Source organism: Streptomyces endophyticus, assembly GCF_035798155.1.
In the GTDB taxonomy this organism is placed as follows: domain Bacteria; phylum Actinomycetota; class Actinomycetes; order Streptomycetales; family Streptomycetaceae; genus Streptomyces; species Streptomyces endophyticus.
Genome location: NZ_JAOZYC010000140.1, coordinates 1 through 55751, shown reverse-complemented (window position 1 = coordinate 55751; position 55751 = coordinate 1). Strand labels below are relative to the sequence as shown.

Genomic DNA, 55751 nt, shown 5'->3' with positions numbered 1-55751 from the left:
CGGCTCGGTGCTGTCCCGCGACAAGCTCCTGGAGCGCGTGTGGGACTACGGCTGGGGCGGCGACACCCGCGTCGTCGACGTCCATGTGCAGCGGCTGCGTACGAAGATCGGCCAGGACCGGATCGAGACGGTCCGCGGCTTCGGCTACAAGCTCAAGGCCTGACCGGGCTGATGGGACAGCGCATATATGGGACAGCGCGTATGAGGAGGGGCACCACAGGGGCCGCGTCGGCGGCTGCCGTGCCGACGCCGCGCGCCACGGGTGCCGAAGGTGCCACGGGTGGCGAAGGTGTCGCGGGTGCCGAAGGTGCCGCGGAGAATCCGGCCGCCGCCGGGCCGTCGGCCGCCGTGCGGAAGACCGCCCGCTCCTGGATCCCGCACGGCCTGCGGACCGGTGTGCGCTGGAAGATCAGCGTCGCCATCGCCTTCGTGGGCGCGCTCGTCGCCGTGGCACTCAGCCTCGTCGTGCACAACGCGGCCCGCGTCTCGATGCTGGACAACGCGCGGGACGTGCAGGACGAGCGGATCCAGTTCGTGCAACGGCAGTACGAGGCGCGCGGCGGCAATCTGCCCGTCGGCTTCAAGGTGGACGACCCGGTGCTCCCGCACGACCTGCGCGCGAAGGCCCAGGAGGGCCGCCGCGTCACCTACGTGTCGGAGTCGGCCAGCGGCGTGCCCGACATCTGGGCCGCGGTCCCGCTCAGCAACGGCGGGATCCTCTCGGTGCACACCCGGTTCGCCGACCGCAGCGCCACCGTGATGAAGGACCTCGACAAGGCGCTGCTCATCGGCTCGATCTCCGTCGTGCTCGGCGGCAGCGCGCTCGGCGTCCTCATCGGCGGCCAGCTCTCCCGCCGCCTGCGCAAGGCGGCGAGCGCGGCCCGCGATGTCGCGGCGGGCCAGAGCGACGTCCGCGTCCGGCGCGCCATCGGCGGTGTCGTACGCGACGAGACGGACGATCTCGCGCAGGCCGTCGACGCGATGGCCGACGCCCTGAAGCAGCGCCTTGAGGCCGAGCGCCGGGTCACCGCCGACATCGCGCACGAGCTGCGCACGCCGGTCACCGGGCTGCTCACCGCCGCCGAACTGCTGCCCCCCGGGCGGCCGAGCGAACTCGTCAAGGACCGCGCGCAGGCGATGCGTACGCTCGTCGAGGACGTCCTGGAGGTGGCGCGGCTCGACAGTGCCGCCGAGCGTGCCGAGTTGCAGGACATCATGCTCGGCGAGTTCGTGGAGCGCCGGATCGCGGCCCGCGCGGGCGACGGCGTCAGCGTCCGGGTGATCCACGAGTCCGAGGTGACGACGGACCCGCGCCGCCTGGAGCGCATCCTCCTCAACCTACTGGCCAACGCCTCCAAGCACGCACGCCCGCCCATCGAGGTCAGCGTCGAGGGCCGGGTGCTCCGGGTGCGCGACCACGGCCCCGGCTTCCCGGAGGAGCTCCTGGAGGACGGGCCGAGCCGCTTCCGCACCGGCGCCGCCGACCGCGCGGGCCACGGCCACGGCCTGGGCCTGACGATCGCGGCGGGCCAGGCCCGGGTGCTCGGCGCCCGCCTCACGTTCCGCAACATCCGCCCGCAGGGCGCCGACCACGACGCCCCCGCCGAGGGCGCCGTGGCCGTGCTGTGGCTTCCGGAGCACGCCCCGACGAACACCGGGAGCTTCCCGATGGTGCGGCTGCCCTAGGGCCCTTCTGACGGATCTTGCTGGAGTCGCGGGCCCTGGCACGCACATCTGCGGCGTTGTCGTCGGTTGCCAACGCTCCGCGTTGACGCCCTCCTCCGCCTTGCAGCTGCACGCACCAGACCCCACTCGCCCGCACCGCCCGTGGACGCCGTCCGCGTCCAGCCTGATCCGTCAGAAGGGCCCTAGGCGACCGGGCAACTAGGCGACGGGTTCCGTCGTTGCCGGCTCCTTGTCGGCAGGCCCCGCCCCCCGCAGCACGACCTCCTTGACGAAGACCGCCGCGAGCAGCGCGGCGAGCGCCACCACGGAACCCAGCAGGAACGCCGAGTGCGTGCCGGAGGAGACCGCGAACTGGTAGGCGTCCCGCGCCTGCTCCGGCAGCTTCGCCAGGCTCGCCGCATCCAGCTGCGCCGACTGCTCGGTGATCTTCCCGCCGAGCGCCCCGGCCCGCTCCGCCATGACGTCCTGCACCCGGTTGTTGAACAGCGCGCCCATGATGGCGACGCCGAACGACGAACCGAGGGTGCGGAACAAGGTGGTGGACGAGGACGCGACGCCCATGTCCTTCATCTCGACGCTGTTCTGCGCGACCAGCATCGTGATCTGCATCAGACAGCCCATCCCGGCGCCCAGCACGGCCATGTAGAGCCCGGACGTGAACCGCGACGTCCCGGTGTCCATCTGCGCGAGCAGGAACAGACCGGCGATCATCAGGACGCTGCCCACCACCGGGAACACCTTGTACTTGCCGGTGTTGGTGGTGACCCGGCCCGCGATCAGCGAGACGACCATCATCGCGAGCAGCATCGGAAGCAGCAGCAGACCGGAGTTGGTCGCGGACGCGCCCTGCACGGACTGCTGGTACAGCGGCAGGAAGAGCACCGCGCCGAACATCACGAAGCCGGTGATGAAGCCGATCACGGACATCAGCGTGAAGTTGCGGTTGCGGAAGATGTGCAGCGGCACGATCGGCTCGGCGGCCTTGGTCTGCCAGAACACGAACCCGACGAGCGCGGCGACGCCGATCCCGATCAACTCCATGATCATGGCGGAGTCCCAGGCGTACTCGCTCCCGCCCCACGTGGTCACGAGCACGATCGAGGTGATGCCGACGGTGAGCAGCGCGGCACCGAAGTAGTCGATGGAGTGCGCGGCCCGCTTCTTCGGCAGGTGCAGCACCGCGGTGATCGCCACGAGGGCGAGGATGCCGAGCGGCACGTTGATGTAGAACGCCCAGCGCCAGCCGAGGTGGTCGGTGAGGGTGCCGCCGACCAGCGGCCCGCCGATCATGGCGAGGGCCATCACGCCGGCCATCATGCCCTGGTACTTGCCCCGCTCACGGGGCGGAATCAGATCGCCGATGATGGCCATGACCCCGACCATCAGCCCGCCGGCGCCGAGCCCCTGCACGGCCCTGAACCCGATCAGCTGCCCCATGTCCTGGGCCATTCCGCTGAGCACGGAGCCGAGCAGGAAGATCACGATGGAGGTCAGGAAGGCGCCCTTCCTGCCGTACATGTCGCCGATCTTCCCCCAGATCGGCGTGGAGGCGGCGGTCGCGAGCGTGTACGCGGTGACGACCCACGACAGATGCTCGAGTCCACCCAGCTCTCCGACGATGGTGGGCATCGCGGTGCCCACGATCATGTTGTCGAGCATGGCCAGCAACATGGCGAGCATCAGCGCGAGCAGCACTACTCGCACGCTGCGCGGCTGTTTCACCGGCTCCTGATCCGCTGTCGCGGGCTGCACCGCCGCCTGTGTCATGGTCCCCACTCCCCCTGCGTCACCCGGGACTTACTTGTCGCCCGGCTAGTTACCTACAATGGGGAAAGTAGAGCGCCAACTAGCCGGGCGTCAAGTAAGTTTTTTCCCAAGGGCACGAGAGGCAGCAGCCGATGGTCACGGGCAGCAGTAAGCCGCAGCAGCGCCGCGGGGACACCCGCCAGCGCATTCAGGACGTGACCTTGGAGCTCATCGCCGAGCAGGGGTACGAGAAGACGTCGCTGCGGGAGATCTCCGAACGCCTCGGTGTGACGAAGGCCGCGCTCTACTACCACTTCAAGACCAAGGAAGACATCGTCGTCAGTCTCTTCACGGACCTGATGAGGCCGATCGACGACGTGATCGCGTGGGCCGCCGAGCAGCCGCCGACGCTCGAGGCCAAGCTCGAGATCCTCGGCCACTACTCGAGCGCACTGTCCGACGCCGCCCCGCTCTTCCGTTTCATGCAGGAGAACCAGGCGACGATGCGCGAGCTGAGCATCGGCGAGAACTTCAAGGAGCGGATGACGTCCCTGCTCGACCATCTGCTCCCCGAGGACGTCACGCTGACCGACCGGGTCCGCTGCTTCAGCGCGCTGTTCTCGATGCACGCCGGGATGTTCGTCCTCAGAGACGTCGAAGGCGACCCCGAGGAGAAGCGCAAGGCCATCCTCGAGGTCGCCTCCGACCTGGTCACCCGGGCCCATCACAGTTGACGGGCCGATGCGGCGGGCGTCGTCAGACGCTCACGCCCTCCTTCTTCAGGAAGTTGACCGGGTTGACCGCCGAGCCGTAGTCCGCCGTCGTGCGGATCTCGAAGTGCAGATGCGGGCCGCTGGAGTTGCCGGTGTCGCCGGACAGCGCGATGTGGTCGCCCGTGCTGACCGTGTCGCCGACCTTCACGTCGATCCGCGACAGGTGCGCGTACTGCGAGTACGTGCCGTCGCTGTGCTTGATGACGATGGCGTTGCCGTACGCGGCGCCGTCACCGGCGCCATTGCCGCCGGCCTTGACGACGGTGCCGCCGTGCACGGCGGAGACATCGGTGCCGACCGACACCGCGAAGTCCTGGCCGGAGTGGTGGCCGCTGGCCCACATGGCGCCGCCCTGCGAGTAGCCGGCGGAGAGCTCGTAGTCCTTGACCGGGTCGATCCAGGACGCGGCCTTCTTCTCCTCGGCCTTCTTCTTCTCCGCCTCGGCCTGCTTCTTCGCCTTCGCGGCGCTGTCGGCGGCCTTGGCCTGAGCGGTGGCCTGGGCCTCGAGGGAGGAGGCGGCGATACCGGGGAGGGCGGTGGCGTCTGCGGAGTCGGCGACCGCGGCCCCGGTCCCGAGCAGCGCCGACACTCCGAATCCGGCGGCCACGACGGCAGCCCGCTTACGGAGCATCGACGTACCGGGGCGGTGGGACTGGGTGCGCTTCGACATATGGGCAGACCTCTCGAACTGGGACATGAAGTGGCCCGGCGCACTGCCTCGTGCTGCCGGACCGGCCATCCCTTGGTAACCCGACCCCCCATCGCCACCCAAAACGCCCATCTACGACACCGCCTCGTAGGCCCACCCCGAAAACGGCCCGCACCATCCGGCGACCCGAGCGGGCTCGCGGATGCCCGATTTATGCACTCATCCTTGGTTTAACCGCACTTCATCGCCGTACGCCCCGGCTGTTACCGGAACCCATCGGCCGTGTAACAGCGCGGCCGACCCACCACCGGCCCACTATTTCCGTTAGTACGTGATGCACGTCCTATGCGGCATGTCACCGACGGGCAAGATCCAACAGCTCCCGGATGTGACCGGGGCTACGCCCCTCCACACAAAAAACGGGTGGGCCCGAACCGTTCCGTCAGGAACAGTTCGGGCCCACCCGTATCAGGCTCGCCCCGGAGGGGTTACGCGTCCTTGCTCAGGTTCGGCCCGGCGGAGCCGCCCGCGGCCGCGTCCTCGATCGGCGGGGCGTCGGGCAGTGCCGCCTTCTCCTCGCCGCGGAAGGTGAAGGTCTTGTTCTCGCCCTCGCCCTCCGTGTCCACGACCACGATGTGGCCCGGGCGCAGCTCACCGAAGAGGATCTTCTCCGAGAGGGTGTCCTCGACCTCGCGCTGGATCGTGCGACGCAGCGGTCGCGCGCCGAGCACGGGGTCGTAGCCCTTCTTCGAGAGCAGCTCCTTGGCGGACTGCGAGAGCTCGATGCCCATGTCGCGGTCCTTGAGGCGCTCGTCCACCTTCGTGATCATCAGGTCGACGATCTCGAGGATGTCGCTCTGGAGCAGCTGCGGGAAGACGACGACGTCGTCGACACGGTTGAGGAACTCGGGGCGGAAGTGCTGCTTGAGCTCGTCCGAGACCTTGTTCTTCATGCGCTCGTAGTTGGACTTCGAGTCACCCATGGCGGCGAAGCCCAGGTTGAAGCCCTTCGAGATGTCACGGGTTCCAAGGTTGGTCGTCATGATGATGACCGTGTTCTTGAAGTCCACGACGCGGCCCTGGGAGTCGGTCAGGCGACCGTCCTCCAGGATCTGCAGAAGGCTGTTGAAGATGTCCGGGTGAGCCTTCTCGACCTCGTCGAAAAGAACCACCGAGAACGGCTTGCGCCGCACCTTCTCGGTCAGCTGACCGCCCTCTTCGTAACCCACGTATCCGGGCGGGGAACCGAAGAGACGCGACACCGTGTGCTTCTCGCTGAACTCCGACATGTCGAGGGAGATCAGCGCCTCCTCGTCACCGAAGAGGAACTCGGCGAGAGCCTTGGACAGCTCCGTCTTACCGACACCGGACGGGCCCGCGAAGATGAACGAACCACCCGGACGCTTCGGGTCCTTCAGACCGGCCCGCGTACGGCGGATCGCCCGCGAGAGCGCCTTGACGGCGTCCTTCTGGCCGATGACCCGCTTGTGGAGCTCGTCCTCCATGCGCAGCAGACGCGAGGACTCCTCCTCGGTCAGCTTGAAGACCGGAATGCCGGTGGCGGTCGCGAGGACCTCGGCGATCAGCTCGCCGTCGACCTCGGCGACGACGTCCATGTCGCCGGCCTTCCATTCCTTCTCGCGCTTGGCCTTCGCGGCGAGCAGCTGCTTCTCCTTGTCGCGGAGAGAGGCCGCCTTCTCGAAGTCCTGGGAGTCGATGGCCGACTCCTTGTCGCGACGCACGCCCGCGATCTTCTCGTCGAACTCGCGGAGGTCCGGCGGCGCGGTCATCCGGCGGATGCGCATCCGGGAACCGGCCTCGTCGATCAGGTCGATCGCCTTGTCCGGCAGGAAGCGGTCCGAGATGTACCGGTCGGCCAGGGTCGCGGCCTGGACGAGGGCCTCGTCCGTGATGGAGACCCGGTGGTGGGCCTCGTACCGGTCACGGAGACCCTTCAGGATCTCGATCGTGTGCGGCAGCGACGGCTCCGCGACCTGGATCGGCTGGAAGCGGCGCTCGAGGGCCGCGTCCTTCTCCAGGTGCTTGCGGTACTCGTCGAGCGTCGTCGCACCGATGGTCTGCAGCTCACCGCGGGCCAGCATGGGCTTCAGGATGGAAGCCGCGTCGATGGCGCCCTCAGCGGCACCCGCACCGACCAGCGTGTGCAGCTCGTCGATGAACAGGATGATGTCGCCGCGGGTACGGATCTCCTTGAGCACCTTCTTGAGGCGCTCCTCGAAGTCACCGCGGTAGCGGGAACCGGCGACCAGCGCGCCGAGGTCAAGCGTGTAGAGGTGCTTGTCCTTCAGCGTCTCGGGCACCTCGCCCTTGACGATCGCCTGGGCGAGGCCCTCGACGACCGCCGTCTTGCCGACGCCGGGCTCACCGATCAGGACCGGGTTGTTCTTGGTCCGGCGCGACAGGACCTGCATGACGCGCTCGATCTCCTTCTCGCGCCCGATGACCGGGTCGAGCTTGGACTCACGAGCGGCCTGCGTCAGGTTGCGGCCGAACTGGTCGAGCACCAGGGACGTCGAGGGGGTGCCCTCGGCAGGCCCGCCACTGGCGCCGGCGGTCTCCTTGCCCTGGTAACCGGAGAGCAGCTGGATGACCTGCTGCCGCACCCGGTTGAGGTCTGCGCCCAGCTTGACCAGGACCTGGGCAGCGACGCCCTCGCCCTCGCGGATCAGGCCGAGCAGGATGTGCTCCGTGCCGATGTAGTTGTGGCCCAGCTGAAGGGCCTCGCGGAGCGACAGCTCCAGGACCTTCTTGGCACGGGGGGTGAAGGGGATGTGACCGGACGGGGCCTGCTGGCCCTGGCCGATGATCTCCTCCACCTGCTGGCGGACCGCCTCGAGCGAAATCCCGAGGCTCTCCAGGGCCTTAGCGGCGACACCCTCGCCCTCGTGGATCAAGCCCAGGAGGATGTGCTCGGTGCCGATGTAATTGTGGTTGAGCATCCGGGCTTCTTCCTGAGCCAGGACGACAACCCGCCGCGCGCGGTCGGTGAACCTCTCGAACATCGTTAATCGCTCCTCAGAGCGGTCAGGCAGTTAGGGGTCGGTCCCCTCCCTGTCCTTCCGCAGCTTAGTCCCGCAAGCGGGGACCGCTCATTCCATCTGCCGACACCCGTTCATGGTCTCCTGCCCCGAACGCCGACAACTGCTCCAACCCGATGGTGCGAGACGATGTTCCCGCAGGCCAGGCAGATACCCCCACCATCAGTACGCCGATGGCGAACGCAGGCTGCCCTTCCCGCACGTGTCGCCCCTCCCACTAGGGATGTCTTACCCGTAAGGACTGACACTCCATGCGGCGCGCCCTGGTTCCCTCCGCTACGGGCGAACACCTTCGCGCCGCCAAGCGCCTCCGCACGCCCCTTTTGCAGACACGGTACGCATGCACTCGGCGACAGCACGTAACCCCGGAGCGTCGGTGGCTGTTGCTCCTGGCATGGTCACCACCTCCGGCACGACCGTTCCCGCTCCCCGGCACCCGCTGACCGACACCGGACGCGATCCGGTGCGGCGGTGGTACGAGGACGAGCTCGGCTGGGCGACCGCGCCCGGCTCCGACGGCGCACTGCTGCACACCGGGCTGCGCTTCGACGTCCTGGAGGTGCCGGCCGACGCCGGCTTCGCGATGCTGCGCAGACTCGATCCCCGGTCACCGGTGGCCGTGCGCGGGGAAACGATGCGGCTGCTGGTCGCCGCGGGCAGCGCGGACGAACTACCGGGGCTGCTCGACTGGCTGGAGTGGGGGGCACTGCCCCTGGACCTCGTCGCCGTCGGGGCGGGCGGTCTCATCGACGCGCCGACGCCTCCGGGCTGGTCCGGCTCGCAGGAGGCCGCTGTCTGGGTGCGGCCCCCCGAGCCCGGCTGCGAGGTGGAACCGGTGCTACCGGCCCTGACGAGCCTGACGGCCGTCTCGACCTGGTCGGTCGTGGGGGGCGGTGGGGGCGCCCCCGATCTCGTACGCCTCGTGGACACGGCGGCGACGCACTGCCACCGGGCCCGGCTGCGTCGCGGCGCTGCTGCGCCGGCGACCACGTCAACAAAGCGACCAATGCGGCCGTCCCGTCAGCCGTTGGCCTTCTCGTAGGCCTCACGGATCGACTGGGGAACGCGGCCGCGGTCGTTGACCTCGTAGCCGTTCTCCTTCGCCCACGCGCGGATCTGCGCGGTGTCCTGGTTGCCACCGCCGGACGTGGCGCGCGCCTTGCCCCGGCCGCTCGAGCGGCCACCGGTGCGACGACCGCCCTTGAGGTACGGCTCAAGGAGGCCACGGAGCTTGTCCGCATTGGCGGTGGTGAGGTCGATCTCGTACGACTTACCGTCGAGTGCGAACGTCACCGTCTCGTCCGCCTCGCCACCGTCGAGGTCATCGACAAGAAGGACCTGAACCTTCTGTGCCACCGGATTTCCTTTCATCGAAATCTGAAGGGCGGCCCCGCGACCACGGCCGCTGATTCGCCGTCCCCTTGTTATATGCAGTACTGCAGTACGTCGGAAAGCAAACCGCTTTTGCCCGAAAAACACAAACCCCTGGCTGAGATCGGGGAGAGATCCCGGAGTTGAACACTGCCCGCCCGGCCCAAAAACATGCGCGATTCGGACATAGGGAACCGTTGCAAGCACGCATGCCGGAATAGCGTCCGGCGGCGATCACAGATGCAGAAGCATCCGGCTGTTGCCCAAGGTGTTCGGTTTCACTCGTTCGAGACCGAGGAACTCTGCTACACCCTCGTCATAGGAACGCAGCAGCTCACTGTAGACATCGGTGTCGACCGTATCGACGGGCGTCTCGCCGATCTCCACGAAGGCGTGCTTGGCGAAGAACTCGACTTCGAAGGTGAGGCAGAAAACTCGCCGAACACCGATCCAGCGCGCGGTCTGCAACAGCTTCTCAAGCAGCAGATGTCCGACTCCGGACCCCTTGACCTGGGGATCCACCGCGAGTGTGCGGACTTCCGCGAGGTCTTCCCACATGACGTGCAGTGCGCCGCAGCCGACGACCGCGGCGTTGTCGTCGCGTTCCGCGACCCAGAACTCCTGGATGTCCTCGTAAAGCGTCACGGTGGCTTTGTCGAGCAGGATCCCCTGTCGGCTGTACGCGTCGAGCAGGCGGCGCACCTCCGGCACATCGGCCGTCCTCGCCCTGCGTACGGTGACTGCTTTACGGGTCGATTCGACGGTTGACCCGACTTCGGGGAGCTCTGCTGGCATGCCCGGACGCTATCGCCCGGCCCCGTCGCCCGCTTCCTCGGGGGCCGAGGGGACTTCAGCCGGCAGTTCGGGTGAGACGATCCGCATGGCATCCCTGAGTGCCTCGCGCTGGCCCGGCGACATCATCCCGAAGAACGCGACGAGCGCGGCGGCCGGGTTGTCGCTCTGCGCCCAGGCCTCGTTCATCAGCGCGGCCGAGTACGCGGCCCGTGTGGAGACCGCCTCATATCGATAGGCCCGGCCTTCCGCTTCGCGGCGTACCCAGCCCTTCTGATGAAGATTGTCCAATACGGTCATGACGGTCGTGTAGGCGATGGACCGTTCCTGTTGGAGGTCCTCCAGGACTTCCCTCACGGTGACCGGGCGGTTCCACTTCCACACCCGCGTCATCACTGCGTCTTCGAGTTCTCCCAAGGGGCGCGGCACGAGAAGCACAATAGTGGGAGAAGTCGGTAATTCAACGTGGGACGTGGCGTTGATCGCCAAGCAATGACAAAAGGGGCGCCCGATGGGCGCCCCTCACTGCGGTTTCCGTACTGGTCGCGTCCGCGCTCAGGCGGTCGCGTCCTGTTGCCGAGTGGACTCGGCACGCGCGATGGCAGCGTCGACGGCCGCGTCCTCCTTGGCCTTCTTGTCGCCGCCCTGCGACTTCACGATGGTCACGATCAGACCGATGAAGAACGCGGCCATCACGACCGGGGGCACGAGCGCGGAGACATAGTCCATGCCCCCAGAGTAACTACCCAACAGCCAGCCGCTGCGTCGGGGCCGGAGGTTGAGTGGGGCGGCGCTTCGGTGGGAAGACCTCGGCGGGGGTGGGGACCGGGCGTGGCGGGGTCCCGGGGGGCGGTGCCGCGGGTTTGCCGTCGTCCGCCGCCGACAGTCCGCCGGGCAGGGCGAGCAGGTGGGTGCGGGAGGCCGGGACGCGGGGCCGGTACCGCGCGTCGAACTTGTCGCGTACGCCCTGTTCCGCCAGGTCGTGGCAGCGGGCCAGGAGGGCCGCCGCACCAGGGTTCCCGGGCAGCGCGCGCAGTGCCGCGAGGTCGTCGGCGCCGGGCCTGTGGCCCGCCGCCAGGGACTCCTTGAGGAGGCTCAGATAGCCGGGAGCGGAGCCGGGCAGGGCGGCCCGGTAGCGGTCGAGGTCGGAGCGGAGGAAGGCCCGCATGCGGATGCCTTCCCGGCTCGCTTCGTCGACCGACTCCGCGAGTCGCAGACAGGCCCGGACGTCCTCGTCCGAGGCGGGGCTTGGATGGAGGGCGAGGGCGAGGGCGCGTCGGAGCACACGCAGCTCTTCTGCGCCGAACGCCATACCGCCGCGGTTTCCGTAGGGCGTGGGCATGAAATGACGGTACGGCCTATTACGGACAAATCGGCTTAACCGGCAATTCCCGGGCGCGCCTTACCGGGGCACCCGAGGGCGCGCCCTCAGAGCCGCGAGACGTTCCGCTCGTACACGAGGCGCAGGCCGATCAGCGTCAGCCACGGCTCGTGCTCGTCGATCACGGTGGCCTCGCCGAGGACCATCGGCGCGAGCCCGCCCGTCGCGATGACGGTCACGTCGTCCGGGTCGTCCGCGAGCTCCTTCGCCATCCGGTTCACGACCCCGTCGACCTGGCCCGCGAACCCGTACACGATGCCCGCCTGCATCGCCTCGACCGTGTTCTTGCCGATGACGCTGCGCGGCCTGGCCAGCTCGATCTTGCGCAGCTGGGCGCCGCGCATGCCGAGCGCCTCGACGGAGATCTCGATGCCGGGCGCAATCACGCCGCCCGCGTACTCCCCGCGCGCGGACACCGCGTCGAAGGTCGTCGCCGTGCCGAAGTCCACGACGATCGCGGGGCCGCCGTACATATCGACGGCCGCGACCGCGTTGATGATGCGGTCGGCGCCGACCTCCTTGGGGTTGTCCATGAGGATCGGCACGCCGGTCTTGATGCCGGGTTCGACCAGGACGGCGGGTACGTCGCCGTAGTAGCGGCGGGTGACCTCGCGCAGCTCGTGCAGCACGGAGGGGACGGTCGAGCAGATCGCGATGCCGTCGATGCCGTCGCCCAGTTCGTCGCCGAGCAGCGGGTGCATGCCCATCAGGCCCTTGAGCAGGACGGCGAGTTCGTCGGCGGTCCTGCGCGCGTCCGTGGAGATGCGCCAGTGCTCGATGATCTCCTCGCCGTCGAACAGGCCGAGAACCGTGTGGGTGTTGCCCACGTCGATGGTGAGCAGCATCAGGCGTCCGCCTCGCGCAGGTCGAGACCGATGTCGAGGATCGGCGAGGAGTGGGTCAGGGCGCCCACGGCCAGGTAGTCGACACCCGTCTTCGCATACGTAGCGGCGTTCTCCAGCGTGAGGCGGCCGGAGGACTCCAGGAGCGCGCGGCCGTCGGTGATCGCCACCGCCTCCTCCGTCTCGCCCGGCGTGAAGTTGTCCAGGAGGATCAGGTCGGCGCCCGCGTCGAGCACCTCGCGCAGCTGGTGCAGGGTGTCGACCTCGACCTCGATCGGCAGCCCGGGGAAGCGCTCGCGCACGGCCTGGAAGGCCTGGGCCACGCCGCCGGCCGCGACCACGTGGTTGTCCTTGACCAGGGCCGCGTCCGACAGGGACATGCGGTGGTTGACGCCGCCGCCCATGCGGACCGCGTACTTCTCCAGGGAGCGCAGTCCGGGGGTCGTCTTGCGGGTGTCGCGGACCTTCGCCTTCGTACCGTCCAGAACGTCCGCCCACGCGCGCGTGGCGGTCGCGATGCCGGAGAGGCGACACATGATGTTGAGCGCGGTGCGCTCGGCGGTGAGCAGGTCGCGGGTGCGGGTGGTGACCGAGAGCAGCTTCTGCCCCGCCTCGACCCGGTCGCCGTCCTCCGCGTGCCGCTCGACCTCGAACTCGTCCGTGGCCACTACGGAGATGACCGCTTCGGCGACGCGCAGACCCGCCACGACGCCCGCCTCGCGGGCCGTGAAGTCGGCGGTGGCGACGGCCTCTTCGGGGATCGTGGCGACGGTCGTGACGTCCACGCCGCCGTCCAGGTCCTCGGTGATCGCCATGTGGGCGATGTCCTCGATCTCGACCGGGTGCAGGCCCGCGTCGAGCAGCAGCTGGGCGAGCGACGGGTCGAGGCCGCACTCCATGACGTCGGTGGCGTTCTCGGTGTCTGCTGCGAGGCCCTGCGCACAGCCGCAGTCGTCGCCGCAGCCGCCGCTGGCGGCGAGGGGGAGGTCGGGGGTGGCGCTCACGTCGGTCACTGCTCCTGAGGGTTCTCTGCCGTTGCCGGGAAGTCTGCTGTGGGTGTGGTGTACGTGGCCAGAGTCCTGTCCGGATTCAGGCGTACGACGATGTGGCGGCGCCACGTGGCATCGTCTCGGTCCGGGTGGTCCTCGCGCCAGTGGCAGCCGCGGGTCTCCTCGCGGCGGCGGGCGGCGGCGACCAGGACGCGGGCCACGCACAGGAGGTTGGTGGCCTCCCAGGTGTCGACACCGGGCTCGGCCGTCTTGCCGTTCTCCGTGAGGGAGTTGACCGCTTCGGCGTGGATGCGGCCGAGCCGGGCGGCGGCCTCGGCGAGGGAGTCCGCGGAGCGCAGGACGCCCGCGCCCGCCGTCATCGCGCGCTGGATGGCGAACCGTGCCTCCGAGGGCAGGAGGGGGTTCTCCGGGGTCCGCGGGTGGTCGACCGGCGCCGGTACGCGCGCGGGGAGGCCGTTCTCCGCGTGCTGCCGCTCGATGTCGTCCGCGATGCGCTCCGCGTAGACGAGGCCTTCCAGGAGGGAGTTGGAGGCCAGCCGGTTCGCCCCGTGGACGCCCGTGCAGGCGGCCTCCCCGCACGCGTACAGGCCCGGCACCGTGGTGCGGCCGAAGAGGTCGGTGCGGACGCCTCCGGAGGCGTAGTGCGCGGCGGGGGCGACCGGGATGGGCTCGGTGACCGGGTCGATCCCGTGGGCGCGGCAAGCCGCGAGGATCGTGGGGAACCGGTGCTCCCACATGTCGGCGCCGAAGTGCCGCCCGTCCAGGTACATGTGCTCGGCGTCCCGCTCCTGCATGCGGCGCATGATGCCCTTGGCGACGATGTCGCGGGGCGCCAGTTCGGCGAGTTCATGCTGCCCCACCATGAAGCGCACGCCGTCCGCGTCCACCAGGTGCGCGCCTTCGCCGCGTACGGCTTCGGAGACGAGCGGCTGTTGGCCCTCGGCGTCCGCGCCCAGGAACAGCACGGTCGGGTGGAACTGGACGAATTCCAGGTCGCTGACCTCGGCGCCCGCGCGCAGGGCGAGGGCCACGCCGTCGCCCGTGGACACGTGCGGGTTCGTGGTCGCCGAGAAGACCTGGCCCATGCCGCCGGTCGCGAGGACGACGGCGGGCGCCAGGACCGCGCCGACGCCGTCGTGCTGGCCCTCTCCCATGACGTGCAGGGAGACCCCGGCCGTGCGGCCTTCGGTGTCCGTCAACAGGTCGAGGACCAGGGCGTTCTCGACGGTTTCCACACCACGCGCGCGTACGGCTTCCACCAGCGCGCGGGAGATCTCCGCTCCGGTCGCGTCGCCGCCGGCGTGCGCGATGCGGCGCCGGTGGTGGCCGCCCTCGCGGGCCAGCTGGAGGTCTCCCTCGGCGGACTCGTCGAAGTGCGCACCGGTCTCGATCAGTCGGCGGACGGCGTCGGGGCCCTCGGTGACGAGGGTGCGCACGGCCTCCTCGTCGCACAGTCCCGCGCCCGCGACCAGGGTGTCGTCCAGGTGCTGCTCGGGGGTGTCGCCCTCGCCGAGGGCCGCCGCGACGCCGCCCTGCGCCCAGCGCGTGGAGCCGTCGTCGAGGCGGGCCTTGGTGACGACGACCGTGCGCAGGCCCGCGGCCTGGCAGCGCAGCGCCGCGGTCAGGCCCGCGACTCCGGAGCCGACGACCACGACGTCCGCCGCGACGTTCCAACCGGGGGTGGGGGCGTGGAGCCTTATGCCGGTGCTGCTCATTCGTGGCCTCCGAAGGTCAGCGGCAGGTTGTCGATGAGGCGGGTGGCGCCCACGCGCGCGGCGACCGCGAGCACGGCCTCGCCCTCGAAGCCGTCGGTCACGTCGGTGAAGTCGCGCGGGTCGACGAGCGCCACGTAGTCGAGCTCGATCGGCGGCTGGAGGCGCTTGGCCTCATCGAGGATCAGGCGGGCCGCCGCGAGGACGGCCGAGGGACAGCCAGGGGACGCCGTGGCGACGGCGTGTGCGTCGGCGGCGGCACGGGCCTCGCCGATCCTGCCGAGCGCCTTGGCCCGCGCGCGCGGGGTCGGGCTCTCGGCGGCACGCGCGCGCAGGGCCTCCTGCGCCGCGTGCCGGTCGCGGCCGGTGAACAGGGCGTCCGAGAGGGCCAGCGCGGTGCGGCGCTCGGCCGGGGACAGGTAGCGGTTGCGGGAGGAGAGCGCGAGCCCGTCGGTCTCGCGGACCGTGGGCACGGCGACGATCTCCACGTCGAAGTTCAGATCGCGCACCATGCGGCGCACCAGGGCGAGTTGCTGCGCGTCCTTCTGGCCGAAGAGGGCCACGTCCGCGCGCGTGAGGTGCAGCAGCTTGGCGACCACGGTAAGCATGCCGTCGAAGTGGCCGGGGCGTGCGGCGCCTTCGAGCCGCTCCCCCATGGGGCCCGCCGTGATGCGGACCTCGGGCTGCCCGCCCGGGTAGACCTCGTCGACGGACGGCGCGAACACGGCGTCCGCGCCCGCCTGTTCGGCGATCTTCACGTCCGCTTCCAGGGTGCGCGGATAGCGGTCGAGGTCCTCGCCCGCGCCGAACTGCAGCGGGTTCACGAAGACGGTGACGACCACTTCGCCGTCCGCCCCGGCGCGAGTGCGGGCCGCACGGATCAACGTCGCGTGGCCCTCGTGCAGGGCGCCCATCGTCATGACGACGACGCGCCGCCCGGTACGCGTGCGTGCCCGCATGTCCTCGCCCTTGTGGACGAGCCGCGTGTGCGACGTCTTCGTAGGGCTCGCTTTTATGGAGTCCGTCTTTGTGGAGTCCGTCTTTATGGAGTCTGTCTTTATGGAGTCTGTCGGGCTCATCGGGTCTCCTCCGCACCGGTCGCGAGAACGCCCAGCAGGTCCTCCGCGAGCTCCGGCTTCAGCAGGCCGTGCGCGAGCGCCCGGTCGGCGGTCGCACGGGCCATCGCGAGATAGCCGGCGACGGTCTGCGGGGCGTGCTTGCGCAGCTCCGTGATGTGGGCGGCGACGGTGCCCGCGTCGCCGCGCGCCACCGGGCCCGTGAGGGCCGCGTCGCCGGACCTGAGCGCGTTGTCGAGCGCCGCGCCGAGCAGCGGGCCCAGCATCCGGTCGGGAGCGCCCACACCCGCCTCGCGGAGCAGTTCCATGGACTCCGCGACCAGGGTGACCAGGTGGTTGGCGCCGAGCGCGAGGGCCGCGTGGTAGAGCGCGCGGTTCTCCTCGGCGATCCACTCGGGTTCGCCGCCCATCTCGATGACCAGGGCCTCCGCGGCCAGCCGCAGCTCCTCGGGCGCGGTGACACCGAACGAGCAGCCCGCGAGGCGCTGGACGTCGACGGGGGTGCCCGTGAACGTCATCGCGGGGTGCAGCGCGAGCGGCAGGCCACCCGCGCGCAGCGCCGGTTCGAGGACCTTTGCGCCGTACCGTCCCGAGGTGTGCACGAGCAGCTGCCCGGGCCGTACGGCGCCGGTCTCGGCGAACCCCTCGACGAGGTCCGGCAGGACGTCGTCCGGGACGGTGAGGAGCACCAGGTCGGCCTGCGCGAGGACCTCGGCGGGCGGCACCAGGGGCACGTCGGGCAGCAGCGTCGCGGCCCGTCGCACGGAGGCGTCGGAGACTCCGGAGACGGCGACGGGGCGGTGCCCGGCCAGTTGCAGGGACGCGGCGAGCGCGGGACCGACGCGGCCCGCGCCGACGACGCCTACGGTGAGGCGGGCGGGGCGGTCCTTGGGGTCCATGGGTTCGAATCGTGGGTTCGGAGGGGGTGTTGTCACGAGGCGATGGCCTTCCGTTCCAGTCCGCTCGGGGTACCGGACGATTTCTCGTCATGTTAACGCTATCTGTGGGGGCGGGTCCCGGCTGTCCACAGGCTGTGGGCAAGCGCACGTGGTTGCGCCATGATCGACAGATGGACGGAACCGCCGAGAACACTGCCACCTCCGAGAAGACGCGGGCCGAACGGCTGATCGCGGCATTGCGGGGTGCGCGACGCACGCTGGCCCGCAGGCCGAACGAGGCCACGCTGGGCGAGCGGTGGGAGAGCCTGTCCGCCGCGGCGGCGGTGGCCGACCTGTCGGGCGACGTCGACATCTACGGGGACGGCGTCGTGGCGGACCTGGAGACGAAGGTCGCCGCGCTGCTCGGCAAGGAGGCGGCGGCGTTCTTCCCCACCGGCACCATGGCCCAGCAGGTCGCGCTGCGCTGCTGGGCGGGCCGCACCGGCAACCCCACGGTGGCCCTGCATCCGCTGGCGCACCCCGAGGTCCACGAGCGCGAGGCGCTGACCACGGTGACGGGGCTGCGCACCGTGCACCCCACGAGCGCGGCGCGGCAGATAGGCGCCGAGGACGTGCACGACCTGGACGAGCCGTTCGGGACGCTGATGCTCGAACTGCCGCTCAGGGACGCCGGATTCGTGCTGCCCACCTGGGAGGAGCTGGAGGAGGTCTGCGAAGCGGCACGCGCGCGTGACGCCGTGATCCACTTCGACGGGGCCCGGCTGTGGGAGACCACGGCGCACTTCGGGCGCCCGCTGGCCGAGATCGCGGAGCTCGCGGACAGCGTCTACGTGTCGTTCTACAAGTCGCTCGGCGGCCTCAGCGGCGCGGTGCTCGCGGGCCCGTCGTCGTTCGTCGGCGAGGCCAGGGCCTGGCGGCACCGCTACGGGGGCCAGGTCTTCCAGCAGTTCCCGCAGGCGATCGCGGCGCTGGCGGGTCTTGAGCAGGAGCTGCCGCGGCTGCCCGAGTACGTGGCGCACGCGCGCGTGGTCGCGAAGGCGCTGCAGGAGGGCTTCGCCGAGGCCGGTGTCTCCGGGGCCCGGGTGTTCCCCGAGGTGCCGCACACGCACCAGTTCCGGGTCTGGCTGCCCTACGACGCCGAGGTGCTCACGGAGGCCGGGATCACGCAGGCGGAGGAGACGCGGACGGCACTGTTCGCGCGCTGGTCGGACGAGGGCACGGTGCCGGGGCTCGCGACGACGGAGGTCACGGTCGCCGCGGCAGGGCTGGAGTGGGGCCCGGACGACGTCCGCGCGGCCGTCGCGGACTTCGTGGGGCGGATCCCCTCGTAGGGGCGGGTCCCTCTGTAGGGGCGGATCCCCCTGTAGGGCCGGATCTCCCTGTAGGAGCGGGTCCCCCTGTAGGGGGCGGGCTCAGCAACCGGCGGGATGGCCGCGGCGCCCCGAGAGGCGGCGTCCCGACAGCCGGCGGGCCAGGGCCGCCCGGATCCGGCCGCGGGCCGGGCGGCCGGCCACGACCGCCTTGAACCGGCGGTAGTCGCGCAGCTCCCGGAAGGCGGCCACCTCGTGCAGGCCGGGCGCCGGCGGGGCCGCTTCGCCGCGCTGAGCGGCGCGGTAGAGGTCGATCGCGTACTGCTGGGTGACGCTCATGTCGAACACCTCGCCCTTCATCTCGATTGTCACACTGAGCCCCGGAATCAACCTGTTTGCTGCCGTTCGGGGCCGATGGATACGAGATTGCGCCCGGCGCCGCCGTGCCGTCACGTCGATTGACGGGAGCCGTCAATCGACGACCCGACTGTCAGTGGCGGCGTGCACCATGGGGTCATGAGCGTGAGCATCGACATCACGGGCCTGACGCCCGAGGGCATCGACGTCGTGCCCTCGCCCCTGGCCGAGCTCGGCACGGCGCTGCACGCGCTGTCGGAGCCCGCGCACCATCCGGGGCTGCAGGGCTGGACGACGAGTGTGTCCACGCGCCTGGATCCGTGCCTCGCCGACCGGCTCTGCGAGGCGGACTTCCTGTGGCGTACGACGTTCTCCGACGTCTTCATGCCGTTCGCCGGCATACCGGGGCAGCGCACACTGCCGGGTGCCACACTCGCCGCGGACCTCGACCTGCTCGACAAGCTGTCCGACGAGCAATTCGTAGACGCGGCCCTGGAGTTCACCTGCCTGATGTCCTACGGGACTCCGGGGCACAACCGGCTGTCGGACCCGCACACCCGTGAGCGTGCCCTCGAGCTCGCGGCCGCGCGCGGGGCGCCCCAGGTGCGCTTCACCAAGCGGCTCTTGGACGATCCGCCGGCCATGCGCGCCTGGTTCCGCGAGCTGATGGAGGACTGCGACGAGGCGTTCTTCGCGGACACCTGGCCGCGCCTGCAGCACCAGTTGGCCGCGGACGCGCGGCACAAGAAGGAGCTGCTCCGCCGCAAGGGCATACGGGAAGCGCTCACGTCCGTGTCCGCGGCGGTCTCGATGGACGAGTCGGGGCGCACCATCTCCGTCGACAAGGTCGTGGAGGGTCGTACGGTGACGGCGCACGGCGGCCTCGTCCTGTTGCCGACGAGCCTCGGCTGGCCGCACCTGATGGTGCTGCACCGGCACAGCTGGCAGCCGGTGATCCACTACCCCGTGGCCTCTCCCGGCCTTACCGCGCCGCCCTCCGTGGAACAGCTGACCCGGAGGATGTCGGCCCTCGCCCACCCGATGCGGATACGCCTGTGCCGGCATCTGGCCCGCGGCCCGTACACGACGGGTGAACTGGCCGACGCGCACGGCATGTCCGCACCGGAGATATCACGGCACCTGTCGGTGCTGAAGAAGGCCGACCTGATCACGACGCGGCGGCGCGGTCGCTATGTGCAGCACCAGTTGGACCTGAGCGTGGTCTCGCGCCTCGGCGGGGACTTCATCGAGGGAGTGCTCCGCTGACCGCCCGGGCCCGGGCCACCGGGCTTCAGGCCCCGGCGCCGCCCGCCCGGACGAGCCCCGTCTCGTAGGCGAGGACGACGACCTGGACCCGGTCGCGCAGGTCGAGCTTGGTCAGGATGCGGCCCACATGGGTCTTCACCGTGGCCTCGGACAGGACCAGGCGCGCGGCGATCTCGCCGTTGGAGTGCCCCTGGGCGACCAGGACCATGACCTCGCGCTCGCGCTCGGTGAGCCGCTCGAGCCGCTTGTGCTGCGGCTGGTCGGGGCTGCTGGGCAGCATCGGGGCGAACCGGTCGAGCAGGCGCCGGGTCGTGGACGGGGCGACCACCGCGTCGCCGCTGTGCACGGAGCGGATCGCGGTGAGCAGCTCACCCGGCGGCACGTCCTTGAGCATGAAGCCGGAGGCGCCCGCCCGCAGCCCCGAGAACGCGTACTCGTCGAGGTCGAAGGTGGTCAGGATGAGGACCTTGGGCGGATCGGTCTCGGCGCAGATCCGCCGCGTCGTCTCGACCCCGTCGAGCTTCGGCATCCGGACGTCCATGAGGACCACGTCCACGGAGGTCGAGCGCAGCACCTCCAGCGCCTCGACGCCGTCGCCCGCCTCGGCGACGACCTCCATGTCCGGCTGTGCGGCGAGCACCATCCGGAAGCCGGTGCGCAGCAGCACCTGGTCGTCGACGAGCATGACCTTGATGGACATCGGGCGGTCCTCACTTGTACGTGTCGATGGACTTGTACGTGTCAATGGGCGGGCTTGAGAGGCAGCAGCACGCTGATGCGGAAGCCACCGCCGGGCCGCGGCCCCGCGTCCAGCGTGCCGCCGACCATACCGACGCGCTCGCGCATCCCGATGAGGCCGTGGCCGCGGCCGTCCGCGCCCCCGTCCTCGTACAACTCGTGCGGGGCGCCCTTGCCGTCGTCCTCGACGAGCAGCCCGAGGCCGTCGTCGAAGTAGACGAGGCGGACGCTGGCGCCCGCGTTCGGACCGGCGTGCTTACGGGTGTTGGTGAGGGCTTCCTGAACGATGCGGTACGCGGTCAGCTCGACGCCGCTGGGCAGCGGACGCGGGGTGCCCTCCACCCTGAAGTCGACCGGGAGGCCCGCCGTGCGCACCTCGTCGACGAGCTCCTCTATCTGCTCGACGTCGGGCTGCGGAACGTACTCGCCGGCCTCCTCGTGCTCGCCGGTGCGCAGCACGCCGAGCAGCCTGCGCATCTCCGCGAGCGCCTGCCTGCCGGTGCCCGAGATGGTCTCCAGGGCCTTCTTGGCCTGGTCGGGCGCCTGGTCGAGGACGTACGCGGCGCCGTCGGCCTGCACCACCATCACCGACACGTTGTGCGCGACGACGTCGTGCAACTCGCGTGCGATGCGCGCCCGTTCGGCCGCCACCGCGACCTTCGACTGCGCCTCGCGCTCCTTCTCCAGGCGGTTGGCGCGCTCCTCCAGCTGTGCCAGATACGCGCGTCTGGTGCGCAGCGAGTCGCCGAGCACCCAGGCGAGGGCGAACGGCACCATCTGGAAGACCGTGATGAGGATCAGGCCCGTGGTGCCGATCTGGCCGGCGGTGGGCCAGCGGAGCTGAGCGAGCGGCGCCGCGAGCAGTCCGCCGATCAGGCCGAAGCGGGACGCCCAGCGCGGGCCGCTCACCGCGCAGGTGTAGATGATGACCAGCATCGCGAAGTCCGAGGGGTTGACCCGCGCGTCGAACACCAGCTGGCCGAGGCCCGTGGCCACCGCGAGCAGCAGCATCTTCTCCGGCATCCGGCGGCGCAGCGCGACCACCAGGGACATCAGGACGGCGCAGACGAGCAGCGCCACCTCGTTCCCGTGCCGCGCACCTCCGGCACCGTTCGCCCCGGCCACGGACATGCCGAAAAGAATCACGGCCCAGATGCCGTCGACCCATGTCGGGTGCCTGCGGATGAAGTCGTAGACGCGCTGCACGTAACCCAGAGTAGGGAAGCGTGCAGCGTGCAGGGGTCAACCGGAGGGTCGATCCGGACCCGGCGCGCGTACTCCTGAAGGTGGAGGGACCCCACGGCGCATGCGCCCGGCGCACATAGCCTTCGGGTGTGGAGAACGGACAACAAGGGGCACCGCGCGGGTGGCGCGCGGCCACCGAAGAGGCGCTGTACGGACCGGCCGGCTTCTACCGGAGGCCCGAGGGTCCTGCCGGGCATTTCCGCACGTCGGTGCATGCGTCGCCGCTGTTCGCCGGGGCCGTCGCCGAGCTGTTGTGCCGGGTGGACGCGGCTCTCGGCGAGCCCGCGGAATTGGCGTTCGTCGACATGGCGGCGGGTCGCGGCGAGCTGGTTTCGCGCGTCCTACAGGTGCTGCCCGAAAAAGTGGCGCTACGCGTGCGTGCCTACGCCGTGGAAAAGGCGGAACCTCCCGCAGGTCTCGACCACCGGATCGAGTGGCGGGCCGAGCCGCCCACCGGCGCCTCCGGACTCCTCTTCGCGAACGAGTGGCTCGACAACGTGCCCCTGGAGGTCGTCGAGACGGCCGCCGACGGCACGGCCCGGCTGGTCCTCGTCCGCGAGGACGGCACGGAGACCCTCGATACGGCGCCCCTCGACCAGGCCACGACGGACTGGCTGCGCCGGTGGTGGCCGCTGCCGCCCGAGCCGGGCCTGCGCGCCGAGGTGGGTCGGCCCCGCGACGCCGCCTGGGCGGCCGCTGTACGCACCCTGGAGCGCGGCCTGGCGGTGGCGGTGGACTACGCGCACACGCGCGCCTCCCGGCCGCCCTTCGGCACGCTCACCGGCTTTCGCGAGGGCCGCGGGACGACGCCCGTACCGGACGGTTCCTGCGACATCACGGCGCACGTGGCACTGGACGCGTGCGCGACCGCCGCGGGCGCCCGTCTCCTCACCCAGCGCGCCGCCCTGCGGGCCCTCGGCGTCACCGCGGGCCGCCCGCCGCTGGCCCTCGCCTCGCAGGACCCGGCGGCGTACGTCCGGGCGCTCGCGGGCGCCGGAGAGGCGGCGGAGCTGACCGCGCGGGGCGGGCTCGGCGACTTCGGCTGGCTGGTCGAACCGGTCCGCCTGCCGGTGGACGGCCTACTTGTCGATGTCCCCGACCACGAAGAACAGTGACCCGAGGATCGCCACCATGTCGGCGACGAGCGTCCCCGGAAGCAGTTCGGTCAGCGCCTGGATGTTGTTGTACGAGGCGGAGCGCAGCTTGAGCCGGTACGGCGTCTTCTCGCCCTTGGAGACGAGGTAGTAGCCGTTGATGCCGAGCGGGTTCTCCGTCCACGCGTACGTGTGGCCCTCGGGTGCCTTGAGGACCTTCGGGAGGCGCTGGTTGACCGGGCCCTGCGGGAGTTCCGCGATCCGGTCGAGGCAGGCGTCGGCGAGGTCGAGCGCGTTGTGCGCCTGCTCCAGGAGGCACTCGAACCGGGCCAGGCAGTCGCCTTCTTGTCGCGTGACGACCTTCAGGGTGCCCTGCAGCTCTCCGTAGGCGAGGTACGGCTCGTCGCGCCTGAGGTCGAAGTCGACGCCGGAGCCGCGGGCGATCGGGCCGCTGACTCCGTAGGCGTGCGCGGCCTCGGCGGACAGCACGCCCACCCCGCGCGTACGGCCCCGGAAGATCTCGTTGCCGAGGACGAGGTTGTCGTAGACGTCCATACGGGAGCGCACGCTCGCGACGGCCGCACGCGCGCGGGTGTTCCAGCCGAGCGGCAGGTCCTCCTTGAGGCCGCCGACGCGGTTGAACATGTAGTGCATGCGCCCGCCGGAGACCTCCTCCATGACGTTCTGGAGTTCCTCGCGCTCACGGAAGGCGTGGAAGACGGGCGTGATTCCGCCCAGTTCGAGCGGGTACGAACCCAGGAACATCAGATGGTTGAGCACGCGGTTCAGCTCGGCGAGCAGCGTTCGCAGCCACACGGCGCGCTCCGGTACCTCCATGCCCAGCATCCGCTCGACGGCGAGCACGACGCCCAGCTCGTTCGAGAACGCGGAGAGCCAGTCGTGGCGGTTGGCGAGCATCACGATCTGCCGGTAGTCGCGTGCTTCGAAGAGCTTCTCCGCACCGCGGTGCATGTAGCCGATGACCGGCTCCGCGTGCTGGATCCGCTCGCCGTCGAGCACGAGACGCAGGCGCAGCACACCATGGGTGGAAGGGTGCTGCGGACCGATGTTGAGCACCATGTCGGTGCTCTCCGCGGCACCACCGATGCCGACCGTGGCCTGAGTCGTGGGCGTCATGGACACAGTCTCTCGTACGTAGGGTGAACCCATGAAGACAGGGCCGACGGGGGCGACAGGGTCGACAAGCACGACAGGGCCGGACTGGACCGGGCTGCCCGCCGGGTTGCTGAAACTGCGCCGCCTGCTGCTGCTCGTGTGGCTGGTGCCGCTGACGGTGGCACTCGGGGTGCTGCTCGCCGTGTTCGTGGGCCCCGGATGGGCGGCGTTCGCCGTGCTCCCGCTTGGGGCCATGGTCTGGGGCTGGGTGATGCTCGGCCGCAACTGGCGCTCGTGGCGGTACGCGGAGCGGGCCGACGACCTGCTGATCAGCCGCGGCGTCCTGTGGCACGAGGAGACGATCGTGCCGTACGGGCGGATGCAGCTCGTCGAGGTGACATCCGGCCCGCTGGAACGGAAGTTCGGCCTGTCCAGCCTTCAGCTGCACACCGCCGCCGCGGCCACCGACGCGACGATCCCCGGCCTCGCGCCCGCCGAGGCCGAGCGGCTGCGCGACCGCCTCACCGAACTCGGCGAGGCCCGATCGGCGGGCCTGTGACGGCCTCCCGCGTCCCCGACGGCGCCCCGGCCCAGGAGCCCGCTCAGGACGTGCGAGAGCGGCGTCTGCACCCCGTCACGCCGCTGCGCCGCGCGTGGGCGCCCATCGCGATCCTGCTCGGCTGGGCCGTCCACGACATGGACCAGGCGCAACGCCAACTGGCCCACCTCACCACCGCCATGCTGCTGATCGGCATCGGCGTACTGGTTCCGGCGGCCGCCCTGTACGGGTTCCTCACCTGGTGGTTCACGCACTTCGCGGTGACCGACACCGAACTGCGCATCCGTACGGGCCTGTTGTTCCGCCGCACCGCCCACATCCGGCTCGATCGCCTCCAGGCGGTGGATGTCACGCAGCCGCTTCTCGCCCGCTTCGTAGGCGTGGCCAAGCTGAAACTCGACGTAGTAGGAGCCGACAAGAAGGACGAGCTCGCCTTCTTGGGCGAGCGCGAGGCCGGCAACCTGCGTGCCGAACTCCTCGCCCGGGCTGCCGGATTCGCGCCCGAGTCGGCGCAGGACGTGGGCGAGGCGCCGGCGCGGCCGATCCTGCACACGCCCCCGCGGATGCTCGCGGTGGCGCTGCTTCTGACGGGCGCCCCCTGGGCGATGCTGCTCGCCGCGGTCGCCGTCCCGACGCTCCTGTGGTTCGCCACCCACAACCTGTGGACAGTGATCGCGGTCGCGGTGCCACTGGTCGGTGGGGCCTTCACCAACAGCGCGGGCCGGTTCATCAAGGAGTACGACTGGACGGTCGGCGAGTCGCAGGACGGGCTGCGCATCGACCACGGGCTGCTCGACCGGGTGCACGAGACGGTGCCGCCGGGGCGGGTGCAGACCGTGCGGATCGTCGAGCCGCTGCTGTGGCGGCGCCGCGGCTGGGTCCGCGTCGAGCTGCACGTCGCCGGGTCGTCGAACACCGTGCTCGTCCCCGTGGCGCCGCGCGAGAACGCCGAGGACGTCGTCGCGCGGATCCTGCCGGGGGTCTCGGTGCCGAAGCCGGCCGACTTCACGGGGGCGGAGCGGCGCGGGCGCTGGTGCGTGCCTGTGTGGTGGCGGAGCTACGGGGTGGCGGTCACGGAAACGGTGTTCGCCGCGCGCCACGGACTACTGCAGCGCCACATCTCGCTCGTCCCGCACGCCAAGGTGCAGAGCGTGCGCCTCACTCAGGGGCCCTGGGAGCGGCACTGGCGCGTCGCCGACCTGCACCTCGACACGGGCGCCAACAAGACGGTGACGGCCCGCCTGAGGGACGCGGACGAGGCGGCCGACCTCCTGCGGGCCCAGGCGGACCGCTCTCGCACCGGACGGCGGGACGCACGGCCGGACCGGTGGATGGCGGGGGCGTGAGGCGTCACGCCTGAAGTGCCGACCTCAGCTCGCCCATGTCGATCTGCTCCGTCTCGTCGTGCGCGGTCAGGTCGATGACCTGCTGCTCGCGCTCGGCGTCCTCGGGGGTCTCGGCATCGTCGGTGTTGTTGTCGCTGTTCTCGGCCTCGGCCTTGACCTCTGCCTCGACCTCCACCTCGGCCGCGACCTCCGCCGCCAGCTCCTCGCCCACGACATCCGCCAGGTCTTCCTCGCCCTGCGGGGAGAGCCCCGCGCCGAAGAAGTCGAAACCGCCCTGAGGGACCTTCCGCGTGGGTGCCGCGGGTACGACCATCGCGGCGGCAGGCACGGTGAAGTGGCCGGCCGCCGCCTCGGACTTCCCCCGGGAATCGGCCTCCTCCGCCGCGGGCGCCGCCGGTTCGGGCCGCGCGAGGCGCTTGAGCGCGACATTGGCCCGCCGGTACATCTCCGGGGTCGGCCGGCCCGGCACGGCCGGGGGCACGGGCGGCAGCGCCCTCGCCGGGGCCGCGGCCTCTATCGCGAGCCGACGCCGGCCTTCGAGCGCGCTGGCCCGCTCCGTCTCCGCGTTCGCGTACCGCCGCAGCAGCGCCGCGTGCTCGCCCCGCAGCGCGGCGAGCTCGGCACGCTTCGCCCGCAGCTTGCCCTCCAGGCGGGTGCGCAGCTCGCGCGACTCGTCGAGGTCGCCCTCCAGCTCCGCCACGGCCTCCTCGTGCCGCCACCGCTCGCTCGCGGCGCCGCGCGTCAGGTCGGCGACCCGCTTGCCCGCGAGCCGGTCCCAGCGGCGCATCACCACGGCGCCGACCACGGCGGCAGCCGCGGCCGCCGCGGCGACGCCCCGCAGAACGAGCGGATCCTCGGACAGCCAGGCGGCCCCCGCGCAGACGAGAGGCACACCGGCGATCACCGTCGGCGGCAGGAGGCGGTGCAGGGGCGGAGAATGGCGGTGGCGTCCACGTGGCATGGCCAGAAACTTACCGCGCGTAGGCAAATCTTGAAGCCCCGCCCGGCAATATTCGGACACACCTGTCACAGAAACCACCTAACCCCCGTACGGGCAAGGCCACTTACCGTCGCAGATAGCACTCGCCTCTCGCTCGATCGGCTCTCGTTCCATCGGCACGCGCCGATCAAGATCATTTAGCGATGAGGCCCTTCGACTCCAGATACTCCTTCGCGACATCGCCTTCCTTCTGCCGCTCGGCGTCGACCTTCCGGTTCAGCTCGACGAGATCATCGGTCGTGAGCGCCTTCGTCAACTTCCCGAGGGCATCGGCAATCTTCTTGTCGCCCGCATCCTTGGCGTTCACAACCGGAACGATGTTGTCCGCGTTCTGCAGCTTCTTGTCGTCCCGCAGAAGAACGAGCCCGAAGTTCTCCAGCGTCGCGTCGGTCGTGGTCGTCAGGACCAGCTGGTCCGTGCCGTTCTTCACCGCCTGCTTCGACTGCGTGGTGCCGACGCCCTTGGGATCGATTCCCGTGACATCGATCCCGTACGACTTCTTGAGTCCCGGCGCGCAGAACGGCCGGGTCTCGCATTCGTCTCCGGCCGCGATCTTCACCTTCTGGCCAGACTTGCCAAGATCCGAAAGCGTCTTCAACTTGTGCTTCTCGGCAAAGCTCTTGCTCACCGCGAACGCGTTCTGATCGACGGCCTCTCCCGCGTCCAGAACCTTCAGCCCCTGCGGCTCGGCCAGCTTGCGCAGCGCGGTCACCGTGGCATCCACATCGCTCGACGCGACGGGCTTCGCCTTCGACCCGTTCTTCTTCAGGTTGAGGAATTCGGCGAGGGTCGCCGCGTATTCGGGCACCACGTCGATGGCGCCCTTGGCGAGCTGCGGTTCGTAGATCTCGCGGTTCTCCACCGTCTTGACCGACGCGTCGTACCCGGCGTCGTCCAATATCTGCCGGTACAGCTCACCGAGCACCTTGGCCTCGGTGAAACGCGCGGCGCCGATGACGACCTTGCCCTTCCCGCCGCCACCCGACCCGCCCGCACCGTCCTTGCCCTCCAGGCTGTCGCCACCGCACGCGGTGAGCCCCGCGGTCAGTGCACCCACCGTCACGGCCGCCAGGGCCACTCGACGCGTTCTGCTGTTCATCGCTCTCCTCGTCGCACTGCCGGAACTGACAACAAACCCAGGCCCTCAGGCCCGGGCCCCAAACCCGGGCCCCTTGGTCACGCCCGCCTCCGCATGGGGTCGAAGACCCGCCCCGCCGCGACGAACAGGCCCTCCGCGACCAGCGCCAGCGCGGCCACGAGCACCGCACCGGCGACCACCTGCGGGGTGTCCTGGAGGTTGAACCCCGCCGTGATGATCCGCCCGAGCCCGCCCTCCCCGGCCATCGCCGCCAGCGTCGCCGTCGCGATCACCTGCACCGTCGCGGACCGCAGCCCGGTCATCACCAGCGGGTACGCCAGCGGCAGTTCGACGCGGGCGAAGACCTGGCCGCCGCTCATGCCCATGCCGCGCGCGGCCTCCACCACCGACCGGTCGACCTCGCGCATCCCCACGTACGCGTTGGTGAGCAGCGGCGGCACCGCGAACAGCACCAGCGCGATCAGCGTCGGCACATCGCCGTGCCGGCCGAGCGGGGTGAGCGTGAGCAGCACGAGGACGGCCAGCGTCGGTACCGCGCGCCCCACGTTCGAGATGTTGATGGCGAGCGCGCCGCCCTTGCCCTTGTGTCCGAGCCACAGGGCCAGCGGCAGCGCGATCAGGCAGGAGACGGCGAGCGCGACACCGCAGAAGTACAGGTGCTCGGCGAGGCGGTGCCACACCCCCTTCTCCCCTTGCCAGTTGGCACCCGTGGCCAGCCAGTCGTAGGCCCCCGATATCGCGTTCATGCCACCTTCTCCGGCTCGACGCGCGCCGTGTCACCGCGGCCGCGGAGCCCCCGTATTCGGAACCCGCCCCGCGCGGGCGCCCCCACCCTCGTCCACGGCGTCAGCCACCGCTGCACGCCGAGCAGCAGCAGGTCCGCCAGGACCGCGAGCAGTACGCACAGCACGGACGCGGTGAGCACCTGCGCCTTGAAGTCGCTCTGCAGGCCCCCGACGATCAGCGTGCCGAGCCCGCCGTAGTCCACGATCGAGCCGACCGTCGTGAGCGCCACCGTGGAGACCGTCGCGATCCGCACCCCGGCCAGCATCGCCGGGAGCGCCAGCGGGAGTTCGACCTCCCACAGCAGCCGCAGCGGCCCGTACCCCATCCCGCGCGCGGCCTCTCTCGCCTCCTGCGGGACCGCCTGCAACCCCGCCAATATGTTCCGCACGAGGATCGTCAGGGAGTACAGCACGAGCCCAGTGACCACCAGCGAGACCGAGAGCCCGAACAGGGGCAGCAGCAGCGAGAACATCGCGAGCGACGGGATCGAGTAGAGCACCGTGGTCACGCCGAGCACCGGCCCCGCGAAGGCCCGGGCGCGCCGGGCGAGCAGCGCGAGCGGGAAGGAGATGAGGACGCCGATCACCACCGACGCAGCCGTGATGCCGAGGTGCTGGACGGTCGCGTCGACCAACTCCTGGCCGCGGGTGCGCACATACTCCCCGCACACCCAGTCATTGGCCACCAGGCAGTTCCGCTCGCTCACGCCGGCCACCTCCCCCGATTCCCCGAACGTATGTCAGCCGGCCGCACAGCCGCACGCACGTTTCCAACTGCCGACGACCCTAGCCCCGACCACTGACAACGGCCGAGCCCCGGCCTACGAGCGCAACACGGCGTTCACATGACCGCCTCACCGGGGCATCCCCAACCGGGCCGCGTCCCGGCAGAATGGGGTCCCATGATCCGGTTCGAGCACGTCAGCAAGCGGTACGCGGACGGCACCACCGCCGTCGACGATCTGTCCTTCGAGGTGAACGAGGGCGAACTGGTCACGCTCGTCGGCCCGTCGGGCTGCGGCAAGACCACGACGATGAAGATGGTGAACCGGCTCATCGAACCCACCGCGGGCCGGATATTCCTCGACGGCGACGACATATCCGGGGTCGACCCGGTCCAATTGCGCCGCCGCATCGGATATGTGATCCAGCAGGTCGGCCTGTTTCCGCACAAGTCGGTCCTCGACAACACCGCGACCGTGCCGCATCTGCTGGGCGTCAAGCGTGCCAAGGCCCGTGCGCGGGCGGCGGAGTTGCTCGACCTGGTGGGCCTCGACCCGAAGCTGTTCGGAGAGCGCTACCCCGAGCAGCTCTCCGGCGGCCAGCGCCAACGGGTGGGCGTGGCCCGGGCCCTGGCGGCCGACCCGCCCGTCCTGCTGATGGACGAGCCGTTCGGCGCGGTCGACCCGGTGGTGCGCGAGCACCTGCAGAACGAGTTCCTGCGCCTGCAGCAGACGCTCGGCAAGACCGTTCTGTTCGTCACGCACGACATAGAGGAGGCCGTCCGCCTCGGCGACCGTATAGCCGTCTACGGCGAAGGTCGTATCGAGCAGTACGACACTCCGTCGGCGGTCCTGGGCACCCCCGCCACCGACTACGTGGCCGACTTCGTGGGCGCCGACCGCGGGCTCAAGCGCCTCTCGGTGACGCCCATCGAGGAGGGCGACCTGGAGCAGCCGCCCGTCGTGCACCTCGACGACCCGCTGCCCAGGGAGCTCGACGCCCGCTGGGCCGTCGTCCTGGACCACGACAACAACCTGCACGGCTGGATCTCCGCCGAGCACGCGCGCGTGGCCGCGAACAAGGGCGACACCGTGCGTGACCACGCGCGCCGCATGGAGGCCTGGCTGCCGGTGGGCGCCCCGCTCAAGCAGGCGTTCGCGACGATGCTCCAGCACGACGCGGGCTGGATCGCGGTCATCGACGAACACAGCGCGGGCCGGTTCCTCGGCGTGCTCACCCCGGCCCGGCTGCACGAGGCGCTGCGCCGCTCCACGGCCGCGGACGCGCGGGACATCACGCGCGCGGAGGTCGACCTGGAGACGGTGGAGCAGCTCCTCCCCTAGCGGGGCCCGCCGTTCACACTCTCGTGGGGTTCGCCGTTCATGAGTGAACCCGGGCCGCTCCGCTTCCGTCCTACAGGACGTACGTCACGGATGCGGCATTCGCACCGTGTTCATATGTCTCGCGGGGCGAGCGGCAGGAGGAGGCGCGGGGATGCGGCGGATCGCGGGCGCCTGCCTCCTGGCCGGCGGCGCGGACATCGTGGCCGGTGTCCTGCCGCGGTTCGCACGAGGCCGTACAGGCGCTGTCACGGAGGCCCTGCCGGGCTCCCTCGGCCCGTACGCCGCGGCCCTCGCGCTCGGCAGCGGCGTCCTGCTCGTCCTGCTCGCACGCATGCTGCGGCGCCGCAAGCGGCGGGCCTGGTGGGCGGTGATCGTGCTGCTGCCGCTCGGCGCCGCCGGGCAGTTCGCGTACCGGGGCCCACTCATGGGGATCGTCGGCGTCGCCTTGTCCCTGGTGCCGCTGTGGCTCCTGATACGCGACCGGAAGTGGTTCGACGCGCCGCCCGACCCGCGCGGCCGCTGGCGCGCCCTGGCCAACTTCGTGCTCCTGGGCGCGGGTTCGCTGCTGATCGGCCTCGCCGTCGTCAGCGCACACCCGGCGCGGCTCGTCGGCGCCCCGAGCCTCGTGGACCGCCTGGAGCACGTCCTGTGCGGACTGCTCGGCACGGAAGGGCCACTCGTCTACGGAGGCGGCGCGGCGCGCACCGTCGCCCTCTCGCTCGGCGCCCTCGGCCTGATCACCGCGCTGACCACGCTCTACCTCGCGTTCCGCCCCGAGGGCCCGGCCGGCCGCGACAAGGGGATCGTGTTCTCGCCCAGCGGCAAGGCGGCGGTCCGCTACCGGGTCGTGTCGGGCGTGATGCTCGCCAAGGGCGACCCGACGGGCGACGTGGAGGCGTGGCCCGGAGCCATGGAGCGCTTCATGGACGAGGCGCGGACCCACTCCTGGACACCGGCCGTCATGGACTGCTCCGAGACGGGGTGCGCGGTCTGGACCCGCGAGACCGGCCTCACCGCGCGGCCCCGCCACGAAAGCGGCGGCACCTTCGCGGGCCGCCAAAGCCGCGAGATCCCGCCCGCCGCGAAGGGCCTAGGCTTGAGGTCATGAGCACGTCGCAGGTCCGCCGGGGCCACGTAGCCAACCTCCCCGTTTGGGACCGCTGCGCGGTCATGGGGGTCGTCAATGTGACGCCCGATTCGTTCTCGGACGGCGGCCGCTTTTTCGACACGACCGCCGCGATCAAACACGGCCTCGACCTGGTCTCCGAGGGCGCCGACCTCGTGGACGTCGGCGGCGAGTCCACCCGTCCGGGCGCCAGCCGCGTCGACGAGGACGAGGAGCTCAGGCGCGTCATCCCCGTCGTACGAGGCCTCGCCTCCGAAGGCGTGACGGTCTCGGTCGACACCATGCGGGCCTCCGTCGCCGAGCAGTCCCTCGCCGCGGGCGCCTCCCTGGTCAACGACGTGAGCGGCGGCCTCTCCGACCCGGAGATGGTCCCGGTCGTCGCCGCCACGGGAGCGCCCTTCGTCGTGATGCACTGGCGTGGCCTCCTGGAGGGCACCAATGTGCCCGGCACCTACGAGGACGTCGTCTCCGAAGTCGTGAACGAGCTGCACGCGCGCGTGGAGGCCGCCCTGGAGGGCGGCATCGCCCCCGACCGCATCGTCCTCGACCCCGGCCTCGGCTTCTCCAAGAACGCCGAGCACGACCTCTCCCTGCTCGCCCACCTGGACCGACTGCACGCGCTCGGCCACCCGGTCCTCGTCGCGGCCTCCCGCAAGCGCTTCCTCGGCCACGTACTGGCCGGCGAGCAGGGCGCCCCGCCGCCCGCCCGCGAGCGCGACGCCGCCACCGCCGCCGTCTCCGCGCTCGCCGCACAGGCGGGCGCCTGGGCCGTGCGCGTCCATGAAGTGCGGGCCACCGCCGACGCCGTCCGCGTGGCACGCGCGGTCGAAGGAGCCCAGTGACCGAGGCCGACGTCCAAGCCGTCGACACCGCCAACCGCGCCTACTACGAAGCCGTCGAACGCGGCGCCTTCGAGGAACTCACCACCCTGTGGCTCGCCCCCGAGGACGCCGAATACGCCGAGGACGCCGACCCGGACGAGGCCGAGGACACCTCCGTCAGCTGCGTGCACCCCGGCTGGCCGGTGCTCACGGGCCGGGGCGAGGTGCTCCGCTCGTACGCGCTGATCATGGCGAACACCGAGTACATCCAGTTCTTCCTGACCGACGTGCACATCAGCGTCGTCGCCGACACCGCCCTGGTGACCTGCACGGAGAACATCCTCAGCGGCGGCCCCGCCCCCAAGGAGGGCGACGAACTCGGCCCGCTCGTCGGCCAGCGCGTCGTCGCCACCAACGTGTTCCGGCGCACCCGCGACGGCTGGAAGATCTGGTCGCACCACGCCTCCCCCGTGCTCGCGGAATCGGATGACGAATCCGACGAGATGGGCAACGGGGACGAGGACGGCTCACCCGCCTGAGTGGGCAGGCATCCCCATAGAGCCCGAATCGAGCCCGGATAAAGGCCGAAATCCGGATGCGAGGTTGGGCCCCTCACCGCCTGGGTATGGGCGGCTACCAGCCGAGAGCGCATGGTGGGGCTGGTGTGTCGGGTGGGATCAGTCATAGCCCCCGCGGACCGGTGCTGTCAGTGCCCGAAGGTAGATTCGATCGAGGCCGGGACATCGACCGCACATCGGTGGGACCGGCCTTCACCAACGACTGCAGGAGTGATTCGCGTGGATCGTGTCGCGCTGCGCGGCCTCAAGGCCCGTGGGCACCATGGCGTCTTCCCCAAGGAACGCGAGGAGGGCCAGACCTTCGTCGTGGACCTGGTGCTCGGCCTGGACACGCGAGCGGCCGCGGCCGACGACGACCTGGCGAAGACCGTGCACTACGGCATCGTGGCGGAGGAGGTCGTGGCCGTGGTCTCGGGCGACCCCGTGGATCTCATCGAGACACTCGCCGAGCGCATCGCCCAGACATGTCTGAAGCACGAAGGCGTCCAGGAGGTCGAGGTCTGCGTCCACAAGCCGGACGCACCGATCACCGTGCCCTTCGACGACGTGACCGTCACCATCACCCGGAGCCGAGTATGAACAAAACTCCGTTCGACCCGACCGTCCAGCCGGTGCCGACCTCCGTGGTGGAACAGGTCGACGCCGCCGACACCACGCTCTCCAACCCCAAGCGCGCCGTCATCTCCCTCGGCGCGAACCTGGGCAACCGCCTGGAGACCCTCCAGGGCGCCGTCGACGCCCTGGAGGACACCCCCGGAGTCCGCGTCAAGGCCGTCTCGCCCGTCTACGAGACGGAGCCCTGGGGCGTCGCCCCGGACAGCCAGCCCTCGTACTTCAACGCCGTCGTCGTCCTCAAGACGACGCTGCCGCCCTCCTCGCTCCTGGAGCGCGCGCACGCGGTCGAGGAGGCCTTCCACCGGGTACGGGACGAGCGCTGGGGCGCCCGCACCATCGACGTGGACATCGTCGCGTACGCCGACGTCGTCTCGGACGACCCGTACCTCACGCTCCCCCACCCGCGGGCCCACGAGCGGGCCTTCGTACTCGTTCCCTGGCACGACGTGGAGCCGGAGGCCCAGCTTCCGGGGCACGGCGCGGTCGCCCAGCTGCTCGACGCCGTGACCCGCGAGGGCGTCGCGGCACGCGCCGACCTGGAACTCCACCTCCCCGAGTAATCGTTAAGGTCTACCGGACACGGTTAACGGCCACAGGCAACAGGGCCATGACGGACGAGGGGCGACCAACCGGGATGAAGCAACTGCGCATCAGGACGCTGGTCGGCCTCTTCGCCGTAGCCGGAGTGCTGTCCTGGGCGGGCGCCCGCCTGTGGGACTCGCTCGGCACCCTGCCGAAGGTCCCGCTGGCCGCGCCCATCGTGCTGGCCGCGATCGCCGCCGTACTGCTCGCTACGGCCCTCTCCATCCGCTCCCGGCTGCGTGCACAGCGGGAGCGCCGCCCCGAGGCCAAGGGCGTCGACCCCATGATGGCGGCACGCGCCCTGGTCTTCGGCCAGGCAAGCGCGTTGGTCGCGGCGCTTGTGGCCGGCATGTACGGCGGCACCGGCATCTTCCTGCTGGAGCGGCTGGACGTCCCGGCCCGCCGCGATCAGGCGATCTACGCCGGGCTCTCGGTCGTCGCCGGAGTCGCCGTGATCGCCGCGGCGATCTTCTTGGAGCGGGTGTGCAAGTTGCCCGAGGACGACGACACGGAAGGCGCGGCCCCGGCCGCGTGAACGCCCCGGGGCTCCGCCCCGGTCCCCGCCGCCTCTCGTCCCACAAGCGAGGCTCGGGGAATTACCGCCCGATGATCAGGCTCATCGCCTCGCTGCGGGTCGCGGGGTCCCGCAGCTGCCCGCGCACGGCCGACGTGATCGTCTTCGCGCCGGGCTTGCGAACCCCGCGCATCGACATGCACATGTGCTCGCACTCCACGACGACGATCACGCCGCGCGGCTCCAGGATCTCCATCAGGGAGTCCGCGATCTGCGTCGTCAGACGCTCCTGGACCTGCGGACGGCGGGCGTACACCTCGACCAGCCGGGCCAGCTTCGACAGGCCCGTGATCTTGCCGTCGGCGGACGGGATGTAGCCGACGTGGGCGACCCCGACGAAGGGGACCAGGTGGTGCTCACAGCTGCTCTGCACCTCGATGTCCTTCACCAGGACCATCTCGTCGTGCCCCAGGTCGAACGTCGTCGTCAGGACGTCCTCGGGCTTCTGCCACAGGCCCGCGAATATCTCCTTGTAGGCGCGGGCGACCCGCCCCGGGGTCTCCCGCAGGCCCTCGCGGTCCGGGTCCTCGCCGACCGCGATGAGCAGTTCACGCACGGCGTTCTCGGCCCGCTTCTCGTCGAACTCGCCGATCGAGCCCTCGCCGTCCAGCGTCACCGGGTCGGTCATCTGGTGCCTCTTTCTCTACTTACATGCCCGCGCGGCAGCGCAAAGGCCGCGTCCCCCACACCGTAAAGCGTGGGGGACGCGGCCTGCATTCCGGGTCTGGCCTGCCCAATGAGGGCCGGGTCAGCTCTCGGGGCGCTCTTCCTTCACCGTGTCCACCGGGGTGGTGGTCTCGATGGCGGGCGCCGTTCCGTTCGCCCCGTTCGTCAGTGAGAGCTCCTTGGGGGAGAGCACCGGCGGGCGGGTCGAGGGGGTGCGGCGGTTGGAGCCGGTCCACGCGGGGCGGGCCGGGCGCTTCACGATCGGAGTGAAGATCTCGGCGATCTGCTCCTTGTTCAGCGTCTCCTTCTCGAGCAGCGCGAGGACCAGGTTGTCGAGAACGTCGCGGTTCTCGACGAGGATCTCCCAGGCCTCGTTGTGCGCGGTCTCGATGAGCTTCTTGACCTCTTCGTCGACGAGCGCGGCGACCTCTTCCGAGTAGTCGCGCTGGTGACCCATCTCGCGGCCCACGAAGGGCTCGGAGTTGTCGCCGCCGAACTTGATCGCGCCGAGCCGCTCGGTCATGCCGTACTGCGTGACCATCGCGCGGGCCGTACCAGTGGCCTTCTCGATGTCGTTCGCGGCACCCGTCGTCGGGTCGTGGAAGACGAGCTCCTCGGCCGCGCGCCCGCCCAGCATGTAGGCGAGCTGGTCAAGCATCTCGTTACGCGTGGTCGAGTACTTGTCCTCCTCCGGGAGCACCATCGTGTACCCCAGCGCGCGGCCGCGGGACAGGATCGTGATCTTGTGGACCGGGTCGGAGTTCGGCGAGGCCGCCGCGACCAGGGCGTGACCGCCCTCGTGGTACGCGGTGATCTTCTTTTCCTTGTCCGACATGATCCGGGTCCGCTTCTGCGGGCCCGCGACCACACGGTCGATCGCCTCGTCGAGCATCTGGTTGTCGATCAGCTTCCGGTTCGAACGGGCCGTCAGCAGAGCGGCCTCGTTCAGCACGTTGGAGAGATCGGCACCGGTGAAGCCCGGCGTACGGCGGGCGACGGCCGACAGGTCGACGTCCGGAGCGACCGGCTTGCCCTTCTGGTGAACCTTGAGGATCTCCAGACGGCCCTGCATGTCCGGACGGTCGACCGCGATCTGGCGGTCGAATCGGCCGGGACGCAGCAGCGCCGGGTCGAGGATGTCGGGCCGGTTCGTGGCGGCGATCAGGATGACGCCGCCCTTCACGTCGAAGCCGTCCATCTCGACGAGCAGCTGGTTGAGCGTCTGCTCGCGCTCGTCGTGTCCACCGCCGAGTCCGGCACCACGGTGCCGGCCGACCGCGTCGATCTCGTCGACGAAGACGATCGCCGGAGCGTTCGCCTTGGCCTGCTCGAAGAGGTCACGGACACGGGAGGCACCGACACCGACGAACATCTCGACGAAGTCGGAACCGGAGATCGAGTAGAACGGCACGCCCGCTTCGCCCGCGACAGCGCGCGCGAGCAGCGTCTTGCCCGTTCCGGGCGGGCCGTACAGGAGTACGCCCTTGGGAATCTTGGCGCCGACAGCCTGGAACTTGGCCGGCTCCTGGAGGAACTCCTTGATCTCGTAGAGCTCCTCGACGGCCTCGTCGCTGCCGGCGACGTCGGAGAATGTCGTCTTGGGGGTGTCCTTGGTGATGAGCTTGGCCTTGGACTTCCCGAACTGCATGACTCGGGAGCCGCCGCCCTGCATCTGGTTCATCAGGAACAGGAACACGACGACGATGAGAACGAAGGGCAGCAGCGAGAGCAGGATGCCCACGAAGGGGTTCTGCTTCGACGGCGAGACGGTGTACCCGTCCGGAATCTGCTTGTCCTCGAACTTGGCCTGGAGAGTCTTGGCCACGTCGACGCCCTGGTCGCCGATGTAGCTGGCCTGGATCTTGTTCGAGCCGTCGACCTTTTGGCCGTCCTTCAGCTCGACCTTGATCGTGCTCTCATCGCCGGTGGTCAGCTTGGCCGAATCCACCTTGTTGTCGTTGATGGCCTGAATTACCTGGCCGGTGTCCACCGTCTTGTAGCCGCCGGACGAACCGACGACCTGCATCAACACGACCACGGCAAGGACGGCCAGCACGATCCACATGACCGGCCCACGGAAGTATCGCTTCACGTCCATCCATACGGAGCGGAGCCGCCCCGTCCCTCCTGCCATAGTGAGTTTGATAAGGCTGTTTGGAGCTCTTGGTGCTGTTGTAGCTGTTTGAAGAACTGTTCTTCGGACGGTACCCCAGCATTGTCACCCGAAGCCGCAGGGGACGACCGGGAATCTGCCCTTCGCATGCTCCAACGGCGGGAGACCCGTGAGGGTTCCCGTCCCCGCGATCAGGACTGACGACGACTCAGCCGCCGTAGACGTGCGGTGCGAGGGTGCCGACGAACGGCAGGTTCCGGTACTTCTCCGCGTAGTCCAGGCCATAACCGACCACGAACTCGTTCGGGATGTCGAAGCCGACCCACTTCACGTCGATGTCGACCTTGGCCGCCTCCGGCTTGCGCAACAGCGTGCACACCTCGAGGGAGGCGGGCTCGCGCGAGCCGAGGTTGGTGAGCAGCCAGGACAACGTCAGACCGGAGTCGATGATGTCCTCGACGATCAGGACGTGCTTGTCCTTGATGTCGGTGTCGAGGTCCTTGAGGATCCGCACGACGCCGGAGGACTGGGTGCCCGAGCCGTACGAGGACACCGCCATCCAGTCCATGGTGAGCGGGGTGGACAGGGCACGAGCCAGGTCGGCCATGACCATCACGGCGCCCTTCAGGACCCCGACGATCAGCAGGTCCTTGCCCGCGTACTCCGCGTCGACCTTCGCGGCCAGCTCGGCCAGCTTCGCGTCGATCTCTTCCTTGGTGATGAGCACCGACTGTAGGTCGGTGCCCATGTCTTTCGCGTCCACCCGCATCACTTTCGGTCGTCCCACCGGCCGCCGCGACGTGACCGTCGAGTCAGCCTTGCCGGATGACCAGTCTGCCACCCTGCCGCTGAGCGAGAACTTTGCCCGGCAGATTGATCTCTCCCTGGCCCCGCCACCCCGTGATCAGGCGGTCGACCTCCTCGATGTGCCGGGCGAACAGCGCACCGGCGGGGGCACCGGCCTCGATGGCCGTCCTGCGCAGGATTCGGCGGCGTACGGCGGGCGGCAGGGCGTACAGCTTGGCGCATTCGAGGAGCCCGGCCGCGTCCCGTACGGACTCCGCGGCGTCGCGGGCCCAGGTGTCGAGCGCGTCGGCATCGTCGCGGGACAGCTGGGCCGTCCGGGCGAGAGCCTCGACGACGCCTTTGCCGAGCGCCTTCTCCAGGGCGGGCAGGCCCTCGTGCCGGAGTCTGGACCTGGTGTACGCCGGGTCGGTGTTGTGCGGGTCGTCCCAGACGGGCAGATGCTGGACGAGGCAGGCCTTGCGGGCGGTCTGCCGGTCGAGCGTGAGGAAGGGGCGCCGGTAGCGGCCGCCGGCGCCCGACATCGCGGCCATCCCGGACAGGGAGCGGATGCCGGAGCCGCGGGCGAGGCCGAGCAGGACCGTCTCGGCCTGGTCGTCGCGGGTGTGGCCGAGCAGGACGGCGGCGGCGCCGTGGCTTTCGGCGGCGGCGTCGAGGGCGGCGTAGCGGGCGTCGCGGGCCGCGGCCTCGGGTCCGCCGTCGCGTCCCACGTCGACGGCGACGGACTCGACGGGCTTCAGGCCGAGGGCGGTCAGGCGCAGGACGACGTCCTCGGCGCGGGCGTCGGAGCCGGGCTGCAGGCCGTGGTCGACGGTGACGCCGCCGGCACGGATGCCGAGTTTGGGGGCCTCGAAGGCGAGGGCGGAGGCGAGGGCCATGGAGTCGGCTCCGCCGGAGCAGGCGACGAGCACCACGGGCTCGGCGTCCGGCTTGGAGTCGTTGAGGATGTCGTGGAGGACGCGGCGGACCGCCAGGCGTATCGCCGCGACCGCAGGATGGGGACCCATGTCCGGTTCCCTTCATTCCGTTGTCTGGGGGGTGGGCGCTGCTGGACAACTCGAACCGGACCAGCGCCGGCTGGCCCGGCTCATTCGCTCAACGGTGACCGGGTGAGATCAGTCACGCAGAGTGTGTCGATGGTGACAGAGCCGAGCGGTTCCCCGAGCATTGCACGCCAGCCCACGGCCTACGGTCCCTCGGATGGGTGATCCTGGGCAATTATGGGCGTGCCTTACGGGGCTTCGTGAGCGCCGTCCGACTTGTTGTGCACCCGCGCGACCCAGTCCGCCGGTTTGGCGATCTCCGCCTTCGTCGGCAGCGTGTTGGGAGACGTCCAGACACGGTTGAAGCCGTCCATGCCGACCTCGTCGACGACGGCCCGTACGAACTTCTCGCCGTCGCGGTACTGGCGCAGCTTGGCGTCGAGGCCGAGCAGCTTGCGCAGGGCCAGGTCGAGCCGTGAGGCGCCCTTCTGCCTGCGCTGTTGGAACTTCTCGCGGATCTCCTCGACGGAGGGCACGACGGCCGGTCCCACGCCGTCCATCACGTAGTCCGCGTGCCCCTCGAGCAGCGACATGACGGCGGTGAGGCGGGCGAGGATGTCGCGCTGCGCCGGGGTCTGCACCAGTTCGACGAGCGAGCGGCCGCCGTCGTCCTCCTCGCCCTCGGGGCGCCCTCCGGCGAGCGACTGGGCCGCCTCCCGTACGCGCTCGAGGAACGTCGACGGGTCGACCTCCGTCTCCTCGAGGAATGACTGGATCTCGCCCTCGAGGTGGTCGCGCAGCCAGGGCACGGCCGTGAACTGGGTGCGGTGCGTCTCCTCGTGGAGGCAGACCCAGAGCCTGAAGTCGTGGGGTTCCACGTCGAGTTCGCGCTCCACGTGCACGATGTTCGGCGCGACCAGCAGGAGCCTTCCGCCGGCGTTCGGCGCGGCGGGCAGGTCACGGGTGGCGGGGGCGAAGGTCTCGTACTGGCCGAGGACGCGGGAGGACAGGAACGAGAGCAGCATGCCGAGTTCGACGCCCGTGACCTTGCCGCCGACCGCGCCGAGCATGGCGGGTCCGGGGCCCGAACCGCGCCGCTCGTTCATCTTGTCGAGCAGCGGCCTGAGCACCTCGCGGAAGCCCGCGACGTTGGCCTTCACCCAGCCGGGCCGGTCGACCACGAGCACCGGGGTGTCGTGGTCGGAATCGGTGGCCATGCGCGTGTACGCGCGTACGTGCTCCTCGGAGGCCTTGGCGTGCCGGCGCAGCTCGGCGACGATGGCCCGTGCCTCGTCCCGACTGACCTCGGGACCTGGTCGTACGAGTCGGGTCGCGGTCGCGACCGCGAGGTTCCAGTCGACCATTCCCGAAGATGCAGCACCGCCGAGGCTCGTCATGCGTCAACGGTACGTGACCCCCCGCATACCGGAAGGGGGATCGGCCCCGGAGTGGCGCCCCACTTCGGCCGCTCGGAACCCTTAAGGGTTCACCTGCAACCGCAGTTGGCGACCGAGGAGGCGAGGCGGTCGAGGCCGGACTGGGCGGCCTTGGGGTCCGTCGCGCCCTCCGTCATGAAGGCGAAGACGAGGAGGCGGCCGTCGGCGTCGACGACCGTCCCGGCGAGCGTGTTGACGCCGGTGAGGGTGCCGGTCTTGGCGCGGACCAGGCCGGTGCCGGAGGCGTCGGCCGCGTCCTCGTAGCGGCTCGCGAGGGTTCCGGTGAAGCCGGCGACCGGCAGGCCCGTGAGGACGGAGCGCAGCTCGGGGCGGGACGGGTCGGCGGCCTTGGCGAGCAGGCCGGTGAGCAGGTCGGCGGAGACCTTGTCGGCGCGGTCGAGGCCGCTGCCGTCGGCGAAATGGGTGTCCTTGAGCGGCAGCCGGAGCTTTCCGAGCTGCTTCTTGACGGCCACGCCCGCGCCGTCGAAGCCGTGGCTCTCGCCCACGGCGATCGCGGTCTGCCGGGCGAGCGCCTCGGCGATGTCGTTGTCGCTGTGGGTCAGCATCCGCTCGACGAGCGCGGACAGCGGCGGCGATGACACCTTCGCGAGCTTCCGCGCCCGTTCGGACGCCTTGCCGGAGGCCGGGTCGCCCTTGGTCTTGATGCCTCGGTCGCCGAGCAGGTCCGCGAACTTCCTCGCCGCGGCCGCCGCCGGGTCGCCCTCGCGCGTGGCCGGTCCGCTGTCGGAGTCGTCGGTGCGGGCCTCGTCGGCCATCAGGGGGGTGACCCGGGCGAGGTTCTCGTTGGGGCCGATGGGGTGGGTGTCGGGGCCCGAGTACAGCGAGGTGTCGTACGCGAGGGTGACCTCGCCGATGTCGCGCCGCTTGAGGTCCTTGGCGGTCTCGTCGGCGAGAGTGCCCAGGTCGGCGGCACCGTAAGGATTCTTCTCGCGGGCGGTCAGGGTCGGATCGCCGCCGCCCACCAGAATCAGCTTCTTGGAGTCCTTCTCCAGGGCCGTACGGGTGGCGATGCGGTGGTCGGGGCCCGCGGCCGAGAGGGCCGCCACCGCCGTGGCCAGCTTCGTCGTGGACGCCGGGGTGAGGGTGTCGCCCGGCGACCTTCCGTAGAGCCTCTTTCCGGTGACGGCGTCGACGACCGCGGCCGTGCGGTGGCCGCCGAGCGCGGAGCCCTTCAGGAGCGGGTCGAGCACGTCGGCCAGGGCGCTCTTCGTGGGGCCCGGCACGGCCGCTCCGGGGGCCGCGAGCACCACGGGCGCGCTCGGCGCCGCCTCGGCCGCACCGCCGTGATCTGCGCCACCTCCGGTCTCCGAGGAGGCGGCCCGGTCGGCCTCGGCCTTACGCTGACCGGAAGCGTCCCAGGGACCGGCCGCGACCGCCACGACGGCCGCGAGGGCGAGACCCACCGCCGTCGCGCCCACCGTGACGTGCTTGGTCTTGGATCCGGCAACAGTCTTCGCCGCACTCTTCACGAGCTGCGAAGCCTTCGGCTCCGGCACCGCGGACCAGCCCCTTTCGCGATCACACATCTGCGTAGGGGACACTTAACCACCAGACGTTTGTGTTGATCATTGAGGAGCCACCGGTGGAGTTCGACGTCCTGATCGAGATCCCGAAGGGATCGCGGAACAAGTACGAGGTCGACCACGAGTCCGGTCGTATCCGCCTCGACCGTCGTCTGTTCACGTCGACCGCCTACCCGACGGACTACGGCTACGTCGAGGACACCCTCGGCGAGGACGGCGACCCGCTGGACGCGCTGGTCATCCTGGACGAGCCGACGTTCCCGGGCTGCCTCATCAAGTGCCGCGCGATCGGCATGTTCCGGATGACGGACGAGGCCGGCGGCGACGACAAGCTGCTGTGCGTCCCGGCGACGGACCCGCGGATGGAGCACCTGCGCGACATCCAGCACGTCTCGGAGTTCGACCGCCTGGAGATCCAGCACTTCTTCGAGGTCTACAAGGACCTGGAGCCCGGCAAGTCCGTCGAGGGCGCCGACTGGGTCGGCCGTACCGAGGCCGAGGCCGAGATCGAGCGTTCCTACAAGCGCGCTCAGGACAACGGCGGCCACTGAGCCCCCAGCGTTCACATCCGGGCCGCCCCCCTGGGGCGGCCCGTTCGCGTATCTGTGCGCATACTGAGGCGTACGTGCGGTTACACGGATCCGCAGTGATGTGAAGGGCGAGGAACGACAGAGGTGACGGAGCGGGAATCCGAGGCCCCAGAGGACCGCAAGCCGCAGTCCGACGAGGCGCGCAGCGCGTTCACGCAGCCCATCGGGATCATCACGCCGCCCCCGGTGGTCGACGAGGAGTCGTCGACCACCTCGGAGTTCGCGGTCCCCAATGGGCTCAACGTGCAGGCAACGGAGCCGGTGGACACGGAGGGCTCCGCGTTCACGCGGCCGCGGACCTACAGCGCCCGTGAGTCGCCGGCCGCGTTCACCCCGCCGCACGGCATCCCCATGGTCAGGCTGACCAAGGAGGCGCCCTGGCAGGACCGGATGCGCACCATGCTGCGGATGCCGGTCGCCGAGCGGCCCGCCCCCGATCTGGTGCAGAAGCACGACGCCGAGACCGGCCCCGCCGTTCCGCGCGTGCTCGACCTGACGCTGCGTATCGGGGAGCTGCTGCTGGCCGGTGGTGAGGGCGCCGAGGACGTGGAGGCGGCGATGTTCGCCGTGTGCCGGTCCTACGGGCTCGACCGCTGCGAGCCGACAGTAACGTTCACTCTGCTGTCGATCAGCTTCCAGCCGTCCCTGGTGGACGACCCGGTGACGGCCTCGCGCACCGTGCGGCGCCGCGGCACCGACTACACGCGCCTCGCGGCCGTGTACCGGCTCGTCGACGACATCAGCGACGAGGAGGCCGAGGTCTCCCTGGAGGAGGCCTACCGGCGCCTCGCCGAGATCCGCAGGAACCGGCACCCCTACCCGGGCTGGGCGCTCACCGGGGCGAGCGGGCTGCTCGCCGGTTCGGCCTCGATCCTGGTCGGCGGTGACCTGCTGGTGTTCGTCGTCGCCGCGATAGGCGCGATGCTCGGCGACCGCCTCGCATGGCTCTGCGCGGGGCGCGGGTTCCCGGAGTTCTACCAGTTCACGATCGCCGCGATGCCGCCCGCCGCGATGGGCATCGCGCTGACGCTCGCGCACAACTACGTGGATGTGAAGGCATCCGCGGTGATCACCGGTGGACTGTTCGCGCTGCTGCCCGGGCGGGCCCTCGTGGCCGGTGTGCAGGACGGCCTGACCGGCTTCTACATCACGGCCGCGGCCCGCCTCCTGGAAGTCATGTACTTCTTCGTGGGCATCGTCATCGGCGTCCTGATCATGCTCTACGTAGGCGTGCAGTTGGACGCGCAGCTCGACCCGGAAGAGGCGCTCGGGTCCAACAACCGGCCCGTCTGGCAGATCCTCGCGTCGATGTCACTGTCGCTCGCGTTCGCCGTCCTGTTGCAGCAGGAGCGCAAGACGGTGATCGCCGTGACGCTCAACGGCGGGGTCGCGGGCGCGATCTTCGGGGCGCTGCACTACCAGGGCGGGATCTCGCCGGTGGCCGCGACGGCCGCGGCGGCGGGGCTCGTGGGCCTGTTCGGGCAGCTCTTCTCGCGGTACCAGTTCGCGTCGGCGCTGCCGTACGTGACGGCCGCGATCGGTCCGCTGCTGCCGGGTTCGGCGACGTACTTCGGTCTGCTGGCGATCGCCCACAGCGATGTGAACGGCGGGCTCACGTTCCTGGCCAAGGCGGCGGCGCTCGCCCTGGCCATCGCGATCGGGGTGAACCTCGGTGGCGAGATCTCCCGCCTGTTCCTGCAGGGGCCGGGCGCCGCGGGGCGGCGCGCGGCCAAGCGCACGAGGGGCTTCTAGCGCTTCGCGTGCCGGCGTCGCGCGGGCGGGGTCTCGTCGGGGCCGCCGGGCTCCCCGGACTGTGCGGACCGGGCGGCTTCCTTCTTCGACTTGCCGCGGGCCCGCAGGAACTCGATCGCGATCGGCACCACCGAGATCAGGACGATCAGGATCAGGATCGCCTCGATGTTCTTGTGCACGAACGCGATGTTGCCGAGCCACGAGCCGAGCAGCGTCACGCCCGCGCCCCACAGCACGCCGCCGATCACGTTGAACGTGAGGAACGAGCGGTACCGCATGCCCGAGACGCCCGCGATGATCGGCGTGAACGTACGGACGATGGGCACGAAGCGGGCGAGGACCAGGGACTTGGGGCCGTGCTTCTCGAAGAACTCGTGCGCCTTGGTGACGTTCTCCTGCTTGAAGAGCCGGGAGTCCTCGCGCTTGAAGAGGGACGGGCCGACCTTCTTGCCGAACATGTAGCCCGCCTGGTCGCCCAGGATCGCGGCGAGGCAGATCAGCCCGATCGCCCCCCACAGCGGGAAGTCCAGCTGCTTCGAAGTGATCAGCAGACCCGTGGTGAAGAGCAGCGAGTCGCCCGGCAGGAAGAAGCCGATCAGCAGGCCCGACTCGGCGAACACGATCAGCAGCAGGCCCCAGATGCCGAACGTGTTCAGCAGATAGTCCGGGTCCAGCCAGCTTGGTCCTAGAGCAAGCGTCATCACGGGTCCGGACTCCTGAGGGGCTTCGGCGGTAAAGGCAGGGCAAGGCAATGGCGGTGCAAAGTTATCAACGCCGGTTGTCCCTGCCAGGTTCCAGTGGCCCCCTCAGGATGCACTGTGCGGAAACTGTGGCATACCTGTGGTTCAGCCGTTCCGCAGCGAGTTGGCGTGGATCGCGGTGCTGAGGTGGTCGGCGACGCCCTCGCCCAGGGCGTCGTAGTACGCCTTGAAGCGCTCGTCGGCCACGTACATGGCGCCGAGACAGGCGTGCATCTCGTGCGGGCAGTCGTAGAACCACCGCGAGATCTGGTCGCGGTGCTCCTCGGCCAGGTCCATGGCGCGCTCGCCGTCGGCCGGTTCGCCGGCTGTGACGAGCGCCACGTAGCGCGCGAGCCAGTCGTCGTTCTCGGCCTTCATGCGCAGCCAGTCCTCCTTGGAGTACGTCGCGGCCCGCCGCTGCGACTCGGCGTACGCCTCCGTGCCGCCCCAGCGCTGCTCGGTCTCCTCGGAGTACTCCTCGGGGTCCTTGTCGCCGAAGACCTCGAAGCGCTCTTCCGGTGTGAGCTGGATGCCCATCTTCTGTGCCTCCATGGCGTGTTCGACGGCCTCTGCCATCTTCTGCAACTTCTCGATGCGGGCGCTCAGCAGTTCGTGCTGGCGCCGCAGGTGCTCGCGCGGGTCGGATTCCGGGTCGTCAAGCAGGGCCTGGATCTCGTCGAGCGGGAAGCCGAGCTCCCGGTAGAAGAGGACCTGCTGGAGCCGGTCGAGGTCGGCCTCGCCGTACCGGCGGTGCCCCGCCGCGCTGCGCTCGCTCGGGGCGAGCAGGCCGATCTCGTCGTAGTGGTGCAGGGTGCGCACCGTGATTGCGGCGAAGCGGGCGACCTGACCCACGGAGTAGCTCATCCGCCGTGCCTCCTTTCTCGTACGCGAATCAGCTTGGGGCCTCACGTGACGTGAGGTGCAAGTCGATTCCTTCGGCGGGTTTTCGCGGTGTTATGCCATTTATGTCCGCTTAAGGTGGCGCCGTGAGCACGCATACCGAGATCGAATCGCCGCCCCCGCCCGCCGTCTCCGCTCGCACCCTGCTGCCGTTCGTCCTGCCCGCGCTGGTGGTGGGCGTCGGCTGCAGCGTGCTGTTCCTCGCGCTCGACTGGATCGCGGAGAAGCTGGCCGACCTGGTGTGGGAAGAGCTGCCCGACGCTCTCGGCATCGGCGGCTACTCCGCGCTGTGGATCATCGTGATGCTCACCGCCACGGGCGTCCTCGTCGGGCTCGTGGTCTGGAAGGTGCCGGGGCACGCAGGGCCCGACCCGGCGACGATGGGGCTCGGCGGCGAGGCACCGCTGCCGCCCTACGTGCTCCCGGGGCTCGCGCTCGCCGCGGCGCTGATGCTGGCCGGCGGGCCGAGCCTGGGCCCGGAGAACCCGATCATCGCGGTGAACGTGGGGCTCGCGTTCTGGCTCGGCAAGAAGCTGGTGCCGAAGTCTCCGGCGACGATGTGGGTGAGCCTGGCGACGGCGGCGACCGTCGGCGCCCTGTTCGGAACGCCGATCGCGGCCGCGCTGCTCGTCTCGGAGACGCTGGCCGGGAAGGCGATGCCGATGAAGGGCTCGCTGTGGGACAACATGTTCGGGCCGCTGCTCGCGGCGGCCGCGGGCTCCATGACCACCGCCCTGCTCGCCTCGCCCTCCTTCGACCTCGGCCTGCCGCCGCTGAGCGACCCCGGCTGGGCCGACCTCCTGTCCGCGATCGTGGTCGCCTGCGCGGCCGCGGTGTTCGCGATGACCGCCGTCTACGCCTTCCCCTACGTGCACCGCGCCTTCGGCCGCCTCGGCCACCCGATGCTGACGCTGCCGCTGGGCGGGCTCGTGCTCGGCCTGCTCGGGGCGCTCGGCGGCGAACTGACGCTGTTCAAGGGGCTCGCGGAGGTCAAGGAGATCGCCGGGTCGCCGGACGGCTGGTCGGCCGGGGAGTTCGCCCTGATGACCGTGGTGAAGCTGGCGGCGCTGCTCATCGCCGCCACGTGCGGGTTCCGGGGCGGGCGGATCTTCCCCGCCGTCTTCGTGGGGGCGGCCTTCGGTCTTTTCGCGCACGCGCTCGTGCCCGGCGTGAATCCGTCGGTCGGCATCGCGGCCGGAGTCCTCGGGGTACTGCTCGCGGTCACCCGGCAGGGCTGGGTCAGCCTCTTCACGGCGGCCGTCCTGGTCGCCTCCCCCGCGATCATCGCCCTGATGTGCATCGCGTCATTGCCCGCCTGGCTACTGGTGACGGGTCGGCCGCAGATGCAACTGTCGGAGGACGGGTCGGCGATCCGCTGAGCACCCCGAGACAGACACAACTTCCCTTTCACACAAAGGAGTTGACCCTCATGTCACCACTGCATCAGAGCCCGGCCGACCGCTACGGCAAGCCCGACGAGCGCCCCCTCGCCATCAACCCCTTCTACGGCGAGGCGAACCCGACGGCCGGGATGACGGACGCCCCGCCCAAGCACCGGCTGCCGCAGGGGCCGCTCGCGCCCATGACCGCGTATCAGCTGGTCCGTGACGAGCTGATGCTGGACGGGAACGCGCGGCTTAACCTCGCCACCTTCGTCACCACGTGGATGGAGCCCCAGGCGGGCGTCCTCATGGGCGAGTGCCGGGACAAGAACATGATCGACAAGGACGAGTACCCGCGGACGGCGGAGCTGGAGCGGCGCTGCGTCGCCATGCTCGCCGATCTGTGGAACGCGCCCGATCCGTCCACCGCCGTGGGGTGTTCGACCACCGGGTCGAGCGAGGCGTGCATGCTCGCCGGGATGGCGCTCAAGCGGCGCTGGGCGCTGCGGAACACCGACCGCTACCCCTCGCGCGAGGCCCGCCCCAACCTCGTCATGGGCGTGAACGTGCAGGTCTGCTGGGAGAAGTTCTGCAATTTCTGGGAGGTGGAGGCGCGCCAGGTGCCGATGGAGGGCGGCCGGTTCCACCTCGACCCGGCCGCGGCCGCGGAGCTGTGCGACGAGAACACGATCGGCGTCGTCGGCATCCTCGGCTCGACCTTCGACGGTTCGTACGAGCCGATCGCCGACCTGTGCGCGGCGCTCGACGAGCTGCAGGTGCACACGGGCCTCGACATCCCCGTGCACGTGGACGGGGCGTCGGGCGCGATGGTGGCGCCGTTCCTCGACCCGGATCTGGCGTGGGACTTCCGGCTGCCGCGGGTGGCGTCGATCAATACGTCCGGGCACAAGTACGGGCTCGTCTACCCGGGAGTCGGCTGGGCGCTGTGGCGCGACGCGGAGGCCCTGCCGGAGGAACTCGTCTTCCGGGTCAACTACCTGGGCGGGGACATGCCGACGTTCGCGCTCAACTTCTCGCGGCCGGGGGCGCAGGTGGTCGCCCAGTACTACACGTTCCTGCGCCTCGGCAGGGAGGGCTACCGGGCCGTTCAGCAGGCGACGCGGCAGGTGGCCCGCGGCCTCGCGGAGCGGATCGAGGCGCTGGGCGACTTCCAGCTCCTCACGCGGGGCGACGAGTTGCCGGTGTTCGCGTTCACCACGGCGCCCGAGGTGACGGCGTACGACGTGTTCGACGTGTCGCGGCGGCTGCGGGAGCGGGGGTGGCTGGTGCCGGCGTACACGTTCCCCGCGCACCGGGAGGATCTGGCGGTGCTGCGGGTGGTGTGCCGCAACGGGTTCTCGTCCGATCTGGCGGAGCTGCTGGTGGAGGACCTGGGGCGGCTGCTGCCGGAGTTGCGCGCGCAGCCGCACCCGTTCACGCGGGACCGGGGCGCGGCCACCGGCTTCCACCACTAGGCGGCGACGGCTAGTGGCTCAGCCTCGCGAACCTCCGTACCGCCAAGGGGAAGAAGATCGCCACCAGGCCCACCGGCCACGCCACCGCCAGCCACACCTCGTCCGCGCCGCCCGGGTTGCCGAAGAGGTGGCGGACCGACGAGGCCGTCGCCGACATCGGGTTCCACTCGACCACCGCGCCCAGCCAGTCCGGCATGGTCGACGGCACCGCAAAAGCGTTGGAGAGGAACCCGACCGGCCACACCAGGATCTGCACGGCCTGCACCAGCTCCGGCTTCCCCGCCACCATCGCCAGCCAGATGCCCATCCACAGCATCGCGAAGCGCAGCAGGAGCAGCAGCCCGAAGGCCCCGAGCACCGCGCCGAACGAGCCGTGCACCCGCCAGCCGATGGCGAGGCCGACCGCGGCCATGACCACGATCGACGCCGCCGACTGCAGCATGTCCGCCACCGAGCGGCCCACGAGGACCGCCCCGTTCGTCATCGGCATGGACCGGAACCGGTCGATCACTCCCTTGTTGAGGTCCTGGGTGATCGCCACCATGGTCGACTCCAGGCCGAACGCCATGGTCAGCGCGAGCATGCCGGGGACGAGGAAGTCGACATAGTCGCCCTCGACCCCCTTGCCGCCACCGACCAGGTAGCCGAACATCACGAGCAGCATCACGGCGTCCCACACCTCGGCGCGGCCACGCGGGTCGAGGCCGGTCGTCGGCTCGTCGAGGAAGAGGACCTCCGGCTCCGTGATGAGCGACGCGGCGAGGTCGAGGCGGCGCCGCATGCCGCCGCTGTACGCCTTGACCGCCTTGCGGCCGGTGTCCGCCAGGCCGAAGCGTGCCAGGAGTTCGTCGGCCCGCACCCCCGCGCGCCGGGCCCCCAGGTGGTGGAGCCTGCCGAACATCTCCAGGTTCTGCCGGCCGCTCAACTCCTCGTCGAGGGCCGCGTGCTGGCCGAGCAGGCCGATGCGGTGGCGGACCTCGTCCGGGGCGCGCCGCACATCGTGGCCCGCCACCTCGACGCGGCCCTCGTCGGCCCGCAGCAGCGTCGCCATGACGCGTACGGCGGTGGTCTTGCCCGCCCCGTTCGGCCCGAGCACGCCGTGCACGGTGCCCCGGCCCACCACCAGGTCGAGGCCGTCGAGTGCCGCCTTGTCCCCGTACCTCTTCCGCACTCCCTCGGCGACGATCGCGTCCGTCATCCGGCTCCCTCCGTGACCAAACTGGTCGTAGTCAAACTTGACTAGGTGGGCGAAGGTAACCGAGGCGAAGCCATTCGTCAAACTTGATTAGCGGTTGTTCCCCGCGGGCCGCTCCCCCGCCGCGAACGGGTTCTCCTGCCCCTCCGCGAGCACACCGACGAAGGGCTCGCCCTCGCCCGCGAAGGTGTAGGCGCCGCCCTCGATGCGACTGATCAGACCCCTGGTCCACTCCGCGCCGGTGTCGGCCGAGAAGACCCAGTGGTTCATGATCTCGCCGATGTGGCCCAGCTGCTCGGGGCCGTCCTCGGGCGTGTAGTACTCCGTGACGGAGCGCCGCCACTCCTCCATGCTCCGCACCCGCTCCTTGAGCAGGCCCACGACCTCGTCGCGCGGCAGGTCCACCATGCAGCCGAGCGCCGCCGTGAGGATGTCGGGCCGCTGGTCGTACGAGGTCAGCGACTCACGGACCAGGGTGAGGTACTCCTCCTGCCCCTGGTCCGTCAGCTCGTACTCGGTGCGCGGCGGGCCGCCGGCCGTGGAGGGCGCGACCTCGTGGGCGCGCAGCAGCCCTTGCTTCGCCATCTGCTTGAGCGCGTGGTAGATCGAGCCGGGTTTGGCGTTCGACCACTCGTGGGCGCCCCAGTACTCCAGGTCGTTGCGTACTTGGTAGCCGTGCGCGCGGCCGTGCTGGCGTACGGCCCCGAGAACCAGCAGACGGATCGCTGACATGCGGTCCAGCGTAGACGTCGGGGCACGGAGTCGAGGTCGGCGGCCCCGAGCGGCCGCCGTGGGGCCGGATGGCAGGCTTGACCGACCCGGACGGCAACGGCGTGACGCGGATCACTGGGAACGAGGCGGGAAGACCGTGGCGAACCGCTTCGACATGACCCCGGCCCGACCTCTCCGAGCACCCGAAGGTGCCGCGCGACGCGGGCGCCGACCCGACCCGAACCGATCAAGTGCTGGACGATGCCCGCCGAACGGATCGAGATCCGGCCAATTCCGCGGACTGGACGATCACTTGGACGCTGTACGAGGAAGGCCGTGGGACGCGCCTTTTCTTGGTTCATGAAGGATTCGATCCGGACGATCCGGCCCAGGTGATGGCTCGAAAGATCATGGACGGTGGATGGCGACCGCATGCAATGCGGGCACCGGGGCAGGCGCTTTCCGAGCTGTAACTGCGAGAACACCCCGCGTGCACGTGCATCTGCCCATGCAAGGGCATATGAACGCAGCTATGATCCTGGACAGTTGGGGCAGTTGATCACCGCTGTCCCGGCTTTCACATAGGCCACAGAATCATTCACTGTTACAGCACTGACAGCACCACCGGGGAGCGAACCGTGCACCACGTGTACAACGGCATGGCGGCCACGGAGTTGCACGGAGTGGTCTGGCAGAAGAGCAGGCACAGCAACTCGCAGGGTTCCTGCGTGGAGTTCGCGAAGTTGCCCGGCGGAAGGATCGCCGTGCGCAACTCGAACTTTCCCGATGGGCCCGCGCTCGTCTATACGCCCGCGGAGATAGAGGCGATGCTCCTCGGCGTGAAGGACGGGGAATTCGACCATCTGACGGCCGGGGCCTGACGCTGCGTCAAGGGTACTTCTCAGAACCTGAAGAGTGCCCAGACGACTTTACCGCTCACCGCTCCGGCCAGGGGGTGCCAGCCCCAGCTGTCGGCGAAGGAGTCGACGAGGAACAGTCCGCGCCCCGACTCCGCCGAGAAGTCGCCCTCGATGTCCACCTCTTGGGTGGCCGGGCTGTCATTGCTGGGATCGCGGACCGCGCACACTACGCGCGAAGACCAGTACATCAAATGGAGCCGTACAGGAGGATCCTGGCCGTGCGGGGTGTCCGCCGGGAGTCCGTGCCGCAGTGCGTTGGTGACGAGTTCGGAGACGACGAGACAGATGTCGTCGAAGCGCTCCAACGCCTCCCAGTCGGCGAGCGTCCTGCGGCTGAACTCCCGTGCGCAGCGCACCGCTTCATAGCGGGCGGGCAGAGCACAGGACGCGGTGCTGGAGACGGCCGAGGGGTCGACAGGAGGCAAGCTCTGCCTCCATGCATCTAAAGGCTCAAGCATGGTCGATCCGTTCGTCCCCATGCGAGGTACTCCCCATTTTTCGCAGTACGCAGCGAGCGGTGGTGGCGCCATCGTTCCGAATGCGTACAGCGGATGCAAGGGCAGATGCACGTGCACGCGCCCGACTTGAGCGGCCCCGTACCGCTTCTCGTGCATTTCTTCCTACGACTTCTTGCGCATGTAGTTCGCGATCTTTCCGTTTCTGTAACCGAACGAGTACAGGCTGGAGCGTTTTGATGGCAGACTTCGGCCGTGGACCAATGGGGAGGGTGAAGAGACGTGACCGCTGGGGAGGCATGGGGGTCGCCCCAGGCGCTGAACTCTGGTGGAGGCTCGGTGGTGCGACGCATCCTGCTGGGCTCACAGTTGAGGCGCCTGCGGGAATCGCACGGGATCACCCGCGAGGCCGCCGGATACTCGATTCGTGCCTCCGAGTCGAAGATCAGCCGCATGGAGTTGGGACGGGTGAGCTTCAAGACGCGCGATGTCGCCGACCTGCTGACGCTGTACGGAGTCGATGACGAGGCGGAGCGCTCCGCGCTGCTCTCGCTCGCGAAGGAGGCCAACGTCGCGGGCTGGTGGCACAGTTACAGCGACGTGCTGCCCGGCTGGTTCCCGACGTACCTCGGGCTCGAAGGCGCGGCGACCCAGATCCGTGGGTACGAGGCCCAGTTCGTGCACGGCCTGCTGCAGACCGAGGGGTACGCCCACGCGGTCGTCGAGCAGGGCATGAAGGGGGCCGCGCGCGAGGACATCGAGCGGCGGGTCGCACTGCGCATCGAACGGCAGAAGCTGCTGGTCGACGAGCGGGCGCCGGACGTGCACATCGTGCTCGACGAGGCCACGGTGCGGCGCGTGCAGGGCGGGACCAAGGTGATGCGCGGGCAGCTGGAGCACCTCATCGAGCTGGCCTCGCTCCCGCATCTGACCCTGCAGATCATGCCGTTCAGCCACGGCTGGCACGCCGGCGAGTCCGGCACGTTCACCATTCTCACGTTCCCCGAGTCCGATCTTTCGGATGTCGTCTTTCTCGAACAGCTCACCAGCGCCCTGTATTTGGACAAGCGCGAAGACGTGACGCAGTACGAGAAGGCAATGACGGAACTCTCGGCCCAGTGCCCCTCTCCGGAGGACAGTGTGCGACTGCTCCGTGACGCGTTGTCCGAATTGGCGTGAGTCCGCTGTGAGTTGACGAAACTCTTGCTGTAACTGTCGGTGCCCGCCCGTACGATGACGTGCGACAAGGTGCCCGGCGCTGCAGCAAGGGATTAGATGTCCTACTTCACGGAACTGGACCGGCAATACATCGACGGCTCGTGGCGTCCCGGACGCGGCGCGTGGGACATCATCGACTTCAATCCCTATAACGGGGACAAGCTCGCCTCCATCACCGTCGCCTCCGTGGAAGAGGTCGACGAGGCCTATCGCGCGGCCGAGCGGGTCCAGAAGGACTGGGCGCGGACCAACGCGTACGCGCGTCGCGCCGTCTTCGAGCGCACCCTGCGCCTCCTGGAGGAGCGCGAGGCGGAGATCGCCGAGGCGATCATCGACGAGCTCGGTGGTACGCGGGTCAAGGCCGGCTTCGAGCTGCACCTCGCCAAGGAGTTCCTGCGCGAGTCGATCCAGCTCGCGCTGCGCCCGCAGTGCAGCGTGATCCCCTCGCCGGTGGACGGCAAGGAGAACCGGCTCTACCGGGTGCCGGTCGGGGTCGTCGGGGTCATCTCACCGTTCAACTTCCCGTTCCTGCTGTCCCTGAAGTCCGTCGCGCCCGCGCTCGCGCTCGGCAACGGCGTGGTCCTCAAGCCGCATCAGAACACCCCGGTCACCGGAGGTTCGCTGATCGCGAAGCTCTTCGAGGACGCGGGCCTGCCGGCCGGTCTGCTCAACGTCGTCATCACCGACATCGCCGAGATCGGCGACGCGTTCCTGACCCACCCCGTGCCCAAGGTCATCTCCTTCACCGGCTCCGACCAGGTCGGCAGGCACGTCGGGACGGTCTGCGCCGCGCAGTTCAAGCAGGCGATCCTCGAACTCGGCGGCAACAGCGCGCTGACCGTGCTCGACGACGCCGACATCGACTACGCGGTGGACGCCGCGGTCTTCAGCCGGTACGTCCATCAGGGCCAGGTCTGCATGGCGGCGAACCGGATCCTCGTGGACCGCAAGGTGGAGAAGGAGTTCACGGAGAAGTTCGTGGCGAAGGTCTCCTCCCTCAAGGCGGGCGACCCGCGCGACCCCGCCACCGTCATCGGCCCCGTCATCAACTCCACGCAGGCCGAGGCGATTTCGAGCGTCGTCGCCACCGCGGTCGCGGAGGGCGCCACCGCTCTCGTACGCGGGGGTGTGGACGGGAACATGGTCGAACCGGTCGTGCTCACCGGGCTGCCCGCCGACTCCCCCGTCCTGCGGCAGGAGATCTTCGGCCCTGTCGCCCTGCTCATCCCGTTCGACGGGGACGAGGAGGCGGTACGGATCGCGAACGACACCCCGTACGGGCTGAGCGGCGCCGTGCACACGGGCGACGTGGAGCGCGGGGTCGACTTCGCCCAGCGGATCGACACCGGCATGTTCCACGTGAACGACGGGACCGTGCACGACGAGCCGCTCGTCGCCTTCGGCGGGCAGAAGCAGTCGGGTATCGGGCGGCTCAACGGCGAGGCGACGGTGGAGGCGTTCACCACGCAGAAGTGGATATCGGTGCAGCGGGGGCGCTCGCAGTTCCCGTTCTAGGGCCTGGCCTGGAGATGTACCGATCCGGAGACGTACCGAGGTGGGGAGACGTTGTGCGCAGCAGGACCGTGCGATTCGG

The 55751-nt window shown here is 70.0% G+C and carries 53 protein-coding genes and 3 pseudogenes (1 of these 56 running past the window's edge); 24 read left to right on the top strand and 32 right to left on the bottom strand.

Going from position 1 to position 55751, the window contains the following annotated elements; genetic code table 11:
* On the top strand, positions 1–163 hold the 3' portion of the coding sequence (cseB, locus tag OKJ99_RS26420; protein ID WP_326020053.1) for a two-component system response regulator CseB. Its footprint begins 566 nt before the window's first position; 163 of the gene's 729 nt are visible here — the last part of the coding sequence; the start codon falls outside the window, past its left edge; the stop codon is at positions 161–163.
* A 38-nt stretch (positions 164–201) separates the two neighbouring features.
* Complete coding sequence (gene cseC / locus OKJ99_RS26415) at positions 202–1686, top strand: two-component system sensor histidine kinase CseC (RefSeq protein WP_326020029.1); 1485 nt, start codon at positions 202–204, stop codon at positions 1684–1686.
* A 198-nt stretch (positions 1687–1884) separates the two neighbouring features.
* On the opposite strand, the gene OKJ99_RS26410 is transcribed toward cseC, so the two are convergent.
* Positions 1885–3453: an MDR family MFS transporter gene (locus OKJ99_RS26410; protein ID WP_326020028.1), complete on the bottom strand. Its 1569-nt coding sequence runs from the start codon at positions 3451–3453 to the stop codon at positions 1885–1887.
* A 131-nt stretch (positions 3454–3584) separates the two neighbouring features.
* Here OKJ99_RS26410 and OKJ99_RS26405 point away from each other — a divergent pair, with 131 nt between their 5' ends.
* The gene (locus OKJ99_RS26405; protein WP_326020027.1) at positions 3585–4166 is read left to right on the top strand and encodes a TetR/AcrR family transcriptional regulator; all 582 of its coding nucleotides are present in this window, start codon (positions 3585–3587) and stop codon (positions 4164–4166) included.
* Between the two features lie 22 nt (positions 4167–4188).
* Here the strand turns inward: OKJ99_RS26405 and OKJ99_RS26400 are convergent, their stop codons facing one another.
* Complete coding sequence (locus OKJ99_RS26400; RefSeq protein ID WP_326020026.1) at positions 4189–4875, bottom strand: M23 family metallopeptidase; 687 nt, start codon at positions 4873–4875, stop codon at positions 4189–4191.
* Positions 4876–5342: 467 nt separating this feature from the next.
* Positions 5343–7877, bottom strand: coding sequence for an ATP-dependent Clp protease ATP-binding subunit (locus OKJ99_RS26395; RefSeq protein WP_326020025.1), 2535 nt, complete (start codon positions 7875–7877; stop codon positions 5343–5345).
* A 430-nt stretch (positions 7878–8307) separates the two neighbouring features.
* Here OKJ99_RS26395 and OKJ99_RS26390 point away from each other — a divergent pair, with 430 nt between their 5' ends.
* Positions 8308–8955, top strand: a complete 648-nt coding sequence (locus OKJ99_RS26390) for an SCO3374 family protein (RefSeq protein WP_326020052.1) — start codon at positions 8308–8310, stop codon at positions 8953–8955.
* On the opposite strand, the gene OKJ99_RS26385 is transcribed toward OKJ99_RS26390, so the two are convergent.
* The 10 genes from OKJ99_RS26385 to OKJ99_RS26340 all read right to left on the bottom strand — a co-directional run bounded on the left by OKJ99_RS26385 (position 8934) and on the right by OKJ99_RS26340 (position 16996).
* Positions 8934–9269, bottom strand: coding sequence for a histone-like nucleoid-structuring protein Lsr2 (locus OKJ99_RS26385; protein WP_266711306.1), 336 nt, complete (start codon positions 9267–9269; stop codon positions 8934–8936). The genes OKJ99_RS26390 and OKJ99_RS26385 overlap by 22 nt on opposite strands.
* 249 nt (positions 9270–9518) lie before the next feature.
* Entirely contained in the window at positions 9519–10079 is a 561-nt protein-coding gene (locus tag OKJ99_RS26380) for an amino-acid N-acetyltransferase (RefSeq protein ID WP_326020024.1), read from the bottom strand.
* Between the two features lie 9 nt (positions 10080–10088).
* Positions 10089–10505, bottom strand: coding sequence for a BlaI/MecI/CopY family transcriptional regulator (locus OKJ99_RS26375; protein ID WP_326020051.1), 417 nt, complete (start codon positions 10503–10505; stop codon positions 10089–10091).
* A 126-nt stretch (positions 10506–10631) separates the two neighbouring features.
* A complete protein-coding gene (locus OKJ99_RS26370) occupies positions 10632–10805 on the bottom strand; it encodes a hypothetical protein (protein ID WP_326020023.1) in 174 nt (57 codons plus the stop codon).
* Positions 10806–10818: 13 nt separating this feature from the next.
* Positions 10819–11418, bottom strand: a complete 600-nt coding sequence (locus tag OKJ99_RS26365) for a hypothetical protein (RefSeq protein ID WP_407700765.1) — start codon at positions 11416–11418, stop codon at positions 10819–10821.
* Positions 11419–11504: 86 nt separating this feature from the next.
* On the bottom strand, positions 11505–12302 hold the full coding sequence (locus OKJ99_RS26360) for a type III pantothenate kinase (protein ID WP_326020022.1): 798 nt from the start codon (positions 12300–12302) through the stop codon (positions 11505–11507).
* On the bottom strand, positions 12302–13312 hold the full coding sequence (gene nadC, locus OKJ99_RS26355; RefSeq protein ID WP_326020021.1) for a carboxylating nicotinate-nucleotide diphosphorylase: 1011 nt from the start codon (positions 13310–13312) through the stop codon (positions 12302–12304). Before nadC ends, OKJ99_RS26360 begins: the two co-directional genes overlap by 1 nt.
* A complete protein-coding gene (locus OKJ99_RS26350; RefSeq protein ID WP_326020020.1) occupies positions 13309–15024 on the bottom strand; it encodes an L-aspartate oxidase in 1716 nt (571 codons plus the stop codon). The genes nadC and OKJ99_RS26350 overlap by 4 nt, the downstream gene beginning before the upstream one ends.
* Complete coding sequence (panC, locus tag OKJ99_RS26345) at positions 15021–15980, bottom strand: pantoate--beta-alanine ligase (protein ID WP_326020049.1); 960 nt, start codon at positions 15978–15980, stop codon at positions 15021–15023. The genes OKJ99_RS26350 and panC overlap by 4 nt, the downstream gene beginning before the upstream one ends.
* 116 nt (positions 15981–16096) lie before the next feature.
* Complete coding sequence (locus OKJ99_RS26340) at positions 16097–16996, bottom strand: Rossmann-like and DUF2520 domain-containing protein (RefSeq protein WP_326020019.1); 900 nt, start codon at positions 16994–16996, stop codon at positions 16097–16099.
* A 170-nt stretch (positions 16997–17166) separates the two neighbouring features.
* On the opposite strand from OKJ99_RS26340, the gene OKJ99_RS26335 reads away from it, so the two are divergent.
* Positions 17167–18327, top strand: a complete 1161-nt coding sequence (locus OKJ99_RS26335) for a threonine aldolase family protein (RefSeq protein ID WP_326020018.1) — start codon at positions 17167–17169, stop codon at positions 18325–18327.
* Positions 18328–18408: 81 nt separating this feature from the next.
* Here the strand turns inward: OKJ99_RS26335 and OKJ99_RS26330 are convergent, their stop codons facing one another.
* Positions 18409–18645, bottom strand: a complete 237-nt coding sequence (locus tag OKJ99_RS26330; RefSeq protein WP_326020017.1) for a hypothetical protein — start codon at positions 18643–18645, stop codon at positions 18409–18411.
* A gap of 177 nt (positions 18646–18822) precedes the next feature.
* Between OKJ99_RS26330 and OKJ99_RS26325 the strand changes: the two genes are divergently transcribed.
* Positions 18823–19929: a DUF5937 family protein gene (locus OKJ99_RS26325; protein ID WP_326020016.1), complete on the top strand. Its 1107-nt coding sequence runs from the start codon at positions 18823–18825 to the stop codon at positions 19927–19929.
* A 25-nt stretch (positions 19930–19954) separates the two neighbouring features.
* Here the strand turns inward: OKJ99_RS26325 and OKJ99_RS26320 are convergent, their stop codons facing one another.
* Together OKJ99_RS26320 and OKJ99_RS26315 are read right to left on the bottom strand one after the other, a co-directional pair.
* Complete coding sequence (locus tag OKJ99_RS26320; RefSeq protein WP_326020015.1) at positions 19955–20629, bottom strand: response regulator transcription factor; 675 nt, start codon at positions 20627–20629, stop codon at positions 19955–19957.
* Positions 20630–20670: 41 nt separating this feature from the next.
* Positions 20671–21873 (bottom strand): sensor histidine kinase, encoded by a 1203-nt coding sequence (locus OKJ99_RS26315; protein ID WP_326020014.1) that lies wholly within the window; start codon positions 21871–21873, stop codon positions 20671–20673.
* A gap of 128 nt (positions 21874–22001) precedes the next feature.
* Here OKJ99_RS26315 and OKJ99_RS26310 point away from each other — a divergent pair, with 128 nt between their 5' ends.
* Positions 22002–23027, top strand: coding sequence for an SAM-dependent methyltransferase (locus OKJ99_RS26310; protein ID WP_326020013.1), 1026 nt, complete (start codon positions 22002–22004; stop codon positions 23025–23027).
* Here OKJ99_RS26310 and OKJ99_RS26305 read toward each other — a convergent pair.
* Positions 22992–24176 (bottom strand): NADH-quinone oxidoreductase subunit D, encoded by a 1185-nt coding sequence (locus tag OKJ99_RS26305; RefSeq protein WP_407700764.1) that lies wholly within the window; start codon positions 24174–24176, stop codon positions 22992–22994. The genes OKJ99_RS26310 and OKJ99_RS26305 overlap by 36 nt on opposite strands.
* On the opposite strand from OKJ99_RS26305, the gene OKJ99_RS26300 reads away from it, so the two are divergent.
* Positions 24175–24681, top strand: a complete 507-nt coding sequence (locus OKJ99_RS26300) for a PH domain-containing protein (protein ID WP_326020011.1) — start codon at positions 24175–24177, stop codon at positions 24679–24681. The genes OKJ99_RS26305 and OKJ99_RS26300 overlap by 2 nt on opposite strands.
* A complete protein-coding gene (locus tag OKJ99_RS26295) occupies positions 24678–26027 on the top strand; it encodes a PH domain-containing protein (RefSeq protein ID WP_326020010.1) in 1350 nt (449 codons plus the stop codon). Before OKJ99_RS26300 ends, OKJ99_RS26295 begins: the two co-directional genes overlap by 4 nt.
* Positions 26028–26031: 4 nt before the next feature.
* On the opposite strand, the gene OKJ99_RS26290 is transcribed toward OKJ99_RS26295, so the two are convergent.
* From OKJ99_RS26290 to OKJ99_RS26275, 4 genes are all read right to left on the bottom strand, one after another.
* A complete protein-coding gene (locus tag OKJ99_RS26290) occupies positions 26032–26988 on the bottom strand; it encodes a hypothetical protein (RefSeq protein WP_326020009.1) in 957 nt (318 codons plus the stop codon).
* A gap of 172 nt (positions 26989–27160) precedes the next feature.
* Entirely contained in the window at positions 27161–28126 is a 966-nt protein-coding gene (locus tag OKJ99_RS26285; RefSeq protein WP_326020008.1) for an ABC transporter substrate-binding protein, read from the bottom strand.
* Between the two features lie 77 nt (positions 28127–28203).
* Positions 28204–28872: an ABC transporter permease gene (locus OKJ99_RS26280; RefSeq protein ID WP_326020007.1), complete on the bottom strand. Its 669-nt coding sequence runs from the start codon at positions 28870–28872 to the stop codon at positions 28204–28206.
* Positions 28869–29618: an ABC transporter permease gene (locus OKJ99_RS26275; RefSeq protein WP_326020006.1), complete on the bottom strand. Its 750-nt coding sequence runs from the start codon at positions 29616–29618 to the stop codon at positions 28869–28871. Before OKJ99_RS26275 ends, OKJ99_RS26280 begins: the two co-directional genes overlap by 4 nt.
* 195 nt (positions 29619–29813) lie before the next feature.
* Here OKJ99_RS26275 and OKJ99_RS26270 point away from each other — a divergent pair, with 195 nt between their 5' ends.
* From OKJ99_RS26270 to OKJ99_RS26240, 7 genes and pseudogenes are all read left to right on the top strand, one after another.
* Positions 29814–30977 (top strand): ABC transporter ATP-binding protein, encoded by a 1164-nt coding sequence (locus tag OKJ99_RS26270; protein WP_326020005.1) that lies wholly within the window; start codon positions 29814–29816, stop codon positions 30975–30977.
* 151 nt (positions 30978–31128) lie between these two features.
* Positions 31129–31995: pseudogene (locus OKJ99_RS26265) on the top strand (phosphatidylglycerol lysyltransferase domain-containing protein); the annotation flags it as partial.
* Between the two features lie 86 nt (positions 31996–32081).
* Entirely contained in the window at positions 32082–32945 is an 864-nt protein-coding gene (gene folP, locus OKJ99_RS26260; RefSeq protein WP_326020004.1) for a dihydropteroate synthase, read from the top strand.
* Positions 32942–33463 carry a nuclear transport factor 2 family protein gene (locus OKJ99_RS26255; RefSeq protein WP_326020003.1) on the top strand — a complete coding sequence of 174 codons (522 nt, stop codon included), beginning with the start codon at positions 32942–32944 and terminating at the stop codon, positions 33461–33463. Before folP ends, OKJ99_RS26255 begins: the two co-directional genes overlap by 4 nt.
* 258 nt (positions 33464–33721) lie before the next feature.
* Positions 33722–34081 (top strand): dihydroneopterin aldolase, encoded by a 360-nt coding sequence (folB, locus tag OKJ99_RS26250; protein ID WP_326020002.1) that lies wholly within the window; start codon positions 33722–33724, stop codon positions 34079–34081.
* Positions 34078–34677, top strand: coding sequence for a 2-amino-4-hydroxy-6-hydroxymethyldihydropteridine diphosphokinase (gene folK, locus OKJ99_RS26245; RefSeq protein ID WP_326020001.1), 600 nt, complete (start codon positions 34078–34080; stop codon positions 34675–34677). Before folB ends, folK begins: the two co-directional genes overlap by 4 nt.
* Before the next feature lie 74 nt (positions 34678–34751).
* Complete coding sequence (locus tag OKJ99_RS26240; RefSeq protein ID WP_326020000.1) at positions 34752–35234, top strand: DUF3180 domain-containing protein; 483 nt, start codon at positions 34752–34754, stop codon at positions 35232–35234.
* Positions 35235–35295: 61 nt separating this feature from the next.
* Here the strand turns inward: OKJ99_RS26240 and folE are convergent, their stop codons facing one another.
* From folE to dacB, 6 genes are all read right to left on the bottom strand, one after another.
* The gene (gene folE / locus OKJ99_RS26235) at positions 35296–35901 is read right to left on the bottom strand and encodes a GTP cyclohydrolase I FolE (protein ID WP_326019999.1); all 606 of its coding nucleotides are present in this window, start codon (positions 35899–35901) and stop codon (positions 35296–35298) included.
* A 120-nt stretch (positions 35902–36021) separates the two neighbouring features.
* Complete coding sequence (gene ftsH, locus OKJ99_RS26230) at positions 36022–38037, bottom strand: ATP-dependent zinc metalloprotease FtsH (protein ID WP_326020048.1); 2016 nt, start codon at positions 38035–38037, stop codon at positions 36022–36024.
* A 223-nt stretch (positions 38038–38260) separates the two neighbouring features.
* Positions 38261–38821, bottom strand: coding sequence for a hypoxanthine phosphoribosyltransferase (gene hpt / locus OKJ99_RS26225; protein WP_266718689.1), 561 nt, complete (start codon positions 38819–38821; stop codon positions 38261–38263).
* Positions 38822–38864: 43 nt separating this feature from the next.
* Complete coding sequence (gene tilS, locus OKJ99_RS26220; protein ID WP_326019998.1) at positions 38865–39863, bottom strand: tRNA lysidine(34) synthetase TilS; 999 nt, start codon at positions 39861–39863, stop codon at positions 38865–38867.
* Positions 39864–40087: 224 nt separating this feature from the next.
* Positions 40088–41236 (bottom strand): zinc-dependent metalloprotease, encoded by a 1149-nt coding sequence (locus OKJ99_RS26215; protein ID WP_326019997.1) that lies wholly within the window; start codon positions 41234–41236, stop codon positions 40088–40090.
* 89 nt (positions 41237–41325) lie between these two features.
* On the bottom strand, positions 41326–42822 hold the full coding sequence (gene dacB, locus OKJ99_RS26210) for a D-alanyl-D-alanine carboxypeptidase/D-alanyl-D-alanine endopeptidase (protein WP_407700763.1): 1497 nt from the start codon (positions 42820–42822) through the stop codon (positions 41326–41328).
* 56 nt (positions 42823–42878) lie between these two features.
* Between dacB and OKJ99_RS26205 the strand changes: the two genes are divergently transcribed.
* Positions 42879–43370, top strand: coding sequence for an inorganic diphosphatase (locus OKJ99_RS26205; RefSeq protein WP_266711337.1), 492 nt, complete (start codon positions 42879–42881; stop codon positions 43368–43370).
* Positions 43371–43493: 123 nt separating this feature from the next.
* Positions 43494–45161 (top strand): threonine/serine exporter family protein, encoded by a 1668-nt coding sequence (locus tag OKJ99_RS26200; RefSeq protein ID WP_326019995.1) that lies wholly within the window; start codon positions 43494–43496, stop codon positions 45159–45161.
* A 47-nt stretch (positions 45162–45208) separates the two neighbouring features.
* On the opposite strand, the pseudogene OKJ99_RS26195 reads toward OKJ99_RS26200, so the two are convergent.
* Together OKJ99_RS26195 and OKJ99_RS26190 are read right to left on the bottom strand one after the other, a co-directional pair.
* Positions 45209–45865 (bottom strand): annotated as a pseudogene (locus OKJ99_RS26195) (DedA family protein); the annotation flags it as partial.
* Positions 45866–46006: 141 nt separating this feature from the next.
* Positions 46007–46765 (bottom strand): MerR family transcriptional regulator, encoded by a 759-nt coding sequence (locus OKJ99_RS26190; protein WP_326019994.1) that lies wholly within the window; start codon positions 46763–46765, stop codon positions 46007–46009.
* 122 nt (positions 46766–46887) lie between these two features.
* Between OKJ99_RS26190 and OKJ99_RS26185 the strand changes: the two genes are divergently transcribed.
* Both OKJ99_RS26185 and OKJ99_RS26180 read left to right on the top strand, forming a co-directional pair.
* Positions 46888–48180, top strand: a complete 1293-nt coding sequence (locus OKJ99_RS26185; protein ID WP_326019993.1) for an ion channel protein — start codon at positions 46888–46890, stop codon at positions 48178–48180.
* 50 nt (positions 48181–48230) lie between these two features.
* Entirely contained in the window at positions 48231–49658 is a 1428-nt protein-coding gene (locus OKJ99_RS26180; RefSeq protein ID WP_326019992.1) for a glutamate decarboxylase, read from the top strand.
* Positions 49659–49668: 10 nt separating this feature from the next.
* Here OKJ99_RS26180 and OKJ99_RS26175 read toward each other — a convergent pair whose 3' ends face one another.
* Both OKJ99_RS26175 and OKJ99_RS26170 read right to left on the bottom strand, forming a co-directional pair.
* Positions 49669–50856 carry an ABC transporter ATP-binding protein/permease gene (locus tag OKJ99_RS26175; RefSeq protein WP_326019991.1) on the bottom strand — a complete coding sequence of 396 codons (1188 nt, stop codon included), beginning with the start codon at positions 50854–50856 and terminating at the stop codon, positions 49669–49671.
* Between the two features lie 87 nt (positions 50857–50943).
* A complete protein-coding gene (locus OKJ99_RS26170) occupies positions 50944–51585 on the bottom strand; it encodes a PadR family transcriptional regulator (protein ID WP_326019990.1) in 642 nt (213 codons plus the stop codon).
* A gap of 245 nt (positions 51586–51830) precedes the next feature.
* On the opposite strand from OKJ99_RS26170, the pseudogene OKJ99_RS26165 reads away from it, so the two are divergent.
* Together OKJ99_RS26165 and OKJ99_RS26160 are read left to right on the top strand one after the other, a co-directional pair.
* Positions 51831–52037, top strand: a pseudogene (locus OKJ99_RS26165) (SRPBCC family protein); the annotation flags it as partial.
* A 165-nt stretch (positions 52038–52202) separates the two neighbouring features.
* Positions 52203–52445, top strand: coding sequence for a DUF397 domain-containing protein (locus OKJ99_RS26160; RefSeq protein ID WP_326019989.1), 243 nt, complete (start codon positions 52203–52205; stop codon positions 52443–52445).
* Between the two features lie 20 nt (positions 52446–52465).
* Here OKJ99_RS26160 and OKJ99_RS26155 read toward each other — a convergent pair whose 3' ends face one another.
* Entirely contained in the window at positions 52466–52963 is a 498-nt protein-coding gene (locus OKJ99_RS26155; RefSeq protein ID WP_326019988.1) for an ATP-binding protein, read from the bottom strand.
* 258 nt (positions 52964–53221) lie between these two features.
* Here OKJ99_RS26155 and OKJ99_RS26150 point away from each other — a divergent pair, with 258 nt between their 5' ends.
* Both OKJ99_RS26150 and OKJ99_RS26145 read left to right on the top strand, forming a co-directional pair.
* On the top strand, positions 53222–54118 hold the full coding sequence (locus OKJ99_RS26150) for a helix-turn-helix domain-containing protein (RefSeq protein WP_407700762.1): 897 nt from the start codon (positions 53222–53224) through the stop codon (positions 54116–54118).
* Between the two features lie 96 nt (positions 54119–54214).
* The gene (locus OKJ99_RS26145) at positions 54215–55672 is read left to right on the top strand and encodes an aldehyde dehydrogenase family protein (RefSeq protein WP_326019987.1); all 1458 of its coding nucleotides are present in this window, start codon (positions 54215–54217) and stop codon (positions 55670–55672) included.
* Positions 55673–55751 lie beyond the last annotated feature (79 nt).

Coding starts and splice junctions, on each gene's coding strand:
- cseC (WP_326020029.1), top strand. CDS start 202: ATGAGGAGGGGCACCACAGGGGCCGCGTCGGCGGCTGCCGTGCCGACG.
- OKJ99_RS26410 (WP_326020028.1), bottom strand. CDS start 3,453: ATGACACAGGCGGCGGTGCAGCCCGCGACAGCGGATCAGGAGCCGGTG.
- OKJ99_RS26405 (WP_326020027.1), top strand. CDS start 3,585: ATGGTCACGGGCAGCAGTAAGCCGCAGCAGCGCCGCGGGGACACCCGC.
- OKJ99_RS26400 (WP_326020026.1), bottom strand. CDS start 4,875: ATGTCGAAGCGCACCCAGTCCCACCGCCCCGGTACGTCGATGCTCCGT.
- OKJ99_RS26395 (WP_326020025.1), bottom strand. CDS start 7,877: ATGTTCGAGAGGTTCACCGACCGCGCGCGGCGGGTTGTCGTCCTGGCT.
- OKJ99_RS26390 (WP_326020052.1), top strand. CDS start 8,308: ATGGTCACCACCTCCGGCACGACCGTTCCCGCTCCCCGGCACCCGCTG.
- OKJ99_RS26380 (WP_326020024.1), bottom strand. CDS start 10,079: ATGCCAGCAGAGCTCCCCGAAGTCGGGTCAACCGTCGAATCGACCCGT.
- OKJ99_RS26370 (WP_326020023.1), bottom strand. CDS start 10,805: ATGGACTATGTCTCCGCGCTCGTGCCCCCGGTCGTGATGGCCGCGTTC.
- OKJ99_RS26365 (WP_407700765.1), bottom strand. CDS start 11,418: ATGCCCACGCCCTACGGAAACCGCGGCGGTATGGCGTTCGGCGCAGAA.
- OKJ99_RS26360 (WP_326020022.1), bottom strand. CDS start 12,302: ATGCTGCTCACCATCGACGTGGGCAACACCCACACGGTTCTCGGCCTG.
- OKJ99_RS26350 (WP_326020020.1), bottom strand. CDS start 15,024: ATGAGCAGCACCGGCATAAGGCTCCACGCCCCCACCCCCGGTTGGAAC.
- panC (WP_326020049.1), bottom strand. CDS start 15,980: ATGCGGGCACGCACGCGTACCGGGCGGCGCGTCGTCGTCATGACGATG.
- OKJ99_RS26340 (WP_326020019.1), bottom strand. CDS start 16,996: ATGGACCCCAAGGACCGCCCCGCCCGCCTCACCGTAGGCGTCGTCGGC.
- OKJ99_RS26335 (WP_326020018.1), top strand. CDS start 17,167: ATGGACGGAACCGCCGAGAACACTGCCACCTCCGAGAAGACGCGGGCC.
- OKJ99_RS26330 (WP_326020017.1), bottom strand. CDS start 18,645: ATGAGCGTCACCCAGCAGTACGCGATCGACCTCTACCGCGCCGCTCAG.
- OKJ99_RS26325 (WP_326020016.1), top strand. CDS start 18,823: ATGAGCGTGAGCATCGACATCACGGGCCTGACGCCCGAGGGCATCGAC.
- OKJ99_RS26320 (WP_326020015.1), bottom strand. CDS start 20,629: ATGTCCATCAAGGTCATGCTCGTCGACGACCAGGTGCTGCTGCGCACC.
- OKJ99_RS26300 (WP_326020011.1), top strand. CDS start 24,175: ATGAAGACAGGGCCGACGGGGGCGACAGGGTCGACAAGCACGACAGGG.
- OKJ99_RS26305 (WP_407700764.1), bottom strand. CDS start 24,176: ATGGGTTCACCCTACGTACGAGAGACTGTGTCCATGACGCCCACGACT.
- OKJ99_RS26290 (WP_326020009.1), bottom strand. CDS start 26,988: ATGCCACGTGGACGCCACCGCCATTCTCCGCCCCTGCACCGCCTCCTG.
- OKJ99_RS26285 (WP_326020008.1), bottom strand. CDS start 28,126: ATGAACAGCAGAACGCGTCGAGTGGCCCTGGCGGCCGTGACGGTGGGT.
- OKJ99_RS26280 (WP_326020007.1), bottom strand. CDS start 28,872: ATGAACGCGATATCGGGGGCCTACGACTGGCTGGCCACGGGTGCCAAC.
- OKJ99_RS26270 (WP_326020005.1), top strand. CDS start 29,814: ATGATCCGGTTCGAGCACGTCAGCAAGCGGTACGCGGACGGCACCACC.
- folP (WP_326020004.1), top strand. CDS start 32,082: ATGAGCACGTCGCAGGTCCGCCGGGGCCACGTAGCCAACCTCCCCGTT.
- folK (WP_326020001.1), top strand. CDS start 34,078: ATGAACAAAACTCCGTTCGACCCGACCGTCCAGCCGGTGCCGACCTCC.
- OKJ99_RS26240 (WP_326020000.1), top strand. CDS start 34,752: ATGAAGCAACTGCGCATCAGGACGCTGGTCGGCCTCTTCGCCGTAGCC.
- folE (WP_326019999.1), bottom strand. CDS start 35,901: ATGACCGACCCGGTGACGCTGGACGGCGAGGGCTCGATCGGCGAGTTC.
- ftsH (WP_326020048.1), bottom strand. CDS start 38,037: ATGGACGTGAAGCGATACTTCCGTGGGCCGGTCATGTGGATCGTGCTG.
- hpt (WP_266718689.1), bottom strand. CDS start 38,821: ATGCGGGTGGACGCGAAAGACATGGGCACCGACCTACAGTCGGTGCTC.
- tilS (WP_326019998.1), bottom strand. CDS start 39,863: ATGGGTCCCCATCCTGCGGTCGCGGCGATACGCCTGGCGGTCCGCCGC.
- OKJ99_RS26215 (WP_326019997.1), bottom strand. CDS start 41,236: ATGACGAGCCTCGGCGGTGCTGCATCTTCGGGAATGGTCGACTGGAAC.
- dacB (WP_407700763.1), bottom strand. CDS start 42,822: ATGTGTGATCGCGAAAGGGGCTGGTCCGCGGTGCCGGAGCCGAAGGCT.
- OKJ99_RS26190 (WP_326019994.1), bottom strand. CDS start 46,765: ATGAGCTACTCCGTGGGTCAGGTCGCCCGCTTCGCCGCAATCACGGTG.
- OKJ99_RS26180 (WP_326019992.1), top strand. CDS start 48,231: ATGTCACCACTGCATCAGAGCCCGGCCGACCGCTACGGCAAGCCCGAC.
- OKJ99_RS26175 (WP_326019991.1), bottom strand. CDS start 50,856: ATGACGGACGCGATCGTCGCCGAGGGAGTGCGGAAGAGGTACGGGGAC.
- OKJ99_RS26170 (WP_326019990.1), bottom strand. CDS start 51,585: ATGTCAGCGATCCGTCTGCTGGTTCTCGGGGCCGTACGCCAGCACGGC.
- OKJ99_RS26155 (WP_326019988.1), bottom strand. CDS start 52,963: ATGGGGACGAACGGATCGACCATGCTTGAGCCTTTAGATGCATGGAGG.
- OKJ99_RS26145 (WP_326019987.1), top strand. CDS start 54,215: ATGTCCTACTTCACGGAACTGGACCGGCAATACATCGACGGCTCGTGG.